Genomic DNA, 57,671 nt, shown 5'->3' on the forward strand with positions numbered 1-57,671 from the left:
TCACAAAGTTTTGGATATTTCTTATACATATAATTTGCTAGTATCAATACCTCGTCATGTGATATTTCTCCATTTTTTATTCTTACATATTCCTTATATTGGATACCATTTTCAAAGTCATTAGTGTAATAAGCGTCACCATTTGGATTCTTTATTTTAGAAGATGGACTGTTAATAAGTTCTATTAATGATTCTTTCATATCTTTTTGATACGGACTAATTGTACTCCATAAAAAATCATGAATTGTAGATACAGCTAAGTTTTTAGAAGAAATTCTTTGCTCAATTTCTTTTACAGCTGCATTTGTATATGTGATACATACTATTTTTGAAGTAGGATTTAGATTAATTGCTTCTTTGATAATTTGTACTAGTGAATAAGTCTTTCCACTGCCAGCTCCACCGCTAAGCAAAAAATTTTTCTTTTCTTTAATATATTCGATTACTTCTAATACTTCAGGTTCTAATTTCCCTTTAACCATAATAATCCATCCTCAATATACTTAGGTATTTTCCAATTTGAATAACTCGATATATCATTACTTTCACTGTTGAGCAAGACATCCATAGCAAAAGATGGTTTACTCTGTATACACTTTTCAGCAAGGGTATAGCTATTATACTTATACTTCTCGCCTGAACTTAGTTTTTCATCAAAATAACTAATGTTTTTTAAGCTATTAAAGTTATCTTTATTATCTATTACTAGTTTCCTATTTATATGGAAAAAGGCATCTTCAAAGCTTCTTGCGTTATAATTGTCTCCATCTTCATTAGCTTCTGCTACTTGATAAACAAGCATCAAAAATCCATCTGATGAGCTTTTCCAATTATCACTTTTCTTAGATAATGTTTTATCCTTAATATCTAAATTTTTAAAATAGTTAATTTCTTTTGTTCCAGCTTTCTTTAAGTAGTTTTCTATTTCTTTTCCATAGTAATGCTTTAATGCCCCATTACTCGTATTTGTACTATCTTCTACAGGAGCTGCTTCTACTTTTTGCTTATTGATGCCATCCTTATTTTTTTTAACGACCCCATTGCTATCCTTATCATCAATAAACTTAAATGAGTCAATATCTGTAATGATCAACGACTTAATACCAATAAATGCAATGAATTTATCAAATATTTGAGAGTAATTCCCTACTTCTACAATTGATATATTTTGTGATAATAGCGGTACTGATTCAGCATTAGTATCAACCTCATCAATTTTTTTCATCATTGCTGGTACTAATATTCTTTCGGTATCCCCCTCAATAAAAATAGCTTTATCAGCAAAAAAAATCTCAGACCTATTTAATGTTAAGTATTGTTTTAAAAACTTGAAATGAGCTTTTCCAATCTCTTTTTCTTTTCCATATTCAATTTCAAGTAATTTTAAATTTTTTGATTCTATGCTATTTATATTATTCTTCTTAAAATACTTAATATCATCAAACTCACATTCAGAAACAATATGTGCAGAATGTGTTGTTATAATTGTCTGTAATTGAAAACTTTTATTACCATTACTCCCATCACTACCCTCTTCTAATATACCCTTTATATTTTTTATAAAAATATATTGCATCTGAGGATGAGTGTGTGCCTCTGGTTCTTCTATAAACAGTAAATTAATATCTGCCGGTTTTATTTCCTTTCTATTATCTCTTCTGAAATCACTTAATAATGTTTCTATTTCAAAAATCATGCTTATCAAATTTAGATATCCTAATCCGTTATAACTTTCAGGCAGGCTATGACAGTTATCGTCATACACAACAGTAGTATTACCTTTTAATAATTCTCGCCTTTGCAAAGATGAAATAACCTTGATAACAGTTTCATCCTTTTTCATTCCTCCAAATCTTTTAACCTTTTGAACTACATCTTTAAATAAATCATCATATACAATTGATAGTTTTGAATCCGTCTCTATTAAAGTATTTTCAAATTTTTCTATCGCTTTATTCTGCGAATCGTTTATCTCCGTCTTCTCATAATATTTCGATGATAAATTTGATAATGTTCCATCATTGTCAATATTAGATATAGCTCTATGGGCTGAAATATATTTAAAATTTATTATTTTACTTATATCTACTTTCTTTTTATCTAAGTCTATAAATTCATTTAAGTTAACATCTTGAGTATCATTATTAAATTGAACTGCCTTCTTTTTTATCTTAAAAAAATTCTTATAATTTGACTTTATAAAGCTTTCAAAGCAGGCTAATCTATCTACTGATAATGCATCATATTTAGTCTCGTATTCCTCAAATTTTTCCTTCATTTTGTTAAAATCATCAATATTAAGTAAATATTCAAACTTTAATACCACTTTCTTATTGTCTGGATTGAGGTCAAGCATCAAATCGCTAATGTTCGCGAGATTATCCCTATCGCTGTATTCAATGATAATTAATAGCGAGATTCCTTCATCCCTTTCCCATACTTTATTCTCGTCTTCTATACAACTATATAATTGCTTTTTGAATTCAATATTAAAATCATCATATGTAAAACAATTGCTCGACGACTTGTCCCCTATAAATCTATTTAAGATGGAAAGTAACGATGTCTTGCCACAGTTATTCTTACCGATAATAATAGACAGTATCTCTTCTAAATCTAACTTTAGGTTTTTTAATAATCTAAAATTTTTTACTTGTATATTAGTTATTTTCATACTCTTCATCCTTTATATATAATCTAATACTTATTGACAAAATATTAAGTCTATGTTTCTTGAACGAATACTATTATACAGCTTTTTTACATATTAATCTATATTTTTCAATTTTTAATAATTTTAACAAATGGTTCAATTCCATACTTATAATTTTGCTAATTTTACATGTTTTTAAGTATAACTCCAATAATAATAAAAGCTAACATATTAAATTCACATTAAAAGTATTATTAAGAATAAATCTATTATTAATGTATTTTTTTATATTAATTTTGTATATACATAAGAATAAAGAAAGAGTCATATTAGATAAGCTTAATCAATAAGTTGAAAGGGTGTAGTAAGTATGAGTAGGCAAATTAAGTTTAGAGCGTGGCATAAAAATTCTAATCATATGTGCCAAAATGTAAAAACAGACTTACTAGAAAGGGATTACTTAATATTTATGCAATATACAGAACTAAGTGATATTAATGGTGATAACATCTATGAAGGGGATATAGTATATCAAACATCAAAAATATTAAGTAGTGAAGATATAAACTTTACTGGTGAAGTTAAATTTTATGATGGTAGTTGGTGGATAGATAATGGAATTAATGCAATTTATCTATTTAATAAGTATTGTGAAAATAGAATTGTTGGAAATAGATTTGAAGGACTTAGGTATTAAAATAAACTCACGGTAGGATTATCGTGAGTTTATTTTAGAAAATATATAATACCTTCCTATTTACCAGCCAAATTTAGCAAATGAGGTTAGTAAAATAACTGAAAGTCTTTAATTACATAGTTGCCATAAATTATAGGTTTATATCCAAGAATCCTTACTCATTTTACAATAATCTTTCTTTCTCAAGAATTTTAATAAACGCTTTTTCTTCCCTCTTATTCCTTGGTTCTCTAGGCAAATCGAATTTATCTATAAAACCAAGTTCTCTTAATCTAAATATTTTATTTAAACTTTCTTGATTGATTGATGCCCACATATCTTGTTTATGTAAGACATTTGTTTTTATACAACCATCTTGTAAGCGTTGCATTGTCTCTTCCATACATATCCCACAACTTAGTACTGTTGCATATTTCTTTTTTTCATCCTCCGCTATTTGCTTAATATCCTCTGTATCAGAAAACACATTAAAACACTCCCCCTCTACAACATCTTTACACGAATTTTTAGATGGAAATTTTGCATTCCAAATTCTTGTTTCCATTTCCTTGTCAACTCCATTAGCCAATCTAAACAATTCACTATCAAATACTAGAAAATCTAAAGTCAAGTTATCTGGTAAGAAATCTTTACAAGCTTCCCTAATAATCTGTACTTGTATTTTCATATCTTCTGCCATTTCCATTAATGTGCTATACTGTTTTTTCATATACTTGTCATCTTTATGAGCAGCATCTTTGTCTCTTTCATAATAAATGGACTTAATAATTTCGTTCTCACATATTTGTTTTTTCGTCTTATGAAAACATTTATCCAAAACTATACATCCATTAATATAAAACTTTCTTCTCGTCTCTCTTACTTTTTCTCTAATATTAATCATAGAAACCTTATCTCCATATTTATATAAATACAGTATTGTATCTACAGACTTTTTTGCATCTATTAAATATCGTGAAAGCTCCCATTTATCCATAGTCCCTACTCCTACCTTTCATTTAACATCTAAATTAACACTTATATATTATCATTTTCTACTTTATTTACTAAATCAGGTTTTACTTTAATTACATAATCAACACCATCTGCAAATATAATAGATGCTTTAGATTAGTTTTTTCGTTAACCATAAATAAAATTATATCACAAAAAAGTATTTTTTTTACAAGCTACCATATCAGATAATAACTTAAGATACGACATTTTATCTATAAAAAAATAGCCTTAACCAAGAAATTAAATGGTTAGGGCTAAAAACCTCCGTTACTTATGGTACAGTTCACCTTCACATATACTAAATTTTTTAATGTATTTGCTTACAAAAAATATTTTCTTATAAGCTTATATATCTTGTCCTACAGGTGCTTCCACCTCAATATTTACTTCTGTTCTCAATAGGATAATTAGTGAGATAACCACAACTCCCAAGCACACCAAATTAACATTACGATATCCTGCAAATTGTGCAACCATACCTCCTCCAAGAGTTCCTATAAGCCTTCCGATAGTAGAACCATTTGAATACATTGTTGCTGATAATCCCGGTGAATGAGGCAATAATTCTGCAAAATATCCTAATCCATTTCCAAATACTACAGCCACAGTAGTTGCCTGAAGTATCTGTGCTGCGATAATCTGCCAAGGTTGTGTAGATATACTTAATACACCATAATAGGCTAATGAGACAAAACAGCTGTAAATCATAAGTTTATGGTTTGATATTTTCTTTGCTATAGCTCCTAATGCAAGCATTATTGGTATTTCCAAGCCTGCAGAAATACTAGCTACCAGTCCAACGTTTTCAATAGAACCATGAAGACTATTTACAATAAATAGAGGTGTATTGATTCCATTAATAGCATTCAACCCAAATAAAATCGTAAGCGCAATAAATGGCTTCATTATCTTCTTATTTTTTAATAAGGAAGATTCTGTATTATCTCCCCTACTATTGTTATTTTGAGAAGCCTTTCTATTTTTCAAAAACAACAATACAATAACTGAAATAATTATAAAAACAAAAATCGTTCCTAAAAATAGTCCCTTATATCCAATACCACTAAAAATCAAAGCTCCTACTAATGGACCTATTAAAAATCCAAGAGAGAAAAGAGAGCGTAATGCAGACATAGCAAAGGTCTTATTATCCGACTTACTTTCATTGGCAGATTCCTGTGCGTAAGCAAAAATTTGTGGCATTGAGGCTGCCCCTAACCCATTAAATAGAGTTACGGTTATAATTAATATAAAGAAATTATGAAATATTAAAAATGAAGTATAACCTAGAGCAGATGAAAGCATAGCCAAAATAATGACTCTTTTCCGATCCATTCCACTATCTGAACGTTTAGCTATAAAGGAATTTACAATAACTCCACTTATTGAACTAAACGCCATAAAAACGCCAAAGGATCCCGCGCTCATTCCAAGCTCTTCTGTACAATATAATGACAAATATGGCATTGTAACAGAGACTCCTACACCCATTAGTAACATACAGATGGTTAGTAACATATATCCTTGGATTCCAAACAAATTTTTTGATTTTTTAAACAATTCCCATTCCCCCTTAAGTAAAACATAACAATTTCTATTTTAATTTTATAACCTTTTTGTTGTAACTAATTTGATTCCAGAATTCATTTCCTCAATTGTAATATACATTACTCCTGCAATATAATCCTTTAGAGGATCCTCTACATGTATAATTTCTGGTCTAATATTTTCCGGTATATATCGAGAACAATAGCTTTCAATTAACTCAAGATTATTGAACTCAAAGCCTTCTCCTCCAATAACGACATACTCAGGATTTATTATACAGTTTATATTGGCAATGGCCGTAGCAATGGCATCTGCATATTCCTCATCAGTATGTTCTCCCCAAGCTACTTCGTAAAGGGTTTTGCCATTACCAAGTTGAAGAAAAGCAACTTCTCCAGCGTAATGAGAAAAACCTCTTACAAGCATGCCATTTGTAATAATACCTGCACCTATTCCAGTGGTAGTAAAATTAATATAAACCATGTTTAAAGCATATGAAGTAGTAATTTCAGCTTCTTTAAGTCTATTATGAGCAAAGCCTGTAGCAATTGCATTAAGATCATTTTCCACTATAATACGCAGGTTATATTTATCTTCAAGATGAGCCTTAATATTAAAGCTATGCCATTCCTTAAGTTTCATCCCTGTAAATAATCTTCCATTATCTACAGCTGAGGGTACTCCAATACCAATACATTTTATTGACTTGAATCTTGCAAGCAAGGAATCAATGAGTTCTTCTACAGCTTCAGTATATTTAGGTTCCTCAATCTCAACCCTGCTCTCTTCAAATATATCTCCAGTGGCATTTCCTACTGCAAAATATATATATTTTTCTTCCACACAAAGAGCTGCCACAAGTGTATGATTAACATTTATAGTATAACGCTCCGCTCTTCGTCCGCCACTGGATTCATCATATCCTTGATTTAAAACCTCACCTTCAGTTACAAGTGAACTTAATATAAGTCCAACAGTTGTAAGACTTATACCTGTTTCTTTAGCAAGTTCAGCCTTAGTTGCCGAACCTAATTCTTTTAAGGTATTTTTTATCAAATCGCTATTTAATCTTTTTAAAATATTAGGTCTTCCTGAAATCTCCCTCATTTTGTTCCTCCAGAATACAAAAAAACTTATTACACAACCTTTATAAAGTTTATGTAATAAGTTTATCATAGTACCATTTCGTATACAATATGTAATAATTTTCTATATTAATATAAAAGTGTCTAGGTAATCATGGTGCTTATTATATATGTATAGTATTTCAAAAAATATGATATAAACATACACCTTTACTTAACATCAAAGCTGGAACACTCAGTTTCAGTGTAAATATGAGCTTCAGTTCCCTCTACTTTTATTGAGTCTAAATTGCAAAGTTTGTTTTCATTATGATTACAACTTACAACATTGCATGTAAGCGCATCACATGGTCCAGAAGCATTAGTATTATTAGTTAAATCGCTGTATTCATATCTATTTAAAAATGAACCACATACAGTTCCGCTCTCAGTAGATGCAGTAACACCTCCAATATCAACTCTGTTTGAATAACAAACTCCAGTTTTATTATGTGAACAACTTGTAACACTACAATTAATTTTTTGCATAAAGATACACTCCTTTATATAAATTTAAGAATATTTTTATTTGCTGAAGTATCTGTCAAGCAAGCCTTTAAAAGCTCTCCCATGTCTTGCTTCATCTTTACACATTTCATGAACTGTATCATGTATTGCATCTAAATTATTTTGTTTAGCTATAGTTGCAAGCTTCTTTTTACCTTCACAGGCACCATATTCAGCTTCAACTCTTGCTGATAAGTTAGATTTAGTATCCGCAACCACAACTTCCCCTAAAAGTTCAGCAAACTTAGAGGCATGCTCTGCTTCTTCCCATGCAATTCTCTTATAAGCTTCTGCCACTTCAGGATAACCTTCACGATCGGCTTGGCGAGACATTGCCAAATACATTCCAACTTCTGTGCATTCACCCATGAAATTAGCTCTTAATCCTTCTAGTAATTCATCATCGCAGCCATCTGCAACACCAATTCTATGTTCATCAGCAAAGTTTAATTCATCGGTCATTTCTTTAAATTTGTCAGAACCGGCTTTACAAATAGGACAAATTTCTGGTGGTGTGTTTCCTTCATGGACATAACCACATACAGTACAAATAAATCTCTTCATTCAAAATTCCTCCATAACAGTAATTAGTAATAGGGTTTTTTATAGGAAACTTAATTTATTCTTGTTTGAAAATGTCGGCTTCTGGACATTTTCAGGCATGAATAAGTTATTAGTTAAACTTAAAACCCTATATTATAGGTATATAAAACCTTGATTACTATTATCTCCTATTAAACAAAAACTATTTATTATTTAGTAAGTTTATGAAGCTTTTTGCACTTAACATGATTTCTAAAAAGCTAGCAATAACCTTAAAAAATTATAAATTCTTCTAGCTTCATTTACGTATATAAATCTTTCTAATTGAAATTTGTGTTAATTTATGTTAATATTTTCTTAGCAATGAATGAAAGAAGGTGGTCACATGTCTTACTTATTTAGTAAGCTTATGAAGCTTTCCCCTGCCATCCATACTTTTCCTCAATTCTTGAGGTGCTTGTCCCAGGGGCAAATTTATTGGGTGAGAAGTAATTTACTTCTTGATGACTACATTGCTTTTTTTGCAACCATAATGGTTGTTTTTTTTTACTAATAGTTTTACCACTCAAAATAAAAACTTCTTATCTTTTAAACCATACTTATTTATTATTTTAATTGAATTTATCTCATGAAATATAAAAAGAGCCCTAAGGCTCATATTTACAATTGGGATAAAACCTTATAGCTCCAGCTAGGCTAAATAACTTTATTTCTGTTTTCTTAACATAGTCTTCTTTTAAGCTTTTATGCATTAATAATGCTTGGTGTATATCTGAAGGAACTTCACTTGCAATATTGATTAGTTTTTTCATCTCTGGATCTAATTTATATTTCTTCAGTTCACCATAAAAAAACCTTCTATTGTATTTTATTATATCCATTAGTTTTTCATAATTTGAACCTTTAAATCCATCAGACAAAGAATATCTAATACTGATTAAATCCATTACCACTTCGTTTAATAGCTTTTGCATCTCTATATCTTTATCTATTTTTCTAAAATAATCAGTTAGTATTAATCCTGAAATAAGACCTGTTGATATTCCAATTATCATATTACCTCGTTGATTTCGAATAAACTCCCACACGCTATAGTTATGTTTAGTAATCATAGAACCCACTAACACCGCTACAAGAAATAATGATAATAAGACAAAAATATTAACCTCAACTTTTTTCTCAACAATTTTAGTTAATTTCTTGATTATCCTATTAAACATCCATCCACCCCATTCTCTCATACTAATCTCCCCATCAAAAGTAAATCAACTTTAAATTCATTGGTACGAAGGATTGAAGTTTGCTTTTTTTAATAACTTATCTTATTTATATTAGTTTCTGTATAGATATAGACATATTTTAAGAAAAATTCAAAGAATGAGTTGTGATGATATAGATATATATATTCATTTTTGTAAGAAAATGGTATAATAAGTGAAATACATTTTATGCATATCTTGTTATACAATTATATATAAAGGGGGAGTTTTTATATTAAAAAGAAATGCTTTTAAAATTCTTACTGTCATACTTTTAATTACATTAGTTATTGGTGCAATTAAATATAAAAAATTATCAGATGATCATACTTGGCAACAAACCTATACGAATGGCCAATTTATTGAGGACTTAAAACTGGCAAGTGGTTTATTTGCAGGTAACTATACAACTGATAAGAGTAAAAATTTTAATTATTATGAAGCTATATCAAAACTTGAGTGTGCATCACAATTATTTGTGTTCACTCCATATAGTAGAAGTAATCCAGGTTTAATTGTTACAATAGGTTCCTTATGTGATATATGGAAGAATGATGAAAATAAAGAGTATATAATACAACAATCAAAATTATTAAGTGATTATCTATATAAATTATCTATAAATCCAGATGATAAGGATACGATGAATGAACTTAATAAGTTGGAAAATACTTTAGGTCCAAAGAAATAGTTTAACTATGAATTAAAACTCAAAATTGATAATAATATTTAATATAAAAAAGCTAGGGTTCTCCCTAGCTAAGATAATGCACTATAAAAATCCACGTTGCTTAATAACTCCTACAATAAAAAAGAATGCCCAACCTGGAGTAAAGGATATAAGCAACTTTATTAATGTACTTGAATTTTGACCATTTGATAATTGAAGTATGGTAACCATTAATTTACTAAAATACCCACTCAGATATGGAATAGTGATATTGTTATCTTGTAGTGTAACAAATATTGCTAACAGAAAAACTGTCAAAACTATACCTTGAATAAAACTTGAAAAGATCAATGAAAGAAAAGACTTTCTTGTATTACTCTTGATAAAAATCCATCTTATAAACGATAATACTCCAAATACAAATACAACAATAAAACTATATGAAAATATAACATCCACATTAATAGATGGATCTGGCATAATATCTTTATCTAGTATTTTCTCTAAAATATATAGAAAAAAAATAGTAAGTATTGATAGGATTAAAGATACTGATGTATAACTTGGTAAAGACCTTTTAGATTGGCTTTCATTCCTCATATATTTACTATTAGCTTTTTTAATATTTTCATAATCTATTGAATTGGTTTGCTTCATACTATTAGCATTTTCTGAATTAGAAGAATCATCATATGGGTTAATAAATGGCTCACCATAGGAGTAATTATAATATGTTTGACTTTCTGAATTATCTTCTGATACTTCATTATTATTCGCAGTATAATCTTTTTGATAGTAGTTATTTTGTTCTTCTTGTCTTTGATCATAATTGTTTATGCGATCACGCAATACATCATCATAATTCTTTTCACTATCACTAACATACCCTATATATTCGCCATTTCTTCCGTATAGTGTATTCCCTTCAACATATGATCCTCCATCGCCATAAACATATTTTCTACTCAAAAAATTTCCTCCAGTACTTATTTAGTTCTATTTATTATTATGAATTAAAATTCAAAATTGATAATAATATTTAATATAAAAAAGCTAGGAACTTTCCTAGCTTTTTTTTACTTTCTTATCGCTGATAAAATTATATAAATTAGTATTAAGGATATAAATAAATCCTCTGCTCCACCAGTTTTAAATAATTTAAGTCCTTGATATTTTTTGTGAAATGGAAATAATAATGGAACCCCTGTCTTTGTTAAGGAATCTAGTAATAAATGAGTTAAATAATTAATTCCCCAAAGCACACCTAGTTGTTCATTAAATGTAAATAGTAAGTAAGAACTACCTAATAATGCAATTAGTGAATGAGTTAAGGTTCTATGCTTTATTCCAAGATATACATCCCAATCTGGTGCTATGGATCCTACTAATGCTATTGGAGCTATTAGCATATTATCTGTTGTAATAAAAGTTATTGTAGTGGCAATCCCCATAGCTAAATGTGTTTTCTTTAGCATGTTTGATTTACCTCTTATTTCGCAATTTTTCTCTTATAAATTATAGCACCAATTATTGCAATTGCAAGAACTACTCCTATAGTGATTGGTAAAATATAATTTTTCTTAACTATTCCATCAGTAGTATATGTAAGAGTTATTTTTGTATTTTGATCTATTTGCCCTAATTTATACTTCCAGATAGCTGTATAATCTCCTGATTTATCTGTAGCATTACTACTTACAATTCTTCCTGGCACGGTTATTTGATTAGTAATTTCTATGTTTTTAACATAGTTAATTAAGGTTGCATCATATGCACTACTTCCACCAGTTTGATTAAGTGCATCATCTATAAGTGAGCTATTAACACTAAGATTTATTGTAACTTGATTTTCTGTAACTCCTTTTGCTTCATTAACACTTAAGGTAGCATATCTTTTATCTGCTAGTAACTTATTTACATCATTTAAATTATTAAACTTTATGCTTACTTCCTCAACATTGTTATTATCTTTTACATACTTAGATGTTTCAAATCCAAGTTTTTTCATCTCATCAGCATTAATGAAATCTCTACCAAGAAGTCTGGCTACAACATTATCATATAATACTTGAAACTTGAAATCTCCTGAACCATCTTTATTTATATTAGTAAATGAATTCAACTTTACAGTTCCGCAGCCTACTAAAAACAAAGATAATAGTAATATTGTTATTATCGAGATTCTCTTTTTCATATCAAACACACCTTTATAATTTAATAATTATAGTATTTACTGTGCACTGGGAAAAATTCATTAATAAGATAACCTTCATATATATAATGCATTAAAGAATTTACATGTCACTTCAACTCTTAGAAGTTTCAATTAAGAGTTTTACCATGGGATGTAATATGATTTTTGCATATAAAAAAAAGATGACTTCTACTAAAAAATAGAAATCATCTCTCTTAAGTCTATAAAATTCTACACTTCAAAAATCCAACCTTCTGGTGCTTTAACATCCCCTATTTGAATCCCATATAGTGTATCATATAATTTCTTAGTTATTGGACCTACTTCAGTTTCGCTATAGAATACATGAAGTTTATCTTTATATTCTATACCACCTATTGGAGTTATAACTGCTGCTGTACCACATGCGCCAGCTTCCTTAAACTCGTCTAGATTTTCAACAAAAACATCTCTTTCTTCTGTTTCTAAGCCTAGATATTCTTTTGCTACATGTAGTAATGAATACTTAGTTATACTTGGAAGTATTGAAGGTGATATAGGAGTTACAAATTTATTATCCTTTGTAATACCAAAAAAGTTAGCTGAACCAACCTCTTCTATTTTTGTATGAGTTGCAGGATCTAAATATACACAATCTGCATATCCTTTCTTTGCAGCAATCTCATGAGGCATTAAACTTGAAGCATAATTTCCTCCGACTTTTTCTCCTCCAGTTCCATAAGGAGCTGCTCTATCATAATCTGCAATCATAAAGTTAACTGGAGTCATTCCTCCTTTAAAATATGGACCAACTGGTAAACAGAAAATACAGAATAAGTATTCTGGAGCTGGTTTAACACCTACATTATCTCCTACACCAATTACAAAAGGTCTTATATATAAAGTTGCACCTGTTCCATAAGGTGGAACATAAGCTTCATTCGCCTTTACAACTTGCTTTACAGCATCAATAAACTTTTCTACTGGTACTTCAGGCATAAGTAATCTTCTACAACTTCTATTCATTCTTTTTGCATTTTCATCAGCTCTAAAAAGTTGAATTTTACCGTCTTTAGTTTTGTATGCTTTTAGCCCTTCAAAGCATTGTTGTCCATAGTGTAGTGCAGTAGAAGCCTCACTAATTCTTAGCATATTATCTTCTACTAAGTTTCCTTCATCCCATTTTCCGTCTTTCCAAGTAGAAATATAACGGAAGTCAGTTTTCATGTAAGCGAACCCCAAGTTCTGCCAATCAATATTTACTTCTTTCAAAATAAATTACCCCCTGTCTTATAGTTTAAAAATTATTGAAATCTAGTGAGTACATTTAAAATCATTTATTAAATGCATTCAGCAAACTTAACTTACTTACCATTCTACAACAAAAATCTAAATATTTATACTTATAGAAGTAACTTTTTGAAAATTTTTTCCTATGAAGACAGGTCTTATAGGGTTTTTTTATAGAAAACTTAACTCATTCCTGTTTGAATATGTCGGCCTCTGTACATTTTCAGGCATGAATAAGTTATTAGTTGAACTTAAAAAACCCTATATATTTTAATATTTAACTAACTAAATCATTAAAACTATCTTTTTTAAAGCTTCTATTTGAATATAGGTTCTTTCTATAAATCTCCTTACCATCCTTTTTACTCTTTATCCTAACAAAGCCAATATAGTCACCTTTTGAAATATTTTCTTTTGGCTTTATAAAATAAATTTCAGAATCAATTCCTTCCTTTGGTACTTCCATTGAAACCTCAGGCAAATTTAATAATCCAGAAGTTATTAGTTTTTCACTTGGTATACTTATTTTAAATAAATCTTTACATTCACTATAATTAGCTTTCACATATTGATAAATTTCATTAGTTTCGTTCCATCTATTTGGACAGTTTAGTACTACGATAATTATATCTCTATCTTCATATCTCACTGAAGAAACTAAGCATTTTCCTGCTCCACCAGTATAACCAGTCTTTACACCATTTGCTTCAGGTATAAGTAATAAAATCTTATTTATATTAACGTAATCTCTAGTAAAGTTATATTTATCTTTCTTAATTTCTTTAGTTCCAACAATTTCTCTGAATACCTCATTCTCCATAGCCTTTCTTGTTGCTAATGCTAAGTCATATGCTGTAGAATAATGATTTTCGGTATCTAATCCATGCGGAGAATTAAATGAACTATTAATTAGCCCAATATTTCTACTACATTCATTCATATATATATAGAAGTTATCTAAGGTTCCTCCAATATGCTCTGCAATAGCAATTGCTGCATCATTTCCTGATCTATACATAAGCCCATAAAGCAATTCTCTAAGTGTAATTTGTTCTCCTGCTCTATATCCAACAGTTGAGCCTTTAATATTAGCAGCACTTTTACTTATCACTACCTTTTCATCAAGCTTTCCCCTATTTATTGCTACTAGGGAAGTTATGATTTTAGTTGTACTAGCCATAGGCACAATACTATGTGCATTTTTTTCATATAATACAGCCCCGCTTTTACCATCAATAGCTACTGCTGCTCTTGCATCTACCCTCATTACTTTTTCTTTTACAGCAGGTTTAACTTTTGCAAATACGTTTTGCTGTATAACTAACATAAATATTAATATAAATGAACCTATTTTATACTTCATATAATCACCCCATTTATATTTTGCATATAAAACAAATTTTAATTCATTCGTTATATGTATAATTATGGAACAATTGGTTAAAATAATTATTAAATCCTAGGTGGTGAATTATATGTTTTATGCCCTTTTTACTTTATTTCTAATTATAATATTATTTCCTATTCCAATTAAATTTAGAGTTGAAATTGATGAATTTAAGATTAAAGTATTTCTATATAAAAAACTAATTTTGGATAAGGATATTTTTTCATTAATAAAAAAAGAAAAACCAAAAACAAAAGAAAAGAAGAAAGACACAAGAAAATATAAACTAGATTATATAAATATAGTTAATTCTTTAAAAAAATCAACCTTTAAACCTATATTAAAATATAGACTCCAAATAGATTATGATTTATCTGATGCTTATCCAACTGCAATATTAAATGGATTAATTACACCACTAGCATATGTAATTCATGGTCAATTAATTAGATTTTTAAAAGTTACAAATTACAAAATTAATATAACACCTATATTTAATAATAGTTTTTATTTATATTTTTCATTTAAAGGAATAATTTATGTAAATTTAGTTAAAATAACTATTATTGGTTTTAAAATTATGAAACATATTAAAAAGGAGGTGTCCCCTTTAAGGGAAGCATATGGACAATAGTCATCCAATTGAAAACTTAATGAGATGTACCATGGAAAATCTAATTCAAATGATAGATGTTAATACAGTAATAGGTGATACAGTTCAAACTAACGATGGTAGCTTCATAATACCTATATCAAAAGTAAGCTTTGGTTTTGCTTCTGGTGGAAGTGAATTTGGTGCTGAAAAAACTAATAAAGCTACAACCTCAGATTTTCCATTTGGTGGAGGTTCAGGTGCTGGAGTATCTGTTAAACCTGTAGCATTTTTGGTCTTAAGAGAGAATTCTATTAGACTCTTACCTGTAGATGTAAATAATACTTATGATAGAATCGTTGATACAATTCCTCAAATTATTGAAATTATAAAAGAAAGTATGAACAAACAACCAAAAAGCAATTGTTATTCAAGTGAAACTCCTAAAAATGAATAAAATAAGAGCATCATAAATTAATTTTTATGATGCTCTTATATATAGGGTTTTTTATAGGAAACTTAACTTATTCTTGTTCGAAAATGTCGGCTTCTGGACATTTTCAGGCACGAATAAGTTATTAGTTGAACTTAAAACCCTATTTTTACTCCATAGTTTCAAATTCTTCTTTAATTTCTTCTTCTTCCTCGTCTGCTGCTACAAAAAGATCTATAGATGGCATTTCCTTTAAATCTTGTAGTCCAAAAGCCCTTAAAAATTCTTCAGTTGTTCCATATAAAATTGGTCTTCCTGGAACATCTAATCTTCCTACTTCTTTAATTAAGTTTCTCTCCTGAAGCTTTTGAAGAGCTGAATCACTCTTTACACCTCTTATATCATCAATATCGATTCTTGTGATTGGTTGCTTATATGCAATTATAGCTAAACTTTCTAAAGAAGCTTGAGATAAAGATTGTCTGATATTTTTCTTTAATAATTTTTGTATGTAATCACTATATTGAGGCTTAGTTACAAATTGATACGCATTTTGGATAGATATTAGCTTAATACCTCTTACTTCATCTTCAAAATCCTTTTCCATTTCCTTAAGTAGAAGTTCACATTCATCTAAGCTGCATTCAATTATATTTGCAATATCTCTCGCTGGTAAAGGCTCTCCAGCCGTGAATAATAATGCCTCAATAATAGACTTTAAAGTTTCTTTTTTTGAAACCTGCTTAAATTCAAACTGATTTATGTCAATACTACTCATTATCTATTCTCCTTTTAATAAGAATTTCACCAAAACTGCCTGTCTGGTATACATTTACAACTTTTTCCTTAATCAACTCAAGCAGTGCTAGAAATATAACTACTGTCTCCATTTTACATTCACTTGAACTTATTAGCTCATCAAAGGAATATGTTTTCCCTTCTAGTATGTAATTTCTTAAATCTGTCATTTTATCTTCCATTCTATATCTATCAAGTTGAACGGTTTTACTCATATTTGAGTCTGAAACATCATTTTTTCTATTTCTTACTCTTTCCATTAGTTCATTATATATTTTATATAAGCTTAGCATCGTAACGTTTTTAAGAAGATCTTCATTTGATACATCTGACTTTTCTTCAGGAATAATCTCAGGTTTCTTTGAAAAAACAATCCCTGTATATAAGCTTTTTTCTCGTAAGTACTCAGCTGCTGCTTTAAACTTTCTATATTGAACAAGCTTTTCAACTAAAGATAATTTAGGATTTTGATCGTCTTCATTTTCATCCTTTGCTTTAGGAAGGAGCATTTTTGATTTTATCTCTATCAATGTAGCAGCAATAACTATGAATTCTGAAGTTATTTCTAAGTCCATCTCCTTCATGCTTTGCAAATGCTCTAAGTATTGATTTGTTATTTCAAAAATCTTTATATTATATATGTCCATCTTATTTTTTCTAATAAGATGGAGCAATAAATCAAAAGGACCCTCAAAGTCCGCAATTTTTACTTTTAAAGCTTCCATTAAATATCTCTCCTAAATTATTTATGAACATATTATATAATACCATCTCATTAGTTATTTAACAATTAGGAATGTAATTTAATGGTACTAAATATAGATATCTTTTACGCATTTATAATCTCTTTAATTCTTTCTACAGTTTCACTTACAGTAAGATCACTTGTATCAATCTTAATTGTATTCATATCTTTATATAGTTTAAGACGGTCTAGGCTTCTATTTATACAGTCTTCATCTCTTAAGTTGTTTTCTACATCTTTTCCTATTCTTTTTCTTAAACCTTCTTCAGAACACATAAGCGTAATTTTGTAAACTTCATATTCTATATTATCGAGATTTTTTAAAATACTTTCAAATATCTCTTCTAAATGAATTACCCAATTAAATACTATATATTCGATGGAAGAATTATTTAAAAAACTATTTAACATATAATTTATGTTCTTTTGTACCATTTCTATATTTTCTTCATTAGCTACAAATGGATTTATCATCCAGCACCAATCACCATCAAGCCATACAGAATTATCTAAGCTTTTATATAATTCTCTACAGGTAGTAGTTTTGCCTATACCCATTGCACCATTAATAATTACTAACTTTTTCATATATCCTACCCTCCATTATCAATTCCCTAAATTTAATTATACCATATTCTCTATATTCCTTGAGTAACTCTTATTAATTAGTTAAAATGGATTCTATAGGGTTTTTGATAGGAAACTTAACTTATACTTGTTTGAAAATGTCGTCTTCTGGACATTTTCAGGCATGTATAAGTTATTAGTTGAACTTAAAACCCTATATATAAGTTTCAAAAGGAGACATAAAATGAGTGATATTGTTCTTGAAAGAGATATGTATATCCCTGTCAGAGATTTTTTTATAAGTAAAGGATATGAAGTAAGAAGTGAAGTTAATAATTGCGATGTCTGCGCCATGAAGGGTGATGAGCTCATTATAATAGAACTAAAGAAAAATTTAAGCGTTGATCTTTTAGTTCAAGGTGCAAAAAGACAAAAGACAGCTGATCTTGTATATATAGCTATTCCAAAGCCTAAAAAGCGTACAAGCTTCTCTAAATGGAGAGACATTTGCCATTTAATAAAAAGGTTAGAACTTGGTTTAATATTAGTCTCAAGTAAAAAGACCATTGAAATAGCTATTCATCCAGAAGCTTTTGATAGAGATAAAAGTATTAGACAAAATAAAAGAAAACGTGATAAGCTTATAAAAGAATTCAATGGCAGACATTTAGATATGAATGTAGGAGGAAGCACTGGAGAAAAGCTAATGACTTCCTATAAAGAAGATGCTTTATATATTGCCTGTTGTTTACATATGTATGGTCCACTGTCTGCGGCTAAGTTAAAAAAGCTTGGAGCTGATGCTAAAAAAACCTACTCTATAGTTTATAATAATCACTATGGATGGTTTAAAAAGATTGATAAGGGAGTCTATTCTCTTACAGATGAAGGCATTAAAGCCCTTTCTACATTTAAAGAAATTATAGAAATATTAAAAACTAATATTCAAAATTTCAATGGATAGAATTTTAATTACTATCCATTTACTTTAATTAGATTTATTTCATTATTAAGGGGGGGATTATGATGAAATTAATATCGTTATTTTCAGACAAGAAGTTTTTTAAAGAAACTATTAAGTTAGCACTACCTATAGCCACCCAAAACTTTATATTATCCTCATTAAATCTTTTCGATAATATAATAATTGGCGGTTTAGGTGAAGTTGCTATTGCAAGTGTTGGTCTTGCAAATCAATTCTTTTTCTTATTAAACTTAGTTTTATTTGGGGTTGTAAGTGGTGCTTCAATATTTACAGCTCAATATTGGGGAAAGAAAGATACAACCAACATAAAAAGAGTTCTTGGACTATGTTTGATTACCGCAATATTTGCATCAGCTATCTTTACACTTTTCGCACTTATAATGCCAAATACTATTTTAAGCATTTTCTCAAATGACCCTGAAGTTATAAATATGGGCGGAAATTATCTTAGAATAATTTCTTTAAGTTATATATTTACTGCTATTTCCTTTGCTTATTCTGTTACTTTAAGAAGTATTGGACATGTAAAAGCACCAATGATCGTAAGCGTAATTGCTCTTGGCATAAATACCATCTTAAACTTTGCCTTAGTTTATGGAGTTGGAAGCTATAAAGGTATTGGCGTTTATGGATCAGCTATAGCTACACTAATAGCAAGATTGCTTGAATTTGCAATGATGCTATATATAGTATATAAGCTAAAAACCCCAGTAGCAGCTTCAATAAAAGAACTATCTGATTTATCATTTGAGTTTATTAAAAAATTCTTTAAAATCACAATACCAGTTATATTAAATGAAAGCTTATGGGCACTAGGAGTTACTGTTTACTCTGTAATATACGCACATATGGGAACTTCTGTAATAGCAGCAACTAACATAGTAAGTACAATTGATAGACTTGCAATGGTAATTTTCTTTGGCTTTGGTAATGCTGCTGCAATTATGATTGGAAATAAAATTGGTGAAAAAGATGAAAAAAGTGCATTTTTATATGCTAATAGATTTATTATATTAAATCCTCTTCTAGGGATATTAATGGGTGTCTTAATATATATAGGTGCGCCTTCAATACTTTTTGCTTATAATGTATCAGCCGAAGTTCATAATTATTCAAATTCCATGTTACACGTTTTAGGAATCTTTTTATGTTTTAAGGTATTTAATTATACAAATGTTGTTGGGATATTAAGAAGCGGTGGAGATACGAAGTATTGTCTCTTCTTAGATATAGGTGGAATGTGGTTAGTAGGAGTTCCACTCGTAGCATTAACTGGATTATACTTTCACCTTCCTATAGAAAAAGTTTATATTTTTGTATTCATGGAGGAGATTGCTAAATTTATAGTAGGACTTCCTAGAATTGCTTCTAAGAAATGGATAAACAATCTTGTTGTACATTAATTAAATAAAAGCAGGTATTTCAAAGAAAATTGAAGTACCTGCTTTTAAATATTATTAAATTTAATCTTCCATTTTATCTTAATTGTTAAAACTCCATCGTATAAAATAGCTTCCACTTCATGTCCTAACTGTTCTAATAAAGCTTTAGTAATACATAAACCTAACCCTGAATTTTTTTCACTCCTAGCTAAATCTGCTGTAAAAAATCTATCAAATATATGAGTGATATTTTCCTCATTTATATTCGGAGCATCATTTTTAAATTCTGTTATAATATAGTTATTTTCTTGTCTTAGGTTTATATCTACTCTATTCTTTCCATGCTCTAAAACATTATTAATTAGGTTAGAAAATATCCTTATTACTGCTTTCTCATCAGAAATAATTTTAGGAACATTTTCTTCAATATTAACATTTGGTTCGATGTTTTTATTTATAAAATCCTCATAAAATAATGCCAGAGTTTCACATAGCATATCACCTAGGCTAACTGACTTTAAATCAAATTTATACTCTTTACCCTCAATTCTAGATAAATCATAGAAACTTGTAATTAGGCTTTGAAGAGTTCCTGTTCTTCTTTCTACTATCTCTAAATATCTGTCCTTTTCTTCTTTAGATATATTGCCATCTTTTATTAATTGTATATATCCCATTATAGAAGTTAACGGTGTTCTTAAATCATGTGATAAGTTAGCTATACTCTCTCTAAGTTTCTCTTCATCACTTTTAATTTTTACATTTACCTTTTGTTGAATTTCATATAAATTATTTATATTTACAACAAGGTTTTCTATATCCTTATCTAAGCCCGTCATTCTGACATTAGAGTATTCTCCTTTGCTTTTACTAACTTGCTTTGAGATGTACCTAATATCATACTTTAGCCTTAAAGTATAAGAGAGCAAAAAGATTAAAATTATTATTAATATAGCTATTATCCAAATCATTTTACTCTCTCCTTTCAAAATTCTTTTATCTAATATCTTGCTTTTTAAATATCATTATACCACTTAATGTAGCAATTATTATAGTTATTATAGCTACAATTATTGCCTTTGTAAATTCTCCGCTTGAGGCATGAGTAGATGTAATTACTGCCCAGTTATATGCTGGTGTAATTTCATAAAGTCTATCAAACCAATTATATTTTCCATAAAGATTTGATATTATTGTTGGTACAACTGTAAATAAAACTATACCAATACCTATTGTTGTTCCATTACTCTTTGCTAAAGTTGCTATTAGCATTATCAATGAAGAAACTGAGGTTCCTACTATTAAAGCAGCACTAAATGTCTTTAAGACCTCTATTAATCCTACATCTCCTCCCCAGCCATACATAATAGATGCTCCTATAGATGCAATACTAACCATTATTCCAAGTAGTACTCCAACTGCTATAGCAATTGCAATAAGCTTTGATAGATAATAATGCTCTCTCTTTTTACCATAAGCTAATATATTCTTTATAGTCCCTGAAGAATATTCACCAGCAACTACAGCCCCAATTAATATTGACATTATTATTTCTATTGCTCCTACTCCAAAAGATGAATAATATATCTCCCCTCCCTTTGGATGGAAAATATCCTTAGCTGCTATATGAAATCCTGTTCCACCACCTGGCTGAACCATCGCTGTATCACCATTACTTGTACTTTGAAGTTGATTCATTAATTGCTCTTGCTGAGCCTCTGACATTCCCTTTAAGCTGCCTTTAATAAAATCTTCTGAGGATAAAAGTTTTGAAATTCCTAGTAACATTACAGCTAGAAGTATCATTATAACGCATAATACCTTTATTACTCTTGTTTTATAAACTTTATATATTTCTGCTTTTATTAATCTAGTCATTCCTAACACCCCCTATAGTATTTATAAAATATTCCTCTAGGTTTTGGCCTTTTAGTCCGATTTTATCAACTATAACGCCATTTACTGATAGGAGTGTATTTATCTTACCTACATAGTCTAAATGACTATATACCTTAACAAGATTATTTGGAAATACCATATAATCTGTGATATTCAATTCTTTTTCTAGAATAACAACACTTTTCTTAGGATCACTTACTTGAATTTCAATATATTGCTTACACTTTTCTCTTAAGTCTTTTGCAGAAATTTCTTCAATTAAGTTTCCCTTATCAATTATTCCATAATGAGTTGCTAGCTCAGAAAGCTCACTTAATATATGACTAGATATTAAAATAGTTACATCTTTTTCTTTGTTTACTTTCTTTAATAATTCACGAATTTCTACAATACTAACTGGATCTAAACCATTAATTGGCTCATCAAGAATAAGAAACTTTGGATTTCCAAGTAGGGCATTTGCAATTCCAAGCCTTTGCTTCATTCCTAATGAAAAATTCTTGAACTTTTTCTTTCCAGCATCCTTCAATCCAACTTGCTCTAATACTTCTTCAATTGCTTCTTTTCCTGCAATATTTCTAACTAATCTAGATACTTCTAAATTTTCTCTTGCAGTCATATTAGGATAAAAGGCTGGGCTTTCAACTAAACTTCCAGTAATCTTTCTTGCTTCATCTATATTGTTATCTGAGGCTTCTGGTAAAAGCTCCACTTCTCCACTTGTTTTATGAATAAGTCCTGTAATTAATCTAATTAATGTGGTCTTTCCTGCACCATTTTGCCCAATAAATCCATATATTTGACCTTTTTCAATAGTCATATTAACATTATTCAATGCATATTGATTTCCATATCTCTTTGTAAGATTATGGGTCTTTAAAACTACTTCATTCATAAACTTACTCCTCCTTTTCTTTAGTTATATTATTAAATACATTTTATAATATAAGCTTAATTAAATATTAAGAAAGTATTAAGTGTTATTCTTGAAGCTTAAAGCCTATTCCCCAAACAGTTTGAATATATTTTGTTTCGCTATCTACATGGGCTAATTTAGAACGCAAATTACTCATATGTACATTTACAGCATTATCATCCCCATATAATTCATCATCCCATAGAGCTTTAAATAAATTAGCTCTAGTAAATACCTTTTTAGGATTACTCATTAAAAGTTCTAATATTTTATATTCCATAACCGTTAAAACTATAGTTTTATCTTTTACAAGTACTTGCTTTGCTTCAGTATCTAAAACAATATTTTTATAAGTTAATTTGCTATTTGCAATCTTCGGCATCGAGAATTCTTTATATCTTCTTATTTGTGCCTCTACCCTTGCTAAGACTTCATGAATATCAAAAGGCTTAACTATAAAATCGTCTGCCCCAAGTTTTAAAACATTAATCTTGTCCTCTTGAGCTGTTTTTGCAGAGATTACGATTATTGGCATTATTTTAAGTTTTCTTGTTTCAGATATAAGTTCCTCACCACTTATTCCTGGCAGCATTAAATCAAGTAGCATAATATCATAATCATACTGCTCTATACACATTTTCCCCTCTGTACCTGAGTAAGCGCTTCTTACTAAATAACCTTCTCTAGTTAATATATTTGTAAGTAAACTATTAATATCACTATCATCTTCAACTATTAATACATTTGCAATTGGATTCATATCTTTAAAAATCCCTCCCAATTAAACTTATAAAAGTACTAATTAAATTGTATCATGAAATTCCATAAATTGAAAAAAGCTTAAACCATATTTTTTAGTTTAAGCTTAATATTACTTTATAATTCTTTATTCTTGCATATAGAGCAGGAAATAATATAAGATACAACCCATACTAATACTACAATCAAACCTCCAAGAATAGGTAGGATATATGGCTTTTCTTGTGAAATAGATATTGTTTTATTAATTAAGTTAATCATAACTGCATTTTTGCCGCTTAAAAATGTTGGTAGTAGAAAGACTATAAATGAAGGAACCATATATATTATCATTGATAGCATTTTGCCTTTCTCTAATCCAAATTTATAATAAATAGGATATTGAACTAAACATATAATTGAAGCTACAACTCCTGAAATACATACAATTGATAATTCTAAATTGCTTAATAAATTATTAGAATAGAAGTACCAAATTACCCCTCCATTGATTCCCCACATAATTATTATTAAACTAGATAAATATAAAAATCTTCCAAGCACCATATGAGATATCTTTGAGGGTAACATATAATACATCTTAGTACACTCCTCATTTACTTCTGCCGAAAATAGAACCGTTCCAACTATTACCAAAAGAAAAAACATATACCCAATTCCTAATATAGGATTCTCTTTCATAAAGAAAATTAGAAATATTGCAGGTAGTAATAAAAAATATCTAAAGATACCTTTCATCATCCTAAAATCAAGTTTTAAAAAGCTTAAAGATTTCATTACCTTTTCCCCCTAACACCTTTTATATGAAATACTACAATATCATCCACTCTTGGCCTCTCAATTAAAAACCCATCCTTAAAATACTTTGCATCACTTGAATGAATTAATCCCTCAAAGCCTATATTTGATTTCTTACATCCAATAAGCTTCTTTTCTCTTTCATCTGTTAAGTCTTCATTTCCACCTTTAACAATTAAATAGCTCTCTACTATATTATCTTTTGAGTCATAAAAAATAGTTTTTCCTTTATCTATAAAATATAGATAGTCTGCTATCTTTTCTAAGTCGCTCATTATATGTGTTGAGAACATAACACTTCTTTCCCCATCAGATATATAATCCTGTAATATTTCAAGAATTTCACTTCTTATTACTGGATCAAGTCCACTAGTAGGTTCATCAAGCACTAAAAGTTTAGTGTCTCTTGATAAAACTGTAGCAAACATTAATTTAAGCTTCATACCTTTAGAAAATTTTCTAAGGGCTGTCTTCTTTGGCAGTTCCCACGTATTAATGTAAGATATAAACTTCTCCTCATTAAAGGTTGGATAAAAATCTTTTAAACTACCTAATATATCATTTATATTGAAACACTCAGGATAATAACATTCATCAGCTATATAACCTATCATTTCTTTATAGGCTTCCTCATTATCAATATAGCTTTTCCCCATAACAGTTATTTGTCCGTTGTCTCTTTTTAACTGCTCCATAATAAGCTTAATAGTTGTTGTTTTACCAGCTCCATTTTGTCCTATATATCCTAAAATATATCCTTTAGGTAATTCTAAATTGATATCTTCAAGTTTAAAGTTTCCAAAGTTTTTACTTAGATTTTTAATTTCAAGTGCATTCACCTTTCTCACTCCTCCATCAAATTTTCTAATATTTCTATAAGTTCTTTATTAGATATGTTTGCAATCTTGGCATCATCAATAGCTGATAAAAAGGACTCTTCTATTCGTCTTAAGTACTGTTCTTTTACCATTTGATTATCCTTAGGTAAAACTACACTACCTTTACCTTGTATTGTTGCTATAAAGCCTTCAGCTTCTAAATCAGAATAAGCTCTTGTAGTAGTAATAACACTTATGCCTAATTCTTTAGCTAACTGTCTTATTGAGGGTAAAAATTCATTTTCAGTAATATTTCCTGATAGAATCTGCTCTTTGATTTGAACTTTTATTTGCTCATATATAGGTAAATCAGATTTATTTGAAATTAATATTTTCAATAATTCTACCTCCTTTGTTAATACTGTATATATTATAATATATACAGTATATACACTATTGTCAATAAAAAATATAAATTTAATAAAAATAAACACCTACTTAAATTAAAAGGTGTTTATAAATAAAAGCGTTCTTATATTAATAAAACATAATAAGCAGCAAGCTAGTATTTTATTATAAATATGTTAAAATGCAGAAAATGGAATCCGTGAGAATTATTTAAATACTAACTTAATCATCGGAGAGGTGTTTATTATGAAAAAGTTAGAAATACAAATAGTAACTGAGTAAATCAAAAATGTATGAAAACTAAGGGAGTGTCGCTAAAAGTAAAAAGGCCCTGCAATTGCAGAACTTTTACTAAAATAACGACTTAAATATCTAATTTTATAGTGTAATTTCTAGCGAGTTATCACTTCTATTATCTTTGTTACTACCAATATAACATTTACTATTACTAACAGTACAAGTACTATTTGATTAGTCTTTTTTTTGATTACTATTTCATCATATTTTTTGTTTTTATTCTTTCTATAGTTGTAGTACATGTATAGAAATATACATCCTTCTATAAATAGGCAAATCCATTGTATACTATCAATTATTCCTAACATTGAAACTAATTCCTTTCAATTGATTTTTTTACATATAATCATTTAGATTATACTCTATTTCATTTATTCCTTATAAAATTATCAAATACAAATTTTAAAATCACTAGTTGGAGGAATAAAAGTAATAACATTGATAACTCAACTGAAAATTTATATTTAAATGATAAGATTATTAAAATAAATAAAGTGAATAGTACTATAGCCTGCATTATAATGAAGCTTACAAGTTTAATATCTTTTTTCGTAATTACCTCTTTAAAACATATTTTAAGAGAACATTCACCTTAAATAACTGTTCTTCGCCCAGGCATCCTAATTTTAGGCTATGATTTTTTTATTCTCTATTCTCATTAATATATTTCTGATACTTTATTTCTGAACTATTCCATGAAAATTTACCAATTATTATACCACCTATAATACCAAATAAAGAATCTATAATGATATTTTGAATATTAAACATAAGCTTACCTTCCATTAGTCTGCCAATTCCAATAAACATATTTATTAAGAATATAAAATATAAGATCCATAATACGGTATACTTATTTTTTCCTAATTTACGTACTTTTGACCAGGATTTAAAATTCTTATCCATCAGCACTTTCCCCTCCTAAATACAACTACACATATTACAATAACTTACAATTGTCTATTTGTTTTATTATACAGTATAAAATTACATAATTACAATATTTTGCATATTTCTTCAACTTAGACTGATTTAAAAGCAATAACATTGGTATCTTAATTAAAATGTTATACTTTAATGCCAAAAGTATGATTATAAATGAAGTTAATGTAGAAATCTACGAAAACCTAGTACTTGATTTTTCTGAACTGTATCTATAGATAAATTCAAATTAGTGAGTAAGGACATTGTCCAAACCCACTATTTTTATTTGCTTAAATAACTAAATTCACTAACAGAATACTATCCATTCCTATTTTGTTGTTAGTCTGTTCCATTTATTCATTTACAAAAGTTATAAAACTTGCAATAAACCATATAATTCATCCTCTAGATATAATCTTTTTATTCATAATATATATTATAGGAATAACAAATATAACATTATATAGTAATCTTAATGCTTGATTTTCTATATTAATTTTAAGAATATCCAATATTTTATAACTTAACATAAAACCAATAAATACAGAAATAAATAAAATAAAATAATATTTAAAATTTTTCATTTTTAAACTTATTTCCTCTCAATACAATTAGGAAAAACTTCTATAAGTATATATTAGATTGCCTGAAGGGGATATAGATAGATCCTACATTGTAGTATTTATTATCGTCAATATTTCTGCATACATAATTTGAAATTACTGTACCAATTAATCCGCCTAAGAAACAACCAAGTATTCCACCTTCCATTTGTCCAAAAATTGTTCCAACTAAAGTTCCTATGGCGGCAGATCCTCCTATTATTATATACTTAAAAGTTGTCCCTTTTAAGTATACATTTACTGTACTTCCACCATCAACATATTCCATTTCATCGCAGTCAATGTCTTCATAACTGTTTGGTAATTGTAATTCATAATTTCTGTTTAATACAAATGCGCTCATTTTTACCATCCTCCCACCTTATTGTAATTTTGTAATTATTCACATCAAAAGTATTTACAGCTTTCCTAGTTATCTCGAGCTAACTGTGGTTAACCATATATACCTCTATTGGCTAATTTAGATTTACTCCTATTAAGTCTATAAAAACACTAAAGTATGTTATTTTCTCATATTTCTCAAGTGTAATTCTATATACCTACTTTACTATATTATTAAATATTTGTGTTAATTTCGCAGCAAACGTTGAACAAATTGTAATAAACGTTAAATTTTACCATTGGTTTATTCATATTTAACCATTATTTTTGCTAGTTAAATATCTAATTCTTAATTTCAGAATAAAATAAACTAATTAAATTAAAACCCTGTAATTTATTTGATTTTTGAATTTATTTTCACATGAAAATATAAAAAGTCATCTTAAAAGTAAATCTATACTTTTAAAATGACTTTAATTATCTAAACATCAGGTTCTACATGTACTATAGCCTCACTTATATTAAACTTATCTATTAACATTTTCTCAATTTCTACTGTTATACTATGCCCTTCTACAAGGGTTAATTTTGAATCAACTGTAACAATTACATCTAAAAGAATTACATTCCCATGAGCTCGCCCTCTTACACTTTTAATACTTTTAACCCCATTAACAGTGCTTATACTTTTAGATATATTATCTAATTCTTCTTTTTCAAATCCATCAGATAGATTATGAGAGGCTTCACTAAAAATTTCCCAACCAGTCTTTATTATAAGTATTCCAACAATTACTGCAGCAAGAGGATCTATCCATGGGAAACCAAATTGAGAAGCGAAAATACCAACTGAAGTTCCTACACTTACCCATGCATCAGAGAGATTATCTTTGGCCGCTGCCATTAGCCCAGCACTATTTATCTTAACTGCAATTTTCTTATTATATTTATAAACAAAATAAATAGCTATTGCACAAATAATTGCTGTAATTGCTGCAACTATATCTGGTTTTTCTCCTTTAAAGTATATTATTGACTTAGCAGCAGTATAAAGAACATTTAGCCCAACTACTATCATGATTAGTGAAGCTACTAAGGAAGCTATAGTTTCAGCTCTAAAATGTCCATAAGCATGATTTTCATCTGCTGGTTTTCTTGATATTCTAAGTCCAATTAAAACAGCTAATGATGCTACTATATCTGTGGTATTATTGAGTCCATCAGCCATTAAGGCTTCAGATTTTGAAAGATATCCAACAACTAATTTGAATATTGCAAGAGCTATATATGCTAAAATACTAACACGTGCACCTTTTTCTGCTATCTTTAAGTTTTCATATTTATCATCCATAATTTTTGCTCCCTGATATTATAAATTATTCTACAAACTATAGTATTTATTTTTCACTTAAATAATATCCAAGGCTAACTTTAGTTTATTTTCTTTTATTATTTCTAGGATACCAGCCTTTGTTAACCCTATTCTCTTGTTCGAATAATTCCATTATACCCCAAAAAAGAGCAAATCCCAATATTCCTAGTAGAACTGAGGCTATTACTTCTTTAATGCTTATTGAGCCAACTAAACATATAATCCCGGCTATTAAAAACAATGGCCAAATTCTCTTTCCAAAATAAAATTCAGATTTTACAACTAATGGATGTAAAAAACCAATTATAAAAAATGCCCCAATACCAATTATTATTCCATAATAATTCATAACTTCACTCCTTGAAAATTTATATGTTATTTAAAATACTGAAATATAGCTTCTATATTGGCTTTTACACTATATTGTCCAGCTTCAATTGGTGCTGAGGCACTTGCTTTATAGACAGCATTCATAGGTGCTATTCTATTAACAGCTTGTTCTGTTATTTTAATGGGTATAGCATCCAACCTTACATTTAAGCTTCCTGCCATAACCATAGCCTTATCTTGAGCATCCTTTATTGCTAATTTTAATGCACTTAAATATACTTTGTTTTCATCAGATACAAGAAAACCAATATTTCCTATGTTATTTGCTCCACTAGCAACTGATGTATCTATTATCTCTCCAATTTTATCTATATCTCTTACAAGAACCCTTAAATTATTTCTTACCTCATAACCTCTAAATACTTGTTTCCCATCCACATAATCATTTCTAATATTTATATTATAATCTTGAGTTTGTATATCCTTTAAATCTACTCCTAGCTGTCTAATGCTTTCTATAACACTATTTGATATCTTTGTATTTTCTTCTTGAGCTAATTTTATATCCATATTCTCTGTTATTACACCAATAACTACTTCTGCCATATCAGGTCTTACATATACTTCGCCTTCACCAATCAAATAGAACCTATTGCTAACATCTTCTTCTCTAATAATTCCATCATATAAATCGTTAAATGCATATCTAATATCATCTTGAAACATAATTTTTTTCCCTTCAAAATAATTACTATTTTATATTATGAAACTAATACTAAATGGTACATTAAATAAATTTAAAATCCAGGTTCAAGAGAAATGATCTTGAACCTGGATTTTCATTTAGATTTTTCATTTAATATTTTCTTTTAATTCATTAAGTTCATCCTCAGTTATATTTCTCCACTTACCAATATCAATGTCATCAATCTTTATGTTAATTATTCTAATTCTTTCTAATCTTATAACTGTATAACCAAAGGTTTTTGCCATTTTTCGTATCTGTTTATTTAATCCTTCAGTCAAAATAATTCTAAAGATATTGTTATCTATTTTATTTACTTTGCATGACTTTGTAATTTTTTCGCCTAGTTTAACACCTTCAGACATCCCATTAATAAAATTATCATCTATTGTTTTATCAACTGTAACAATATATTCTTTTTCATGTCTATTTTCTGAATTTAGTATTTTATCTGCTAGCTCCCCATCATTAGTCATTATAATTAATCCTTGTGATTCCTTATCCAGTCTTCCAACTGGGAAAATATATTCAGGATAATTAATATAATCAATTATATTATCTTTAACATCTTTTGCCGCAGTACAAGTTATTCCTACTGGTTTATTCAAAACTATATATACTTTTTCTTTTCTTTTAATAGGTACCCCATCTAAAAGTATTGTATCTGTTTCCTCCACCCACTGCCCTGGAATCGCAAGCTCACCATTTATAATTACCCTTTTATCATTAATAAACCTATTGGTTTCAACTCTAGAACAATATCCATAATTACTTAATAGTTTATTTATCCTCATTTGTAACTAGCAATCCCCTTTTCAAATTAACTGTATATAGGGTTTTAAGTTCAACTAATAACTTATTCATGCCCGAAAATGTCCAGAAGCCGACATTTTCAAACAAGAATAAATTAAGTTTCCTATAAAAAACCCTATAGAATAAATTTATCACTTAAATCAACTTTTGTACAATTTACATTTTATCATGATTAACACTTATTATTTATGTAATCACAAATATTTATAAGCTGAATATACTATACTGAGGTGATAATATGTCTAATTTACAATTTGATCTTAATGTAGAACAAGTAGAAACTCCCTCAACTGTTGTTCCTAATCCAGAACTAGTAGCAAGAACAAATAGATTTTATCAAGTACCAGTATTTTTAAGTCATCCAACAAGTACTACTTTAAATAATCTTCAAATAAGATTTCTTCTTAGATTAATGGAGGAGCTAAAAAAAGTACTACTTTTCCCAAGAACTCTTCCAAACACAGAACAATATCCTGAATCAACTATGATAAGCATAAGAAGAGTTGTTAACTCTAGCTTTGGGATGATAACCTTAAATCTTGCTAGAATAAAGGTAAGAGTTATAGATACCAATGGTGCAACTGTTTATGCTAATGAAATAGGCAGAGAATACTGGACAGGCTCAGCTTTCTCATTTATTGAACCTGCAATGGCCTTCCAACGTGGTCTACCTCAATTATTTATTACTGAAAGTACAGAAGCTAGTCAAGATGTATTTGAGACTGGTGGAGTTGCTCCTTTCAGAGTATTAATTTGGGATTCTTCAAAAGGAATTGACTTTTTCTTTAGTAGCGTTGAATGGAAAGAAGCTCTTCAGAATTGGTCTGCAGAAGTTAGAAGCGGTTATTTCTTACAAACTCAACCAACTTATGATTATGTTTCTGAAAAATAACAATAAATTTATAGGACGAAAACTAAATGTTTTCGCCCTTTTTAATCTGACATTTTATTTTTTCATTCCTGTATAAATTAAAATTGCATCTCTTAAGAACTCAGCTGCTCCTTTAGTTATCTTATCATAGTATGCTGTAAATCTCTCATCATCAACATACATTTGTGCTAAGCCTGCATGAGCTTCTTTGCTATATGAATCCCAATAAAAGCTTAACCATTTACGATGTAAATCAGCAGTTTTTTGAGCTAGCTCTCCTGCTGGATCTCCAGTTTTAATTGCTTCCTCAAGAGTTTCTAAAACTTCATTAGAAAGATTAGTTATTTCATCATACTCCTCCTGGGTCATATTCTTCAACTTCTGGTTAGACTTATTTATTGTATCATCACCATATTTTTCACGAATTTCTTTTCCATATTTCTTTTCATTTTCATTTATCAAATTTTGTTTAAATCCTTCAAATTTCTCTTTATCAGACATTATAGTTCCTCCTTCAGTTTGAGCAATAGTTTTATTAACATTTTCAATTAACAAATCTAATTGTGCTCTTTTTTCAAGAAGCTTTTCACGGTGTTTCTTCAGTGCTTTTGCTCCATCAAAGTAAGGTGAAGTCATAATATCTCTTATATTTTCTAAGCTTACTCCAAGTTCCCTGTAAAAAAGAATTTGCTGCAGCCTATCTACTTCAGCTAAACCGTATATTCTATATCCTGATGAGTTTATTCTTGCCGGCTTAAGAATACCTATCTCATCATAATACCTTAATGTTCTGGTACTTACTCCTGCTAATTTCCCAAGTTTCTGCACTGTGTATTCCATGTTTACGCCTCCTTACAAACTTAATATACACCTTGCCGTAACGTTAATGTCAATAACAATTTATATTTTTTTATGTAATTTTATATTAGGCTTAATAGGTAAAAATTGAATAAAATGTGACTTGAATCATATTAATTAATTCATTTCCATAATAAACTAGTAAACAATCTACTAAATAATGTTTTAACAACTTAGGGGGAGTATACCATGTTTAATTACTTAATATTATTTATATCAATTACTCTAATTATATATATGTATGTACAATACATTTTACTTAATTATGAACTTAATAATTCAAAGAAATTAATGAATTTAATTTTATCTCATATTGGTGATGGGGTTATTATTTCAGATAATAATGGAAAGACCATTTCAACTAACTCCATAGTTAATAGTATTACAAATATTGATGAAAAGAATTTAAAGAGTCTTTCTTCTGACTCAATTTTAAAGACTATATCTAAAATTATATATCAAAATTCTCAAGATGGAAATTCTAAAGATAGCACAAACTTAATTTGTGAAGATGATTGCATTAATAAGTCAGTATTAGTTACTAAGAAAAGGAATGGAGAAATTTATAACAAAGTCACAATATTACATAATCTTTTCGAATGCACTACTGCTCATCAAATAATACATAAAATGGCTCACTACGATTCATTAACTGGTCTAGCAAACAGAAGCTATATTAATGAACTCTTAAATTTAGAATTAGAAACTTCTAAGAAAAATAATTCTGAAACTGCAGTTGTATTTATAGACCTAGATAACTTCAAAATTATTAATGATACTTTAGGACATGATATTGGAGACCTTGTTTTAAAAGAAGTAAGTTCAAAAATTCAAAAACATCTAGGTAATGAAGCCCATATAGGAAGATTAGGCGGAGATGAATTTCTAATAATCTTACCTGAAATAAAAAGTCCAAATGATTCACTAAATAAAATCAATAAACTCTTGGATGACCTAAATGGCTCGCTACCCATAGATAATAAAGAACTTTTTATAACTGCAAGTGCCGGAATATCCATATGCCCTTTACATAGTACTGATGCAAAAACTTTATTAAAAAATGCTGATATTGCTATGTATAATGCCAAAAACAAAGGAAAAAACCAATGTCTTATATTTAATGAAGAAATGAGTATAGAAAGATCTACAAAGCTTGAAATTATTGAGGATTTAAAAAATGCAATTGATAATAATGAATTTAAACTTTTTTATCAACCAAAAGTTGACATAATGACTAACAAAATGATTGGAGTAGAAGCACTAATACGGTGGTTTCACCCAAAAAAAGGAATCATACCACCTTCTAAGTTTATACCTATTGCTGAAGAAACTGGATTAATTCTTCCAATCGGAGAATGGGTTCTATTAGAAGGTTGCAGACAAAACAAAATATGGCAACAATCAAACTATTCCCCTATTGAGATGTCAATAAATTTATCTACACATCAATTTGAACATCCTAGTATTATTAATACAATAAAAGATATATTAAACAAAACTCAGTTAGATCCTAAGTGGCTAGAACTTGAAATTACTGAAAGTATAGCAGTTAAGTCTTTTGAGTATGCCTCAAGAAAGTTATCTAAACTGAAAGAAATAGGAGTTTCAGTAGCAATGGATGACTTTGGAACAGGATATTCCTCCTTTAGCTACTTAAAACATCTGCCAATTGATACTCTAAAAATAGATAAAACTTTTCTTGATGATATTGCTAATGATACAAATGAGGAGTTAATTACTGCTTCAATGATAAATTTAGGGAAAAGGTTAAATCTCACAGTGGTAGCAGAAGGTGTTGAAAACAATGAACAACTCTCTTTTTTAAAAACAAATAAATGCAATATTGCTCAAGGATATCTATTTAGTAAGCCTATTCCCTCCTCTGAAATTGAAAAACTATTTTAAGATTTTTATCTAAACTATACAAACTAATATATGAGGTGATTTCTATGAAAGATCGTATTATTATAATTGGCAGTGGTACAGCTGCTCTTTCAGCAATAAAAGCCATTAGAGAAATAGATTCTGATAGTGAAATTTTAGTACTAGGAAAAGAAAACTTTTATCCTTATTATAGAATTAAAATTTCTAAAGGTCTTTTAGATGGATTAAGTGAAGACAAGCTTTTACTTAACAAGAAGGATTGGTATGATTCTAATAACGTTAAAATTCATTTAGGCCATAAAGTGATATCAATTGAACCTGATAAAAAAGCTATAACTTTGGAAAATGGTAAGACCTTGGTTTATGATAAATTGCTGATTGCTACAGGTGCAACTAATAATATTCCCCCTATTAAAGGAATAAATAAAACTGGAGCATTTACGCTTAGAGATTTAGACAATGCTTTTGATGTATTAAATTACCTTAATGCGTGTAACACTATCCTATTAATTGGTGGAGGAATTCAAAATCTAGAAGTTGCTAATATATTATCAAGAGAAGGTAAAAAAGTTATAATCGCAGAATTTGCTTCTAGATTAATGCCTAAATTACTTGATATCTATTCATCTAATTACTTAAAAGAAGTAATGGAGACTCAAGGGGTTAAAATTTTATTAAATACGCAAATTGAAGAAATTATAGGAGATGAAAAAGTTCAAGGATTTAAAACTAAATCTGGAATTGAGTCAGCTTGTGATATGATAATTTACTCTACTGGAATTAAACCAAATACCGAAATAATTAATAATACATCCATTAATATTAATAATGGTATCATCGTTAATGAGCGAATGGAAACAAATATATCAGATATTTTTGCTGCTGGTGATGTATCAGAATTTAATAGTAGAACTTATGGATTATGGAATGTTTCAGGTGAACAAGGTAAAGTTGCTGGTGCAAATATATGTGGCCATGCTAATATTTTTATCCCTCCAATACAATTTTCTTTAATTAATGCCTTTGGTTTATCTATATACTCAATTGGTGATATTGAAGAATCTATTGAAACAAATTTATTTACTCAAATAGATAGCGAAAATAAAAAATATTATAAGGTTTTGGTTAGAGATAACAAGATTATTGGTGCCATTATTTTAGGTGACCAAAAAAGAGCGATGATTATGAAAAAACTCATAGAAAATAAAACTGAAGTTAATTATGATTGCTCTTCATTTACCTCTATTAATGATTTTATAGAAATAATTAAGGACATAAAATAAGTTAACTCATACCTGTTGCATATTTTTACTAGTCAATGCAGATACTACCTTCATAAATATATGACTGGAGGATATAATTATGAAGGAATTGAAAAAAGGAGTATATTGGGTAGGGGCTACCGATTGGAAAGTACGTCATTTTCACGGATATGAATTGTCAACCCACCGTGGAAGCACATATAATTCATATTTAATTAAAGACGAAAAGACAGTTCTCATTGATACCGTATGGGAACCCTTAACTGATAGATTTCTTGAAAATTTAAGAGAGGTAACAGATATATCAAAAATTGATTATATAGTAATGAATCATTTTGAACCAGATCACTCTGGCGCCTTACCAGCTATAATGGAATACATACCTAATGCAACTATAATAGTTTCAAAAGGAGGAGTAGAGACTTCTAAAAGACATTACCATAAAGACTGGAACCTTAAAGTTGTAAAAACAGGCGATAGGATAAGCATTGGGAAAAATGAACTTGTTTTTATCGAAGCTACTATGCTCCACTGGCCAGACAGCATGTTTACATATCTTACAGGTGAAAATATATTATTTTCTAATGATGCCTTTGGACAACACTTTGCTTCCTCAAGCATTTTTAATGATGAGGTAGACGAATTTGAAGTAAATCAAGAGGCCCTAAAGTATTATGCAAATATTCTAACTCCATTTAGTAGGTTTGTAACCAAGAAAATTGATCAAATTAAAGGATTAGGATTACCCGTTGATATGATTGCACCAAGTCATGGTATCATCTGGAGGAAAGATCCTATGATGATAGTTGATAAATATTATGAATGGGCAAAAGGTAATTCAGAAAAAAGTGTGGTAATTGTTTATAACTCAATGTGGGGTGCTACATATAAGATAGCAGCATTTATTGCTAAAGGATTAGAAGCTTCCGGTGTAAGTTATAAAATACTCAACGCAGCCACAGCTGATAGAAATGATATCATAGCTGAAATATTTAAATCCAAAGGAATTTTACTTGGTTCTTCTACTGTAAATAATGGACTTCTCACATCTCTTTTACCAGTTATTGAAGATTTAATTGGTCTTAAGTTCATAAATAAGGTTGGTGCTTCTTTTGGAAGTTATGGATGGAGTGGGGAATCTCCAAAGATTCTCTCTGATTATTTATCTAAAGCAAATATAAAAGTACTACAAGACGAATTAAAAATTAAATACATGCCTGATGATAAAGAACTTGAAGATTGTATTACCTTTGGAAAAAACTTTGCTGATAAACTTCTTCAAGAATTTGAATAATATAATATTTACACCTACACTAAAATAGGAATCCTTAAAGCCTTTAAGAATTCCTATTTTAATATTTATTATAAATTATTGTCTTATGTCTCCATATTTATCTTTATTAATCCTAAAAATTAGAATCTCTAGAACAATTCCAACTACTATTCCTACTCCATATGCTAATAAATCTAACCATGAAAATACATAGCCTAATATCAATCCACCTAATGTAGTTTGCCTAATCTTATCAATCCAATCTGCATGATATAGTTGACTAAATTCTATTATAAAACAGAAAGAAGTTGCTATTAATGTTGCAGTTTTCAGCTTTATTTTAATAAAAATAAATCCCACAATAAAAAAGATCATAAGAGCCCATAAAATATCTCCCAAGTATAAACTTTTAAATCTTCTTGTCATTAATCCTAAGAATACTACAATAATTATAATAGTACCGTATAGAATTCTATTTCTCTTACATTCATTTTTTATTAAATTCATGAAATTCAACATCAAGTATACTCCCTTGTTCCCCTAAATTGCTTTGCAACTCATTTTTTTCATTCAAAATATTAAACTGCTGAACTTCAGATAAAGAATCTAATATTACTATATATCCATCTTCACTTGATACATTTTCTCTTACATCCTGCCCACTTGCAAACTTAATGTCTATCTTACTAATTTGGACTGGAATTTTTATATCTTGCTTTGGATCCCATTTAGAATTATTAAAAGTTCCAAATAATATAGTACTTTTATCAAGTATACATTTATTAATACTAAAGCAATTACTTATAGGCGTTTCTCCGCTAGTCCATCTAGTGACATTAAATTTATCATCAATAATAAATAAATTAGTAGACCTATGTCCATCACCAGAATATTTTTCTGCTAATACTAGATAATTATTTTTATAAGTCTTTGTATTATAAACTTTTAATTCTCCATTACTTTTAGCATCTAATTTAAAATAAAAATTTGATATTGCCTCTTTTATTAATTCCTCTTTACTTTTAAAATTTGTATTTCCTTTTGTAGTATATAAATTTTTTGCTCCACAACTTACTAATGTTATACAAATTAGTACTGGCAGTATTGTCTGTATAAACTTTTTCAACTTAACTACCCCCTAATTCTAATTTCATTAGTATCTATATACCATTTAATTATTGTCTTTATTTTAAATTTAAATACGAAAATTCCTCTAAACAATTACTAATAGCTTCTTGTGTATCTGGAAAGCTTATGTCAATATTATTTAGCTTTTTATTTGATATCCTTAAATCTCTTTTGCAGTCTTTATATCTATCTGCATCTTTTATCAATGTATCTTCTACTCTATTACTTAATGCCATCTGTTCTATAATAAACTTTCCTATATCATAAGTACTTAAGCTATTTTCACTTCCTGCATTATATATTCCACCTGGAATATTAATAATTTTACTGAAGTTTTGAATTAAATCATAAACATAAGTAATACCTCTATACTCATTTGCAGGTAAACTTATGCTTTCATTTGTAATTGCAGCTTTTACGATATTCCATATTATATTTGAATTAACCTTCTTTTTTCTCTCTGGCAAGCTAAAAAGCCATGTTAATCTTAAAATTACTGCATCATCTACTATTTTCTCTATAAGATTTTCTGCTTCAATCTTATGTTTTCCATAAACAGTATTTGGCATGGCTATGCATTCTTCACTATAAGGTCCGCTTTGAATATTTCCGTTATATACTTGGTCAGAACTTAGATATATTAGTTTTGACTTTGATACATGACAGCCTTTAGCTACATTTATTGAGCCTTCTACATTAACTTTATAAGATAGTTCTGGATTTCTCTCACAAAGCCCCGTATCAGATATAGCTGCAGCATGTACTACATAATCAGGATTTATATATTTTATTTGTTCTATGCTTTCTTCTTTTGTTATATCTAAATTCTTCTTGTTTAAGGAAACTATATCAAACTCATTTTTATAATATTCAATAAATCTTGAAGCAAAAAATCCCTCTGCTCCTGTAACTAATATTTTTTTCATTTATGTCATTCCTCCCGACAGTTATTTTTCTCTACATTTGATATTTTCTACTTACTTCCACTTTCTAATGCATTTTCTATAGACTTTAATATTACTTTGCTGCTAACAGTTGCACCTGATACAGTGTCTACCTTTACCTTCTGTTCCTTAAGAACCTTGTCCACCAAAACTTCTGCAGGCTTTCCTCTATCATACTTATGTTTTACAAGGTCAATCTTAGTTATTTTATGATCCTTCACCGTTACCTTTACATCTGCCGCTACCCATAAAGTTTCTGTGCTTCCTTCATAGGTTCCATCTGGAACTTTTGTAAGATCTACCTCTGAAATTATTATATCATTAACCTGCTTTTGATAGGTTTTTAAATCCATATATGACTTAATACCTTTTACCCCAAAGTAGATTGCTATTATAGCTGCAATTGCTATTATTGACACTATTATTTTTCTTTTACTCATTCTATCTCTCCCCATTAATTATTACGATACTTATCTTTATTATAATATAAATTATGAATTATTTACCAGTTAAGTTGTGTTAAAAATAAGACGCTTGCTATATAAATATGTTTGAAATTATTCCCCCCACTAATCTTGCTACATCTGTTTTTATACGAGTTGAATTATTAGGAATGTAATAAGTACAATCCTTACTTAACCATCCATTCTCTTTCCAATACAAATAATCTAAATTATCTTCTTTACTATATTTCTGCCAATTTTTTTGCTGTATTTTAAATATCATAAGAGAATAAAATGTGGGAATTAATTTCTCAATTATATAAAGAGAATCAAAGAAATTTTTAGCTATTGCTTTGATATCATTACTATATTCTAATTCAACTTTCTCCTTATCCATTAGTGTACCAGTTCTAAAGTTTCTTTTTGTAGATATATTAAAACCCCAACTTTGAATAGCTGCGCTTATCGTTCTTATAGCATGGCTAGTTGCCCCTCCGCCTGAAGTTGTAATAATAATTGATTTCTTTCCTGAAAATGCAGGTCTATGACAAATAAAGGCCATCCGGTCTATAAAATTTTTCATTGTTCCATTAACATCTTCAACATAAACTGGACTTGCAAATATAACACCATCTGCCTTAATCATCTTATCTCTTATATTAAGCAACCCATCTTTTAGTGGACAATATGCCTCACCCTTATTAAAGCAAATTCTGCATCCCCTACATAATTGCAATTCATAATCAAATAAATTTATCCACTCAATATCTAAATTTACACTTAGATTCTTAGCGTATTGTACTGTTTCATTTTCTATAGATTTTACAATGGTCGCTGTATTGCCATTTTTTCTGGCGCTACTTATTATTACAACTATCCTCAAAATTATCTCACCTCTATTTTGGGAAAATATATCTGATAATTTTATGTTAATAAATTACATCCATTTCTTTATTTTTCTAGCAAATTCCTCTATATGCCTATTATCCGTTCCACAGCATCCACCAATAATTTTTATTTTATCTTTATTATGAAGCTTTTCTATACTTAATGTTAAATCTATTGGAGAATCTGATTTTATTGTAGTTAGGTTATCTAGCTCTTCAGGTTCAAGAGGAGATGCATTTGCTTGAATACCTAAGAAACGTTCTTTAACAAGATTTGTCCTATTTGCATCTTCTAACAAGGCTTCACTAAGTATATTAGGGTGTACACAATTAACCATATATCCAAGTGGTTTTCTATCTGTTGCTAAATCAATAGCACTAATAGCATCATTAATAGTTGTTCCATCTAATAATGCCCCATTTCTTCTTATCATAAAGCTAATAATATAAGGTATATTTGTGCTTTCCATTGCTTTTGCCATCCCAGTCGCCTCAAAAATTTCTGGCATTATACCTGCAAACAAATAATCAACTTTTGATGACTCAAACTCTTTTGCTTGCCAATGATGAAATCTATAACTTTCTTCTTCTGATAGTGCTTCTTCATAATTGTATGCATCACCTTTGCACCCCATTAGCCCTCCGATATATATTTTATTTTTATGCGAAGGATACTTTTCTCTAATGTCTTTTAGAAAATCAACATTATCCTTTATAACATTTTTATCATAATAAGATGAATTTGATATTCTCGTCTTATTAGCTCTTCTGGTGGGTGTCATAAGCATAATTGGTAACTCATATTTCTCTGAAGTCTCTATATACTCCATATATATATTTCTAAGAACAGTGGCTTTTTTATCATTATAAATTAACCCTGCATGCATGATTTCTTCATTTAGTTTAATATTGTATTCTTTCTTTAATCTCTCAACAATAGCCCCTTCAGTAAGTATATATTTATATTTATAAAAAGATGAAAGAAATGTATTATGATTACTTATTTCATTATTCATATTTTTCGCCCCCTAAAATATGTATAAATATAGCCTATGTTAATTCACATGTAAATATATTACTATAATACTATATTATGAAAATCATTAACAGTAAAAAAGTCTAGCATAAAAGCTAGACTTTAACATTTATTTTTGATACATTAGTTCATAGTATTCTTTAAGCATTCTCTCTACAGAAAAATATTTCTTAGTACTATTAATGCTGGCTACCATCATATTAATCCATTTTTCTCTATTATCATAATAAGTAGGAATAACCTTTTCAAGTAAAACCTTATATAAAGCATCTTTGTCATGCTCATCTAGTTCTTTAAAATCCTCACTCTCAAAGCCATCTCCAAACTGCCAACCATTAACACCATCTTCACAGGCTTCTGGCCACCATCCATCCAATATTGAACAATTAATTACTCCATTCATTGCTGCCTTCATACCAGAAGTTCCGCTTGCTTCTAATGGTCTCCTTGGATTATTAAGCCATATATCAGAACCTCTAGTTAGCATTTTACCTATAGTCATGTCGTAATTTTCTAGAAATACCACAGAATTTGGATAAATCTTTGACATTTTAACTATATTCTCTACTATTTCTTTACCCGTATCATCTAATGGATGTGCTTTACCTGAGAAGACAATTTGTATCTTCCCTGCTTTTAATAATGGCTCAATTATTTCTTTATCAGAAAAAATCAAGTTACTTCTTTTATATGGTGCTGCTCTCCTTGAGAATCCAATTAGTAACTTATCCTTATCTAATTTAACTCCATTTCTTTCATATACAAATTCTATTAACGCTTCTTTATTAAACATATGCGCATTCCATATATTATTTTTGCTATCTTCATCTATATTAAAATCTTCTGCTGCCTTAAGCATTCTCTCATCTACCCAAGTCTTTAAATGAATAGCGTTTGTTATTCCGATTATATCTGATTTTCCTTCTACATTCTTCCACATCTTATTTGCTGTGTCTTTGTGAAGCTGAGCTACTCCATTAGATATTTTTGATAGTCTTAATCCTCCTACTGTCATATTAAAAGGTGAACCACCAATCTCTATTAATTGTTCTATAGTTAATCCACAGTTAGCACCCATATACATTAATCTATCTATATAATGAGATTCATTTCCTTGAATTATAGGTGTATGTGTTGTAAATACTATCTCTTCTTTTGTCTTTTTTAGTGCATCCTTAAAAGTTAGTCCACGATCCATTTTCTCTCTTATTAATTCAAATCCAGCAAAAAGTGCATGTCCCTCATTAAAATGATATATATCTGTTTCTATTCCTAAAGCCCTTAAGGCTTTAACTCCACCTATTCCTAGCACCATCTCTTGTGCTATTCTTTCTTCACCAAACCAGCCATATAGTTGTCCTGTTATCCACGCATCTTCATTCTCTGGTAAATCAGTATCTAATAAATATATAGGTGCATTATCATATTTATCAACTAACCACACCTTACATACAACATCTCTTTGGCGTATTTTCACAGTAACTTTAACTCCAGTATCCTTCAAAAAATCATACTTATAATTATGATAAGCATCATAAGGTTTATTATCGGCTCCTATAACCTGATCCGAATACCCTTGTTTCCAATTGATTCCTATCCCAGCAATAGGGTAATTATATTCTTTTGCTCCCTTTAAATAATCTCCAGCAAGAATACCTAATCCCCCTGCATAGGTTCTCATTTCAGTATCTAGAGCATATTCCATACAAAAATATGCAACACTAGGCAATTTCTTCATAAAATAACCACCTCTCAAAACTATGAAATAATATTATATTGTTATGAATAAGCTTACCCCTTTACAATTGTTTCTACAGCCATATTATAACATGTTATTTTATAAGCTAAATCATTTTTTTCCTTTATATATTAATTTTGTAAGTTCCCACAAAATTAAGTGTATTGCGTTGTAATTAAAGCATAAAAAAGTAGACCTAAGAATAGGTCTACTAAAATTAACTAAAGATATTTTGCCTCCAAGCTTTCTAAAATATGTATATATAGTTTACTAACTTCATCTTCTATAGCTTTATTTTCAAAATCTTCGCATTCCTTATTTATTTGTTCTAATGATTCTTTTGATAATTTCCTTTGAGCAAATGTATATACTGTATTATCTTCCTTTTCAATGTGTCTTGTTAGCAAGTGAGTATAGGATATTGCATTAGCAATTACATCTAGTTTGCTCTCCTCATCACCAGCTTTAACCCTATCTAAAGCAAGCTCTAGTTCTCTCATATGTAGCCTTCCTAAGTCATGTTCTACGAGCATACCTTGATTAACTAATTTATCAGCTACTCCTCCAATTTCACTTACCATTCTATTGAAAAGAATCTTTTCCTCTTTACCATGATGATGATTATCAGCGTAATTTCTTACAAAATCAATTATCTTAGAAAAGTCGTCATATGATATGTCCTCACCTTGTAAAATTCTAAAGCAAACCCTTCTAACTACAACAAGCATTCTTTTAATATATTTATGTTCATCTACCATTAAACTAATTGCATCCATAGTTAACCTCCTAAATATTTTTTATTTTTAAACCGTAGAACCCTACCTTTTCCTTTGTTTCTGCTAGTTGTTTATCAACTATACTAGCTTCGTTTATATGGTCAATAATTGTATCTGCTGTTACTTTAAGTATCTCATCTACATCACTTATCTCTGAGCTCATATTTTCTATATGCTTCTTTTGAACTATTAATGTTTCCATTACTTCTTTAACTTCACTATCCACCTTTGTAACTGCAATTAAGCTTTCTTCAATTTTGTTTACAGCTTTTTCTGATGCCTTTACTCCCATCTCTATCGCTTCATTTGATTTATTTGAGTTATCTAGCACTATTCTCGTTTCAGCTTCAATGCTCTCAATTAAGCTTGAAATATCTGTAATACTTGTTTTCGTCATTTCAGCTAACTTTCTTACTTCACCCGCAACAACTGCAAACCCTTTTCCTTGTTCTCCTGCTCTAGCTGCTTCTATTGCTGCATTTAATGCTAACAAATTCGTTTGTGTAGCTATACTTGTAATTAGGCCTACTACCTCATTTACTTTTCCAAACTTAACAACTAGCTCATTTATACTCTCCATGCTCTTTCTATTTTCAAATTCAAGAGATTTAATTATCTTAGCCATTTCCTCAATAGTTTGCTTACCTTCATTAGATTTATTCACTGTATCTTTAGTAAGCGTATCGAGATTTTTGCTTTCCAAATATAATTTATCAGTTGATTCATTAGTTGTAACTGTTAGATTGGATATTCTATTCATATGTATTTTAATATCACTTGCAAGTTCTGCAAGTCCATCATGTTGTTTATTTACTATATGATGTTGATCCACAGTCTTTGAAATTAGATTATTAACTGAATCTATAAATTCAATCGCTTCTTCATTTATCTTTGTTTCATTTTTTATTGTATCTTGTTCTTTAGCTAGATATACTGGTTCAGTATTTCTCTTTTTAAAATTTAACATTCGTTGCCTCCAAATACCTAAATCTTATTTATATAAATTAATTATAAATTCTTAAGGTCATGAATTAATATGATTCATATCACACTTTAGTTTAATAATAACAAATTTTTCTTATTTAATATGTAACCATAGTTACATAACCTTGACTAGATATTCTATATTTTTCTAATTATTATGCATAATCTCTATATAAAAATTGGAATACTATAGTAGATTTCTTAAATAAGAGGTGATTTCCTTGAAAGAAAAAATTGTTATAGTCGGTTGTGGTGCTGCTTCAGTCTCAGCTATTAAAGCAATACGCTCTATTGATTCTAATAATGAGATCCATGTATACAGTGATGAAGCTTATTTCCCATATTATCGTCCCAAAATATCTAAAAAACTCTTAGATAACTTAAATGAAGATGAAATATTAATACAAAAAAAAGATTGGTATGAAAATAATAATGTAGAGCTTCATTTAAATTCAAAAGTAATAAAATTATCTCCGGAGAATGATGAAATCATTCTTAATAATGAAAATACTGTTTCTTATTCAAAATTACTCTTGGCTACTGGTGCAGATAACATAATACCTAAAGTTCGAGGAATACATAAATTAGGGGTGTTTACATTAAGAAACCTAAATAATGCATATAAAATCATCGATTTTATTAAAAAAAGTGACTCCATTTTATTAATTGGAGGTGGAATTCAAAACCTTGAAATGTCTACTGCTTTAAGTAATTTCGGAAAAAAAGTTACAATTCTTGAACTTGCCCCTAGACTAATGCCTAGGCAGCTTGACATATTTGCTTCAGAAAAACTTAAGAGAACTTTGGAGAACAATGGTGTTAATGTTATGCTTTCAACTGAAATAGATGAAATACTTGGAGAAGATAGAGTCAAAGGATATGTAACAAAATCAGGGATAAAGGCCTATTGTGATATGGTGATTTACTCAATTGGAATTTTACCTAATATAGACATTATTCAAAATACAAATATAAAAATAAATAAAGGCATTATAGTTAATGAGAAAATGCAAACTTCTTTTGGCAATATATACGCTGCTGGCGATATTTGTGAATATAATAATAGGATTTACGGACTTTGGGATATTTCCACTAAACAAGGGAAGGTTGCTGGACTTAACATATGTAATGAAAATACAGTATTTCAGCTCCCTATTCCAATAACTTCCCTAGATACATTTAATATGTCTTTATATTCAATTGGAGATGTAGAAGAAAAATCTGATAGTCTTATCTTAGTTGAGACTGATGCTAGCAAAAATAGATACTATAAAGTTCTTCTTCAAAATAATCATATTACTGGAGCTATAATTATTGGCGACCTTAAGACCTTTTTAACCATAAAAAAATTTATTGAAAATGATATAGAAGTTGAACTTAATAAATTTAATAATATTTCAGTTCATGAGCTTATTGATATAATTAAAAATAGAATAAATAGTAAAATACCTGCATTGTAAACATATGCAGGTATTTGTATTTTACAAATTAGGATCTATTGTATTTTTCCCTTCTTTATAGTGCATCAACTTATGTGTTGCTGGACCTTCCAAAATTTCACCATCATAAGAAAATCTTGATCCATGACATGGGCAATCCCATGAGTGCTCAGCATCATTCCATTTTAATTCGCATCCAACATGAGTACAAGTTATATTTACTATATGTATATTGCCTTCCATATCCTTATACGCCCCGTATTTATTATTATCTAGTTCAACAATTTTTCCTTCACCACATTCAAGTTTTAATCCATCCTCACCTTGTTTTATCTTCCCTGCAATAAGTTCTTTGGCAACATCAAAGTTCTCAACGATTAGATTTTTATACGCTTTCATTGTAAAAGCTCTTGATGGATTATATACATCTTTCCAAGGATTCTTTTTATCAAGTACCATATCAGTTATTATTCTTGCTGCTGTAGTTCCATTAGTCATGCCCCATTTCCCAAACCCTGTTGCAACGTAAATATTTTCTTTTGTCATTGTAAGCCTTCCAACGTATGGTACATCATCAATTGTTATATAATCCTGAGTTGACCACTGGTAAGGGAAATCTTCTACATCGAAGATAGACTTTGCAAACTCTTTTAAGTTGTCATAGTGCTTCTTAAAATCCTCTCCATGTGCTACTTTATGACTTTCTCCCCCAACTAAAATTAGTTGTTTTTCTTTATCCCTTTGCGCTCTTAAAGAACGTGTTGGTTTTTCTGCATTTATAAACATTGCATTGGGGAATTTCTCATTTATTCTCGTTCCTACTATATAAGATCTTTCAGGTCTGAGCCTTGCAAAATATAAACCTAATCCATCATAAAATGGGAAATGAGACGCTATTATAACTTTCGGAGCTGTAACCTTCTTACCATTTCTAGTTAATATTTTTATATGATTTCCTTCTTCAAGTTCACATGCCTCGGTATTTTCGAATATATAACTTCCATCTCCTGGTATCTTTTCTGCCATAGGCAACAAATATTTTCTAGGATGAAATTGAGCTTGATTTTCAAAAACTACAGCTGCTTTTATTTTATAATTTAAAGGTAATTCTTCTGTGTATTTTGCTTTTATTCCAAGTCTTGATGCAGCTTCTACTTCTTTTTCTATTTTATTAATATAGCTTTCATCATTTGTATACACATAAGATGGTGCTCTTTCAAAATCACAATCTATATTAAGTTCATTTTTAATACTTTCTACAAAATCAATAGAGGATTCATTGGCTTCTGCATATTGCCTTGCCTTTTCTACTCCCATGGAATTAATTATCTTACAATATATTAGATTATGCTGTGAAGTAACTTTTGCTGTAGTATGACCTGTAGTTCCTGTTCCAATTCTACTAGCCTCTATAACTGCCACCTTAAACCCCTGTTTTTTAAGAATATAAGCTGAAGTAATACCCACTATTCCTCCACCTATAATGGCGACATCAACCCTAACATCTTCTTTTATTTCGTCATAGTTAGTTTTTCGCGTTGAATCAATCCAATAAGAATTTATTCCTTCAAGTAAACTCGAATCATTAATTGTGTTATTCATGATTTTCCTCCTTTCACTATTACGATGTTAGTATTTGAACCTGTTGCCAAATTATTCATATTATAATAGCAAATTAAATAAAAAAAGACTCACTTTAAAAAGTAAGTCTTTCAGTTATAAATCATAATTTTTCTTTTCTTCCAACAAATAAATCTACTATAAATACAATTGCAGCTGCTAGAAGTAACCAATGTATGAGTACTCCTCCAATTCTAAAGATAAAACCTAAAAGCCATACTGCAACAACAATAGCACCTAACCATCTTAATAGTGTCATTCTATTCACCCTTTCACTTATGTAAATTTTATGTAATTAATTTATTATACGAATTCAGGTTTTTTTGCTTCCGGAGATTCAAAATATTTTCCAGGTTTTGATAAGTCAAAATAAAGCTTAGAATCTTCAGTAACACCAAAATCTTTATTTGAACCTGTATCTTTTACCCTATTTAATGCTTCTCTAAACAAGGCGTTATGTGCCTCTTCACGATTCAATAGAAAATCTATAGTTTCTTTAACATATTTATCATTTATCTGTCTATATAAATATTCATAAACTACCTTTGCTCTTTGTTCTGATGCTATGTTAGAGAGTAAATCAGCTACTAAGTCTCCTGTAACTGATACATAGTTAGCTGTCCATGGAGCACCTGAAGAATTTATTAATACAGGAGATAAGCCTGATAATACATGTGATTGAATTTCCCCAACCTCTACACCATTGTAGTTAACATCATGCCCATTTAATAAATTAATTGTTTGAGATACCATTTCCATATGACTTAATTCTTCTGCTCCTATATCTAAAAATAAATCTTTAATTGCTTGATCTTTCACTCTAAAGCTTTGTGAGATATATTGTAAAGCAGCTTTTAATTCCCCATTTGCACCGCCTAATTGTTCCTGCATTAATACTGCATATTGAGGATTTGGTTTCTCTACTCTAACGTCTCTTAACAAGTTCTTTTCATGCTTAAACATCTATACACCTCCCAACCGTAATCTTTATTCCATATTAGTTTTTCTATTTTTCAATAATATATGCATATAAAAGAAAACAGCTAGCAGTACTACTAGCTGAATAAATGTGAGATATATATAATAAACTTTTTCTTTATTTTTGCCATAATATTTGACTTTATAGAAATCCTTTTAATTCATTAACATTTCTCTCTTCAAATTTTAATAATTTATTTGCAATATCAAGAATTTGTTTATCTTGATTTTCATATGCTTTAATTTTCTTTGTTATATCTATAATCCCCATTGTACTACCTCTAATTAACATCTCTGAGATATGAGATGGTGTTTTGTTAACAAGTGTATTTATATTAATCATTATGTATGTAGAAACCTTCGTTAATGTTCCAATTCCTTTTGACTCACGATTAAGCTCTTTAAGTTTCTTATCTGCCATATCAAAAATTGTTTTATACTCATTTAATTGTGATTGCAGATTATTTTTAAAAGTCTGATCGTCAACCATAGGAATTAATTGTTTTATTGTACTTTCACCCATCTCGGCATTTTGATAAATATAATTTAATAACTCATTATTTGCATCCATATATATCACCTCCAATAATAATTTGCGTAAATTTCAAATTATTTATTCTTATATATCCATAAAAATCTTAAAGCTAATTATGTATAATTCACAAGCAATTTTATTTTTACATAATTATGGCACTGTCAAATATATGGACTAGTACCAATTACAAAACTTGTTTGTTTTGATTTAGATGATACTCTGATTAAAGAAACCCATTCTGTTATGTTACCATGTATTTTAAATTGTAAAGAAAAAGAACACTCTCTCACTCAACAACAGGAATAGGAAGGAATTTTTGACTACATTTTAGCCGCCATTCTTAAATATATATTATAAGCTTAATTCAAAAAACGTATAATTTGCATTACTACTCAAGTGCGAACTAAAGTCCAGCAAATAAACTTGCTGGACTTTTAAATTTATTGTGCTTTCCAAAGAGCTGGAACATTTGGTGGTTCCCAGCCTACTAGAGATGTATGACCTTGTAAACAAACATAGGCTATTCCACTATAAGTTACTAAATCTCCAGCCTTATATACTGTATTTGGAGCCCATGCTAGTACACCACCTGGATTTGTATTGCCTTCTTGAGTTTTAACTGAAATTGATGATGACCACGCACTTGCACCTGCAGAATTCACTGCTCTTACCATATAAGTATGAGTTGAAACTGCTGCTAAATTTTTATTTTGATATGGGCTGGTTACATTAGTAATTATATTACCATCTATGCTAATGTCATAGCTAGTTGCGTTCGAAACAAGATTCCAACTTACATTTATTTGCGATGAGCTAACTGAAGTTCCTGATAAACCTGTTGGTACTGCTGGAATAGTAGTTACAGGTGGTGGGTTTACACCATCAAAATATGCTCTATAGTTATTTGTGAATTCATAATTATTTTTTGCATCCCAATTCACTGACCAAGACATTAGTCCTCTAAATCCAGGATATCCACTTGAATTAACAAGTTTATAGGATCCTCCATATGAAACACCCTTGATTATATAATCTAGTGCTTTTTTCATTTCAGTTGGGCTTATATATCCTCCACTTGGAGCTGCTGCAGCGCATGCTGGAAGACCAATCATAACTTGATCTTGTCTAAGTGCAGGAAATATATTACTTGAACTTCCTGCTATAGGAAATCCATGAAGTAACATCTCTGCCATGGCAACTTCATAATCAGCTGTCCCTTGAGTATAAGTTCTACCGTCAAGAGCTGCTCCACTACCTGCATTATAATGCTGAACATGAATGTAGGTAAGCTTGTCCCTAATTCCGTAAATAATTGGCAAGTATGCTCCCCATATATTCCCATAGGCTGTATATCCACCTTGCACGTATGCAGTTTCAGGAGCCATACTAACTATGAAATTAGAACCATAATGATCACTAATTTCTCTAATTGCTGATATTAGATTTAATATTTGAGGAGTAGTTGGATTTTTAAAATCATTATCTCCTCCGTTTAATGCGATACCAGATTCAAGATCAATATCAATACCATTAAACCCATACTTGTCAATAATTGAAATCATAGAGTTTACGAATTTTTGTTTAGAAGCACTGTCAGGTAAAATAACAACTCCATTTTGCCCTCCAATAGAAAGAACAACTTTTTTACCTAAGCTGTTTAGATAAGCAATGTCAGACTTAAAATCTGCATCTGACCCAGTAACTGGAGAAAATTGCATTGTGCATCTATCTCCTCCTGATTCTCCAAATGCTACATTGATAACATCCCATTTTGTAGATACATTTCTAAGGTTTATTATCCCTGTACCATTATCAAAGTTATGCCAGTAACCAACTAAGAGTCTAGTATTAAGAGAAGTGGCTGCAACAGTACTATAGCCAGGTATAATAGTAAATAGCAGTACTATCGCTAACATCATGGGGAATAGTAGTTTAAGACCTTTTTTCATTTTAATCAAACTCCTTTCATTTTATTTATGTAAATATTATAAGCTCCAATTATTACTATCCCATCGAGTACAATGTACCATAATTATACATAAATTACAATATGTTGATGTTATTTTTTAAAACTATTTAATTTATCATTAAATTTATTCAATAAAATAAGACCCTAAGCCTTTATAAAAGCTTAGGATCTCCATTTTTAAACTCCACCCTTAAATAAGTTTTTGAAATTATATTTTAGATTATCAAAGAATCCACCTTTTTTAACATCCCTATCAGAATATATCTCTACAGTTCCTACTTTTTCATTTCCAAGATAATATTCACAATTTCCTATGGTTTCTCCTTTTTCATATGATTTCTTACTTTCATCTAGTACAATTTTTTGTTCTAATTTCTCATTAACTCCTCTTGGTAGTACAACAATTAAGTCAGCTTTAGCTTTTGCAATAAAGAATTTGTCTCCTGCTTTATTTAATGGAACCTTCACTACATCTCCATCTTTATCAAGGACCTTCTTACCCTCAAATTTTGAAAAGCCAAAATTTAATAACATTGAAGCATCTCTATTTCTTATTTTAAAAGTAGGTGCTCCCATAATTACTGCAAGCATTCTTACTCCTTCTCGAGATGCAGTTGCTGATATACAATATTTTGCTTCTGCTGTATATCCAGTTTTTAATCCATCACAACCTTTAAAAAATCTTACTAGTTTATTATGATTAACTAGTTCAATTGGGCTTTTTCTTCCCTCTGATATTGTCTCCATATATATTCCAGAGTATTTTAAAATTGTTGGATGTTTTAATAATTCCATAGACATAATTGAAATATCGTTTGCTGTTGTCATGTGACCATCTGCTGGTAATCCTGTACAATTTTTGAATGTTGTATCTTTCATACCTAGTTCTTTTGCTCTTTCATTCATTTTTCCCACAAATGCTTCCTCTGTACCAGCAAGATATTCAGCCATAGCTACTGCTGCATCGTTTCCTGATGCAATTGCAATTCCTTTTAAAATTTCTTCAACTGTTCTTACTTCGCCAGTGTCAAGTAGCATTGTGCTACCACCCATCTTCTTTGCATTTTCAGAAGCTGTAATTTTATCTGATAATTTCATCTTACCTGAATCAATAGCTTCCATAGCAAGTAGCATAGTCATTATTTTAGTTACTGATGCTGGTGCAAACTTTTCATGAGAATTTTTTTCAAAAATCACTTTACCTGTAGTTGGCTCGATAAGCATTGCACTCTTTGCTTCAACATTTATTCCTGACTCCGGCTCTGCTGCCATAGCTGGAATACCAATCATTGAAAAAATACTTGTTACTATTAATATTTTTGCTATTAGTTTATTATTGAACTTTATCATTTGCAATCCTCCCTTCAAAAAGTATTTTTACCAAAAAAAAAATAATAATACAAAAAATAAAAAGGCTATAAAAGCCTTTTTATTTTTAATATATAAAAATTATATTATTCTGTAATCACATCGTAAATTAATGTCTTTGAAACATTTTCACCTTGCTGAATTTCATAATTATTTAGTAAGTCTTCTACAGCCTTATCACCCTTTAATTTATCATTTGAGTAGATTTCAGCTAAAATATCTCCACTCCTTACATAATCACCTTTTTTCTTATGAAGTACTATTCCTACTGAAAGATCAATAGTTGCTTCTTTCGTAGCCCTACCAGCACCTAATTCCATAGCAATTAATCCAACTTTTTCTGCATGAATCTTATTTATATATCCTTCTTTTTTAGACACTACAGGAATTATGTATTTAGCATCAAGTAGTTTTTCTGGATTATCTATAAGTAGAGAATCTCCTCCTTGTGCTTCAACAAATTCTTTAAATTTATCTAAAGCCTTACCATTTTCAATATTTTTAATTAACAGTTCTTTTGCCTCGTCAACTGTATTAGCTTTTCCTGCAAGAACCACCATATAACTTCCTAAGGTTAAACATAACTCTTCTAAATCCTTTGGACCGTTTCCTTTTAATGTATCAATAGCCTCTTTTACTTCAAGAGCATTACCTATACCATATCCAAGTGGCTCATCCATATCTGAAATAATTGCTACAGTTTTTCTGCCTACATTCTTTCCTATTTCAACCATTTCTTTTGCTAAATATCTTGCACTTTCAATATCCTTCATAAAAGCGCCTTCTCCAACCTTGACATCTAATACAATTGCGTCAGCACCTGCTGCAATTTTCTTAGACATTATACTAGATGCAATAAGAGAAACATTATCTACAGTAGCAGTTACATCTCTTAATGCATATAATTTTTTATCTGCTGGAGCTAAATTTCCTGTTTGAGCTGCTAATGCAATTTTATGTTTATTAACATTTTCTATAAATTTATCTTTACTTAAATCCATAGAAAAACCCGGGAAGGATTCTAACTTATCTATAGTCCCACCAGTATGTCCAAGACCTCTTCCTGACATCTTTGCTACAGGTATACCTAACGAAGCTACAAGAGGTCCTAATACCATAGTAGTAGTGTCTCCAACCCCTCCAGTAGAATGCTTATCTACCTTAATTCCTTCAATAGCATTAAGATCTAAAATGTCTCCTGAATTTACCATTGCCATTGTTAAATCAGCTGTCTCTCTTTTATTCATCTTCTGAAAATATATTGCCATAAGTAATGCAGATACCTGATAGTCTGGAATTGTTCCATCAGTATACCCATTTACGAAAAAATCTATTTCCTCCTTCGTAAGCTCATTTCCGTTTCTCTTTTTTTGAATAATATCGTACATTCTCATATATAATTCCTCCTTATGTGTAATCGCTAACATATTATTATCTAATAAAGGGACAAATTAAATGTCCCATTTATGCTCTTGGATGTGACCTTTTATAAATTATATTAAGTCTATCAGAATTAATTATTTCATAATAGGTATCCATATAAGTTAATACTTGATTGCCTAAAAGTTTTTGTACCGCTCTTACGTTTGCACCATTTTGCAACAAATGTACTGCAAAGGAATGTCTAAAAGTATTTAAATTTACTGTTTTACTTATCCCTGCTCTTTCACAATATGACTTTACGATTCTCCAAACACCTTGTCTTGTAAGCTTATTCCCATTTAAATTAATGAAAACATATGGAGAATTTAAATAACTAATTCTATCTCTTTCAGCCAAATAAACTTTTAATGCTTTTACTGCAGATGAACCTATCGGAATTAATCTCTCAGTATTTCTATTATCTGTACAATTTACATATGAGAGTTCCATATTAATATCTTGTAACTTTAATGAAGTTAACTCACTAACCTTCATACCAGTTGCATACATTACTTCTAAGAGAGCCTTGTCTCTAATACCTTTAATACTATCGTTCTCTACAATATTGATTATCCTATCAATTTCTTCAACTGTCAATATTTCTGGAATTCTTTTAGTTAAATTTGTTGTTTTATAATTAATTTCTGGTATTTCCTTAATCAATGAACTCTTTTTCATAAAACCGTAAAAGTTTCTTATAGAAATAATTATTCTATTTATACTTCTCTCACTTTTACCTTCTTGTACCAAAAAATTAATATAATTAGTTATAGTTTTTTCATCTGTATCTAACAATTCAATCTTTCTGTCTCTTAAGAATTTATTATACAGGGTAATATCTGTTACATAAGCTAAAACAGTATTCTTGCTTTTTGAACTTTCCCGTAAATATTCCTCATATTTTTTTAATATCTCCTTCATTTTACTCTCCCATAAAATTGATTGAATTAAAGATCTTAAGAGTTTTAGCTATAAATCTCGGTCTATGTTGCATAAAAATTGAGGGCTAGAAAATTTTTATGTTGCCATAAACTAATATTTCAACTTAAACCCTGAAACATATTTTAACTGTAAAATTGGGTAATAATAAGTTTTATCAAATTAGGGCTGACAAAAGTTTCAATAAATATTCCTATACCCAATAATATGGAAAAAACTATCAATATATTCCCAAACTCTCTTATTTCAAAAGATATTTTTTTACTTTTATTCCTAAAAGCTATTAACTTTCCTATAGACATATTTAAGAATATAGAACTAAAAAGTAACATTACCGGCACTATAATTATGTTTTGGGGAATTACTGCACCAATAGCTAGTCCAATACCTTTATATTCATAGGTAGTTAATAGAAATGAAAATGTAAACCCTACCGTGTACCCTTTCCACAGATTAGCTAATAATAAAAATGGAAAACCTAATATAAATATTCCTGATATAAAAATTATTCCAAACAAAGTAAAATTGCTTTTAAATGAGGATAGAAAAATTTCATTATAATTAATTGACTTATCTCCTAATGAAGATATAAATGTTGAAAAATATTTATTTAATTCAGTTGTATTATTATCTCCCATGTATTTAATAGTATAGGCACCTAAAACTACACCAATTGAAAAAAATAGAAAGGTTGCTAAATATGCAACTTTATTATTCCTTATGTTATCTTCCATTAAATTTTTTATTTCACTCATCATACCCCTCCTTGTTACCATAATTATTTTTATGAGTACTCATGAAGATTTATTCTCTACATAATAAAAAAATCGCTAAGGCGATTATGAGCCGTCGATTTTTTTCTCGCATCTGCCTTTCCAACCGCATGTGAGGAAAAACTGGCAGGCGACTAATTCTTTTTTTACTCTTTAGGGGTATCCATTGAATCCTTAGATTATAATTCAAACTTATATTTTTATCACAACCTTAAAATATTATAAATTCCTAAAGAGAAAAAAAAATACAGACTCATAATTTGAGTCTGTATTTTAAAATAGGTTAAATCATCGTATATAATAATGCGGCTAAGGTTTTACCATCCTTAATTATTCCTTGTTTTATCATATCTTTTAGCTCTTCTAAAGAATACTCTTTAACATTAATAAATTCATCTTCATCACCTTGCTTAATTCCATTTCTTAACTCTTTAGCTGAATATATATATAAATATTCATCACAAAAACCAGGTGCTGTTGCAATTTTCCCTAAAAATTCTATATTATCTGACTTGTATCCAGTTTCTTCTTCAAGTTCCCTTTTTGCGGTATGTAAAGGATCTTCACCTTTATCAATTTTTCCTGCTGGAATTTCTAATGTTATTTCATCTAATGGTTTTCTATATTGCTCTACTAAAAGAATTTTATTATCGTCAGTGAATGCTATGATAGCTACTCCCCCTGGATGTCTTAAAATATCTCTTGTAGCAATATTTCCATCTGGTAATAGTACTTCAACATTTTCATAAACTAAAAAGCTACCCTTATGTATTAATGTAGTTTTTAATGTTTTTTCTATTAAATCCATAACTTCTCTCCTTAACTATATCCAAATACTTTATTCTTATTAATATTAAAACGTTAACTTATGCTATTATTTTTTCTTATATAGGGTTTTAAGTTCAACTATTAACTTATTCATGCCTGAAAATGTCTAGAAGCCGACATTTTCAAACAAGTATAAGTTAAGTTTCCTATAAAAAACCCTATAGTTGTTCAATAGAAGAAATATGACTAGTATGAATCGCAGTGTTCATATCTATATTAAAAAACTTATTAGTTTCTTTAATAATTGACATTACATTTCCAGCTTCATCTTTAACTTCTTCCTTTTCATAGCAAATATCTATAATATCAGATACAGTTATATTTTCATTACTTAAAACATATTC

General features: G+C 29.2%; 63 protein-coding genes (2 of these 63 running past the window's edge). 11 read left to right on the plus strand and 52 right to left on the minus strand.

What is annotated here, in order from left to right:
* Both JK634_RS03935 and JK634_RS03940 read right to left on the minus strand, forming a co-directional pair.
* Positions 1-482, minus strand: the 5' end (the start) of a protein-coding gene (locus JK634_RS03935) for an ATP-dependent helicase (RefSeq protein ID WP_202766319.1). It extends 1,456 nt beyond the left edge of the window; the window shows 482 of its 1,938 coding nt (coding positions 1-482); its start codon is at positions 480-482; its stop codon lies off the left edge, out of view.
* The gene (locus JK634_RS03940) at positions 464-2,674 is read right to left on the minus strand and encodes an ATP-dependent nuclease (RefSeq protein WP_202766320.1); all 2,211 of its coding nucleotides are present in this window, start codon (positions 2,672-2,674) and stop codon (positions 464-466) included. Before JK634_RS03940 ends, JK634_RS03935 begins: the two co-directional genes overlap by 19 nt.
* 349 nt (positions 2,675-3,023) lie before the next feature.
* Between JK634_RS03940 and JK634_RS03945 the strand changes: the two genes are divergently transcribed.
* Positions 3,024-3,350, plus strand: coding sequence for a YopX family protein (locus JK634_RS03945; protein ID WP_202766321.1), 327 nt, complete (start codon positions 3,024-3,026; stop codon positions 3,348-3,350).
* A 163-nt stretch (positions 3,351-3,513) separates the two neighbouring features.
* On the opposite strand, the gene JK634_RS03950 is transcribed toward JK634_RS03945, so the two are convergent.
* From JK634_RS03950 to JK634_RS03980, 7 genes are all read right to left on the minus strand, one after another.
* Positions 3,514-4,326, minus strand: coding sequence for a hypothetical protein (locus JK634_RS03950; RefSeq protein ID WP_202766322.1), 813 nt, complete (start codon positions 4,324-4,326; stop codon positions 3,514-3,516).
* Between the two features lie 365 nt (positions 4,327-4,691).
* Positions 4,692-5,906, minus strand: a complete 1,215-nt coding sequence (locus JK634_RS03955) for a sugar efflux transporter (RefSeq protein ID WP_202766323.1) — start codon at positions 5,904-5,906, stop codon at positions 4,692-4,694.
* A 45-nt stretch (positions 5,907-5,951) separates the two neighbouring features.
* A complete protein-coding gene (locus tag JK634_RS03960; protein WP_202766324.1) occupies positions 5,952-7,001 on the minus strand; it encodes an ROK family protein in 1,050 nt (349 codons plus the stop codon).
* A 188-nt stretch (positions 7,002-7,189) separates the two neighbouring features.
* On the minus strand, positions 7,190-7,507 hold the full coding sequence (locus tag JK634_RS03965) for a DUF1540 domain-containing protein (RefSeq protein ID WP_202766325.1): 318 nt from the start codon (positions 7,505-7,507) through the stop codon (positions 7,190-7,192).
* A gap of 36 nt (positions 7,508-7,543) precedes the next feature.
* Entirely contained in the window at positions 7,544-8,089 is a 546-nt protein-coding gene (locus JK634_RS03970; RefSeq protein ID WP_202766326.1) for an NADH peroxidase, read from the minus strand.
* 386 nt (positions 8,090-8,475) lie between these two features.
* Entirely contained in the window at positions 8,476-8,637 is a 162-nt protein-coding gene (locus JK634_RS03975) for a hypothetical protein (protein ID WP_202766327.1), read from the minus strand.
* A 78-nt stretch (positions 8,638-8,715) separates the two neighbouring features.
* The gene (locus JK634_RS03980) at positions 8,716-9,309 is read right to left on the minus strand and encodes a hypothetical protein (protein ID WP_202766328.1); all 594 of its coding nucleotides are present in this window, start codon (positions 9,307-9,309) and stop codon (positions 8,716-8,718) included.
* A 193-nt stretch (positions 9,310-9,502) separates the two neighbouring features.
* Here JK634_RS03980 and JK634_RS03985 point away from each other — a divergent pair, with 193 nt between their 5' ends.
* On the plus strand, positions 9,503-10,018 hold the full coding sequence (locus JK634_RS03985) for a hypothetical protein (protein WP_202766329.1): 516 nt from the start codon (positions 9,503-9,505) through the stop codon (positions 10,016-10,018).
* Positions 10,019-10,099: 81 nt separating this feature from the next.
* Here the strand turns inward: JK634_RS03985 and JK634_RS03990 are convergent, their stop codons facing one another.
* The 5 genes from JK634_RS03990 to JK634_RS04010 form a co-directional block, all read right to left on the minus strand.
* Positions 10,100-10,966 (minus strand): oligosaccharide flippase family protein, encoded by an 867-nt coding sequence (locus JK634_RS03990; RefSeq protein ID WP_202766330.1) that lies wholly within the window; start codon positions 10,964-10,966, stop codon positions 10,100-10,102.
* 107 nt (positions 10,967-11,073) lie between these two features.
* The gene (locus tag JK634_RS03995; RefSeq protein WP_202766331.1) at positions 11,074-11,472 is read right to left on the minus strand and encodes a metal-dependent hydrolase; all 399 of its coding nucleotides are present in this window, start codon (positions 11,470-11,472) and stop codon (positions 11,074-11,076) included.
* A 14-nt stretch (positions 11,473-11,486) separates the two neighbouring features.
* Complete coding sequence (locus JK634_RS04000) at positions 11,487-12,191, minus strand: hypothetical protein (RefSeq protein WP_202766332.1); 705 nt, start codon at positions 12,189-12,191, stop codon at positions 11,487-11,489.
* A 231-nt stretch (positions 12,192-12,422) separates the two neighbouring features.
* The gene (locus JK634_RS04005) at positions 12,423-13,445 is read right to left on the minus strand and encodes a branched-chain amino acid aminotransferase (RefSeq protein ID WP_202766604.1); all 1,023 of its coding nucleotides are present in this window, start codon (positions 13,443-13,445) and stop codon (positions 12,423-12,425) included.
* Positions 13,446-13,737: 292 nt separating this feature from the next.
* A complete protein-coding gene (locus JK634_RS04010; protein ID WP_202766333.1) occupies positions 13,738-14,823 on the minus strand; it encodes a D-alanyl-D-alanine carboxypeptidase family protein in 1,086 nt (361 codons plus the stop codon).
* Positions 14,824-14,935: 112 nt separating this feature from the next.
* Between JK634_RS04010 and JK634_RS04015 the strand changes: the two genes are divergently transcribed.
* The gene (locus JK634_RS04015; RefSeq protein WP_202766334.1) at positions 14,936-15,481 is read left to right on the plus strand and encodes a DUF2953 domain-containing protein; all 546 of its coding nucleotides are present in this window, start codon (positions 14,936-14,938) and stop codon (positions 15,479-15,481) included.
* On the plus strand, positions 15,471-15,896 hold the full coding sequence (gene ytfJ, locus JK634_RS04020; RefSeq protein ID WP_202766335.1) for a GerW family sporulation protein: 426 nt from the start codon (positions 15,471-15,473) through the stop codon (positions 15,894-15,896). The genes JK634_RS04015 and ytfJ overlap by 11 nt, the downstream gene beginning before the upstream one ends.
* 145 nt (positions 15,897-16,041) lie before the next feature.
* On the opposite strand, the gene scpB is transcribed toward ytfJ, so the two are convergent.
* From scpB to JK634_RS04035, 3 genes are all read right to left on the minus strand, one after another.
* A complete protein-coding gene (scpB, locus tag JK634_RS04025; RefSeq protein WP_202766336.1) occupies positions 16,042-16,650 on the minus strand; it encodes an SMC-Scp complex subunit ScpB in 609 nt (202 codons plus the stop codon).
* Positions 16,643-17,395: a segregation/condensation protein A gene (locus JK634_RS04030; RefSeq protein WP_202766337.1), complete on the minus strand. Its 753-nt coding sequence runs from the start codon at positions 17,393-17,395 to the stop codon at positions 16,643-16,645. The genes scpB and JK634_RS04030 overlap by 8 nt, the downstream gene beginning before the upstream one ends.
* Positions 17,396-17,499: 104 nt before the next feature.
* A complete protein-coding gene (locus tag JK634_RS04035) occupies positions 17,500-18,003 on the minus strand; it encodes an AAA family ATPase (protein ID WP_202766338.1) in 504 nt (167 codons plus the stop codon).
* A 223-nt stretch (positions 18,004-18,226) separates the two neighbouring features.
* On the opposite strand from JK634_RS04035, the gene JK634_RS04040 reads away from it, so the two are divergent.
* Both JK634_RS04040 and JK634_RS04045 read left to right on the plus strand, forming a co-directional pair.
* Positions 18,227-18,946, plus strand: a complete 720-nt coding sequence (locus JK634_RS04040; protein WP_202766339.1) for a DUF2161 domain-containing phosphodiesterase — start codon at positions 18,227-18,229, stop codon at positions 18,944-18,946.
* Positions 18,947-19,005: 59 nt separating this feature from the next.
* Positions 19,006-20,370 (plus strand): MATE family efflux transporter, encoded by a 1,365-nt coding sequence (locus JK634_RS04045; protein WP_243425552.1) that lies wholly within the window; start codon positions 19,006-19,008, stop codon positions 20,368-20,370.
* A 44-nt stretch (positions 20,371-20,414) separates the two neighbouring features.
* Here JK634_RS04045 and JK634_RS04050 read toward each other — a convergent pair whose 3' ends face one another.
* The 14 genes from JK634_RS04050 to JK634_RS04115 all read right to left on the minus strand — a co-directional run bounded on the left by JK634_RS04050 (position 20,415) and on the right by JK634_RS04115 (position 31,353).
* Positions 20,415-21,320: a sensor histidine kinase gene (locus tag JK634_RS04050; RefSeq protein WP_202766340.1), complete on the minus strand. Its 906-nt coding sequence runs from the start codon at positions 21,318-21,320 to the stop codon at positions 20,415-20,417.
* 25 nt (positions 21,321-21,345) lie between these two features.
* A complete protein-coding gene (locus JK634_RS04055; RefSeq protein WP_202766341.1) occupies positions 21,346-22,227 on the minus strand; it encodes an ABC transporter permease subunit in 882 nt (293 codons plus the stop codon).
* Positions 22,220-23,143 carry an ABC transporter ATP-binding protein gene (locus JK634_RS04060; protein WP_202766342.1) on the minus strand — a complete coding sequence of 308 codons (924 nt, stop codon included), beginning with the start codon at positions 23,141-23,143 and terminating at the stop codon, positions 22,220-22,222. Before JK634_RS04060 ends, JK634_RS04055 begins: the two co-directional genes overlap by 8 nt.
* A gap of 85 nt (positions 23,144-23,228) precedes the next feature.
* Positions 23,229-23,924: a response regulator transcription factor gene (locus JK634_RS04065; RefSeq protein WP_202766343.1), complete on the minus strand. Its 696-nt coding sequence runs from the start codon at positions 23,922-23,924 to the stop codon at positions 23,229-23,231.
* 116 nt (positions 23,925-24,040) lie between these two features.
* Entirely contained in the window at positions 24,041-24,700 is a 660-nt protein-coding gene (locus tag JK634_RS04070) for an ABC-2 transporter permease (protein WP_202766344.1), read from the minus strand.
* On the minus strand, positions 24,700-25,569 hold the full coding sequence (locus JK634_RS04075; RefSeq protein WP_338031205.1) for an ABC transporter ATP-binding protein: 870 nt from the start codon (positions 25,567-25,569) through the stop codon (positions 24,700-24,702). The genes JK634_RS04070 and JK634_RS04075 overlap by 1 nt, the downstream gene beginning before the upstream one ends.
* Positions 25,566-25,937, minus strand: coding sequence for a GntR family transcriptional regulator (locus tag JK634_RS04080; protein WP_202766345.1), 372 nt, complete (start codon positions 25,935-25,937; stop codon positions 25,566-25,568). The genes JK634_RS04075 and JK634_RS04080 overlap by 4 nt, the downstream gene beginning before the upstream one ends.
* 402 nt (positions 25,938-26,339) lie before the next feature.
* Entirely contained in the window at positions 26,340-26,552 is a 213-nt protein-coding gene (locus JK634_RS04085; RefSeq protein WP_202766346.1) for a hypothetical protein, read from the minus strand.
* A gap of 334 nt (positions 26,553-26,886) precedes the next feature.
* Entirely contained in the window at positions 26,887-27,150 is a 264-nt protein-coding gene (locus JK634_RS04090) for a hypothetical protein (protein ID WP_202766347.1), read from the minus strand.
* A gap of 642 nt (positions 27,151-27,792) precedes the next feature.
* On the minus strand, positions 27,793-28,134 hold the full coding sequence (locus tag JK634_RS04095) for a hypothetical protein (protein ID WP_202766617.1): 342 nt from the start codon (positions 28,132-28,134) through the stop codon (positions 27,793-27,795).
* A 459-nt stretch (positions 28,135-28,593) separates the two neighbouring features.
* Complete coding sequence (locus JK634_RS04100; protein ID WP_202766348.1) at positions 28,594-29,463, minus strand: cation diffusion facilitator family transporter; 870 nt, start codon at positions 29,461-29,463, stop codon at positions 28,594-28,596.
* A gap of 85 nt (positions 29,464-29,548) precedes the next feature.
* On the minus strand, positions 29,549-29,833 hold the full coding sequence (locus tag JK634_RS04105) for a DUF4491 family protein (protein ID WP_202766349.1): 285 nt from the start codon (positions 29,831-29,833) through the stop codon (positions 29,549-29,551).
* Between the two features lie 26 nt (positions 29,834-29,859).
* Positions 29,860-30,540 carry an SIMPL domain-containing protein gene (locus JK634_RS04110; protein WP_202766350.1) on the minus strand — a complete coding sequence of 227 codons (681 nt, stop codon included), beginning with the start codon at positions 30,538-30,540 and terminating at the stop codon, positions 29,860-29,862.
* A gap of 126 nt (positions 30,541-30,666) precedes the next feature.
* Positions 30,667-31,353: a pseudouridine synthase gene (locus JK634_RS04115; RefSeq protein WP_202766351.1), complete on the minus strand. Its 687-nt coding sequence runs from the start codon at positions 31,351-31,353 to the stop codon at positions 30,667-30,669.
* Between the two features lie 257 nt (positions 31,354-31,610).
* On the opposite strand from JK634_RS04115, the gene JK634_RS04120 reads away from it, so the two are divergent.
* Positions 31,611-32,264, plus strand: coding sequence for a hypothetical protein (locus JK634_RS04120; protein WP_202766352.1), 654 nt, complete (start codon positions 31,611-31,613; stop codon positions 32,262-32,264).
* Between the two features lie 54 nt (positions 32,265-32,318).
* On the opposite strand, the gene JK634_RS04125 is transcribed toward JK634_RS04120, so the two are convergent.
* A complete protein-coding gene (locus tag JK634_RS04125; protein ID WP_202766353.1) occupies positions 32,319-33,083 on the minus strand; it encodes a MerR family transcriptional regulator in 765 nt (254 codons plus the stop codon).
* 207 nt (positions 33,084-33,290) lie between these two features.
* Here JK634_RS04125 and JK634_RS04130 point away from each other — a divergent pair, with 207 nt between their 5' ends.
* The 3 genes from JK634_RS04130 (at position 33,291) to JK634_RS04140 (ending at position 37,541) form a co-directional block, all read left to right on the plus strand.
* Entirely contained in the window at positions 33,291-35,006 is a 1,716-nt protein-coding gene (locus tag JK634_RS04130) for a GGDEF domain-containing phosphodiesterase (protein WP_202766354.1), read from the plus strand.
* Positions 35,007-35,050: 44 nt separating this feature from the next.
* A complete protein-coding gene (locus tag JK634_RS04135; protein WP_202766355.1) occupies positions 35,051-36,268 on the plus strand; it encodes an NAD(P)/FAD-dependent oxidoreductase in 1,218 nt (405 codons plus the stop codon).
* A gap of 79 nt (positions 36,269-36,347) precedes the next feature.
* Entirely contained in the window at positions 36,348-37,541 is a 1,194-nt protein-coding gene (locus tag JK634_RS04140) for an oxygen-binding di-iron domain-containing protein (RefSeq protein ID WP_202766356.1), read from the plus strand.
* 75 nt (positions 37,542-37,616) lie between these two features.
* On the opposite strand, the gene JK634_RS04145 is transcribed toward JK634_RS04140, so the two are convergent.
* The 9 genes from JK634_RS04145 to JK634_RS04185 all read right to left on the minus strand — a co-directional run bounded on the left by JK634_RS04145 (position 37,617) and on the right by JK634_RS04185 (position 45,439).
* Positions 37,617-38,027, minus strand: a complete 411-nt coding sequence (locus JK634_RS04145; protein WP_202766357.1) for a ribosomal maturation YjgA family protein — start codon at positions 38,025-38,027, stop codon at positions 37,617-37,619.
* On the minus strand, positions 38,008-38,646 hold the full coding sequence (locus JK634_RS04150; protein WP_202766358.1) for a hypothetical protein: 639 nt from the start codon (positions 38,644-38,646) through the stop codon (positions 38,008-38,010). The genes JK634_RS04145 and JK634_RS04150 overlap by 20 nt, the downstream gene beginning before the upstream one ends.
* A gap of 58 nt (positions 38,647-38,704) precedes the next feature.
* Entirely contained in the window at positions 38,705-39,574 is an 870-nt protein-coding gene (locus JK634_RS04155; protein WP_202766359.1) for an SDR family oxidoreductase, read from the minus strand.
* Positions 39,575-39,621: 47 nt separating this feature from the next.
* The gene (locus tag JK634_RS04160; RefSeq protein ID WP_202766360.1) at positions 39,622-40,032 is read right to left on the minus strand and encodes an FMN-binding protein; all 411 of its coding nucleotides are present in this window, start codon (positions 40,030-40,032) and stop codon (positions 39,622-39,624) included.
* A gap of 97 nt (positions 40,033-40,129) precedes the next feature.
* Positions 40,130-40,918 carry a flavodoxin family protein gene (locus tag JK634_RS04165; protein ID WP_202766361.1) on the minus strand — a complete coding sequence of 263 codons (789 nt, stop codon included), beginning with the start codon at positions 40,916-40,918 and terminating at the stop codon, positions 40,130-40,132.
* Positions 40,919-40,972: 54 nt separating this feature from the next.
* Entirely contained in the window at positions 40,973-41,938 is a 966-nt protein-coding gene (locus JK634_RS04170; RefSeq protein WP_202766362.1) for a homocysteine S-methyltransferase family protein, read from the minus strand.
* Positions 41,939-42,067: 129 nt separating this feature from the next.
* Positions 42,068-43,696: an alpha-glucan family phosphorylase gene (glgP, locus tag JK634_RS04175; RefSeq protein WP_202766363.1), complete on the minus strand. Its 1,629-nt coding sequence runs from the start codon at positions 43,694-43,696 to the stop codon at positions 42,068-42,070.
* Positions 43,697-43,917: 221 nt separating this feature from the next.
* Positions 43,918-44,472, minus strand: coding sequence for a hemerythrin domain-containing protein (locus JK634_RS04180; RefSeq protein WP_202766364.1), 555 nt, complete (start codon positions 44,470-44,472; stop codon positions 43,918-43,920).
* A 10-nt stretch (positions 44,473-44,482) separates the two neighbouring features.
* On the minus strand, positions 44,483-45,439 hold the full coding sequence (locus tag JK634_RS04185; protein WP_202766365.1) for a methyl-accepting chemotaxis protein: 957 nt from the start codon (positions 45,437-45,439) through the stop codon (positions 44,483-44,485).
* A 238-nt stretch (positions 45,440-45,677) separates the two neighbouring features.
* Between JK634_RS04185 and JK634_RS04190 the strand changes: the two genes are divergently transcribed.
* Positions 45,678-46,916, plus strand: a complete 1,239-nt coding sequence (locus tag JK634_RS04190; protein WP_202766366.1) for an NAD(P)/FAD-dependent oxidoreductase — start codon at positions 45,678-45,680, stop codon at positions 46,914-46,916.
* 21 nt (positions 46,917-46,937) lie between these two features.
* Here the strand turns inward: JK634_RS04190 and JK634_RS04195 are convergent, their stop codons facing one another.
* From JK634_RS04195 to JK634_RS04245, 11 genes are all read right to left on the minus strand, one after another.
* The gene (locus JK634_RS04195) at positions 46,938-48,497 is read right to left on the minus strand and encodes an FAD-dependent oxidoreductase (protein ID WP_202766367.1); all 1,560 of its coding nucleotides are present in this window, start codon (positions 48,495-48,497) and stop codon (positions 46,938-46,940) included.
* Between the two features lie 121 nt (positions 48,498-48,618).
* Positions 48,619-48,774, minus strand: coding sequence for a lmo0937 family membrane protein (locus JK634_RS04200; RefSeq protein ID WP_202766368.1), 156 nt, complete (start codon positions 48,772-48,774; stop codon positions 48,619-48,621).
* A gap of 44 nt (positions 48,775-48,818) precedes the next feature.
* Entirely contained in the window at positions 48,819-49,478 is a 660-nt protein-coding gene (locus JK634_RS04205) for a manganese catalase family protein (RefSeq protein WP_202766369.1), read from the minus strand.
* Between the two features lie 157 nt (positions 49,479-49,635).
* Positions 49,636-50,064: a hypothetical protein gene (locus tag JK634_RS04210; protein WP_202766370.1), complete on the minus strand. Its 429-nt coding sequence runs from the start codon at positions 50,062-50,064 to the stop codon at positions 49,636-49,638.
* Between the two features lie 404 nt (positions 50,065-50,468).
* Positions 50,469-51,977 (minus strand): carbohydrate-binding protein, encoded by a 1,509-nt coding sequence (locus tag JK634_RS04215; RefSeq protein ID WP_202766371.1) that lies wholly within the window; start codon positions 51,975-51,977, stop codon positions 50,469-50,471.
* Positions 51,978-52,174: 197 nt separating this feature from the next.
* On the minus strand, positions 52,175-53,347 hold the full coding sequence (locus tag JK634_RS04220; RefSeq protein WP_202766372.1) for a D-alanyl-D-alanine carboxypeptidase family protein: 1,173 nt from the start codon (positions 53,345-53,347) through the stop codon (positions 52,175-52,177).
* Positions 53,348-53,451: 104 nt separating this feature from the next.
* Positions 53,452-54,759, minus strand: coding sequence for a pyrimidine-nucleoside phosphorylase (locus JK634_RS04225; protein ID WP_202766373.1), 1,308 nt, complete (start codon positions 54,757-54,759; stop codon positions 53,452-53,454).
* Positions 54,760-54,829: 70 nt separating this feature from the next.
* Complete coding sequence (locus JK634_RS04230) at positions 54,830-55,708, minus strand: tyrosine-type recombinase/integrase (RefSeq protein ID WP_202766374.1); 879 nt, start codon at positions 55,706-55,708, stop codon at positions 54,830-54,832.
* Positions 55,709-55,851: 143 nt separating this feature from the next.
* Positions 55,852-56,481, minus strand: coding sequence for a stage II sporulation protein M (gene spoIIM, locus JK634_RS04235; protein WP_202766375.1), 630 nt, complete (start codon positions 56,479-56,481; stop codon positions 55,852-55,854).
* A gap of 301 nt (positions 56,482-56,782) precedes the next feature.
* Positions 56,783-57,307 carry an NUDIX hydrolase gene (locus tag JK634_RS04240; RefSeq protein WP_202766376.1) on the minus strand — a complete coding sequence of 175 codons (525 nt, stop codon included), beginning with the start codon at positions 57,305-57,307 and terminating at the stop codon, positions 56,783-56,785.
* A gap of 178 nt (positions 57,308-57,485) precedes the next feature.
* A protein-coding gene (locus JK634_RS04245; protein WP_202766377.1) for a hypothetical protein crosses the window boundary here: on the minus strand, positions 57,486-57,671 show its 3' portion. The gene runs 33 nt beyond the window's last position; 186 of the gene's 219 nt are visible here — the last part of the coding sequence; its start codon lies off the right edge, out of view; it ends in the stop codon at positions 57,486-57,488.

The sequence above is a fragment of the Clostridium paridis genome (assembly GCF_016765615.1).
Taxonomy (GTDB): Bacteria; Bacillota; Clostridia; order Clostridiales; family Clostridiaceae; genus Clostridium_T; species Clostridium_T paridis.

Coding starts and splice junctions, on each gene's coding strand:
- JK634_RS04065 (WP_202766343.1), bottom strand. CDS start 23,924: ATGAATCCAATTGCAAATGTATTAATAGTTGAAGATGATAGTGATATT.
- JK634_RS03945 (WP_202766321.1), top strand. CDS start 3,024: ATGAGTAGGCAAATTAAGTTTAGAGCGTGGCATAAAAATTCTAATCAT.
- JK634_RS04095 (WP_202766617.1), bottom strand. CDS start 28,134: ATGAGCGCATTTGTATTAAACAGAAATTATGAATTACAATTACCAAAC.
- JK634_RS04195 (WP_202766367.1), bottom strand. CDS start 48,497: ATGAATAACACAATTAATGATTCGAGTTTACTTGAAGGAATAAATTCT.
- JK634_RS04155 (WP_202766359.1), bottom strand. CDS start 39,574: ATGAAAAAAATATTAGTTACAGGAGCAGAGGGATTTTTTGCTTCAAGA.
- JK634_RS04240 (WP_202766376.1), bottom strand. CDS start 57,307: ATGGATTTAATAGAAAAAACATTAAAAACTACATTAATACATAAGGGT.
- JK634_RS04085 (WP_202766346.1), bottom strand. CDS start 26,552: ATGTTAGGAATAATTGATAGTATACAATGGATTTGCCTATTTATAGAA.
- JK634_RS04215 (WP_202766371.1), bottom strand. CDS start 51,977: ATGAAAAAAGGTCTTAAACTACTATTCCCCATGATGTTAGCGATAGTA.
- JK634_RS04060 (WP_202766342.1), bottom strand. CDS start 23,143: ATGAATGAAGTAGTTTTAAAGACCCATAATCTTACAAAGAGATATGGA.
- spoIIM (WP_202766375.1), bottom strand. CDS start 56,481: ATGAGTGAAATAAAAAATTTAATGGAAGATAACATAAGGAATAATAAA.
- JK634_RS04110 (WP_202766350.1), bottom strand. CDS start 30,540: ATGTTTCAAGATGATATTAGATATGCATTTAACGATTTATATGATGGA.
- JK634_RS03940 (WP_202766320.1), bottom strand. CDS start 2,674: ATGAAAATAACTAATATACAAGTAAAAAATTTTAGATTATTAAAAAAC.
- JK634_RS04040 (WP_202766339.1), top strand. CDS start 18,227: ATGAGTGATATTGTTCTTGAAAGAGATATGTATATCCCTGTCAGAGAT.
- ytfJ (WP_202766335.1), top strand. CDS start 15,471: ATGGACAATAGTCATCCAATTGAAAACTTAATGAGATGTACCATGGAA.
- JK634_RS04090 (WP_202766347.1), bottom strand. CDS start 27,150: ATGGATAAGAATTTTAAATCCTGGTCAAAAGTACGTAAATTAGGAAAA.
- JK634_RS04100 (WP_202766348.1), bottom strand. CDS start 29,463: ATGGATGATAAATATGAAAACTTAAAGATAGCAGAAAAAGGTGCACGT.
- JK634_RS04160 (WP_202766360.1), bottom strand. CDS start 40,032: ATGAGTAAAAGAAAAATAATAGTGTCAATAATAGCAATTGCAGCTATA.
- JK634_RS04050 (WP_202766340.1), bottom strand. CDS start 21,320: ATGATTTGGATAATAGCTATATTAATAATAATTTTAATCTTTTTGCTC.
- JK634_RS04055 (WP_202766341.1), bottom strand. CDS start 22,227: ATGACTAGATTAATAAAAGCAGAAATATATAAAGTTTATAAAACAAGA.
- JK634_RS04015 (WP_202766334.1), top strand. CDS start 14,936: ATGTTTTATGCCCTTTTTACTTTATTTCTAATTATAATATTATTTCCT.
- glgP (WP_202766363.1), bottom strand. CDS start 43,696: ATGAAGAAATTGCCTAGTGTTGCATATTTTTGTATGGAATATGCTCTA.
- JK634_RS04125 (WP_202766353.1), bottom strand. CDS start 33,083: ATGGAATACACAGTGCAGAAACTTGGGAAATTAGCAGGAGTAAGTACC.
- JK634_RS04045 (WP_243425552.1), top strand. CDS start 19,006: ATGATGAAATTAATATCGTTATTTTCAGACAAGAAGTTTTTTAAAGAA.
- JK634_RS04170 (WP_202766362.1), bottom strand. CDS start 41,938: ATGAATAATGAAATAAGTAATCATAATACATTTCTTTCATCTTTTTAT.
- JK634_RS03950 (WP_202766322.1), bottom strand. CDS start 4,326: ATGGATAAATGGGAGCTTTCACGATATTTAATAGATGCAAAAAAGTCT.
- JK634_RS04200 (WP_202766368.1), bottom strand. CDS start 48,774: ATGACACTATTAAGATGGTTAGGTGCTATTGTTGTTGCAGTATGGCTT.
- JK634_RS04130 (WP_202766354.1), top strand. CDS start 33,291: ATGTTTAATTACTTAATATTATTTATATCAATTACTCTAATTATATAT.
- JK634_RS03960 (WP_202766324.1), bottom strand. CDS start 7,001: ATGAGGGAGATTTCAGGAAGACCTAATATTTTAAAAAGATTAAATAGC.
- JK634_RS04070 (WP_202766344.1), bottom strand. CDS start 24,700: ATGAAATCTTTAAGCTTTTTAAAACTTGATTTTAGGATGATGAAAGGT.
- JK634_RS04180 (WP_202766364.1), bottom strand. CDS start 44,472: ATGGATGCAATTAGTTTAATGGTAGATGAACATAAATATATTAAAAGA.
- JK634_RS03965 (WP_202766325.1), bottom strand. CDS start 7,507: ATGCAAAAAATTAATTGTAGTGTTACAAGTTGTTCACATAATAAAACT.
- JK634_RS03995 (WP_202766331.1), bottom strand. CDS start 11,472: ATGCTAAAGAAAACACATTTAGCTATGGGGATTGCCACTACAATAACT.
- JK634_RS04225 (WP_202766373.1), bottom strand. CDS start 54,759: ATGAGAATGTACGATATTATTCAAAAAAAGAGAAACGGAAATGAGCTT.
- scpB (WP_202766336.1), bottom strand. CDS start 16,650: ATGAGTAGTATTGACATAAATCAGTTTGAATTTAAGCAGGTTTCAAAA.
- JK634_RS04145 (WP_202766357.1), bottom strand. CDS start 38,027: ATGAATTTAATAAAAAATGAATGTAAGAGAAATAGAATTCTATACGGT.
- JK634_RS03980 (WP_202766328.1), bottom strand. CDS start 9,309: ATGAGAGAATGGGGTGGATGGATGTTTAATAGGATAATCAAGAAATTA.
- JK634_RS04030 (WP_202766337.1), bottom strand. CDS start 17,395: ATGGAAGCTTTAAAAGTAAAAATTGCGGACTTTGAGGGTCCTTTTGAT.
- JK634_RS04205 (WP_202766369.1), bottom strand. CDS start 49,478: ATGTTTAAGCATGAAAAGAACTTGTTAAGAGACGTTAGAGTAGAGAAA.
- JK634_RS04230 (WP_202766374.1), bottom strand. CDS start 55,708: ATGAAGGAGATATTAAAAAAATATGAGGAATATTTACGGGAAAGTTCA.
- JK634_RS04220 (WP_202766372.1), bottom strand. CDS start 53,347: ATGATAAAGTTCAATAATAAACTAATAGCAAAAATATTAATAGTAACA.
- JK634_RS04010 (WP_202766333.1), bottom strand. CDS start 14,823: ATGAAGTATAAAATAGGTTCATTTATATTAATATTTATGTTAGTTATA.
- JK634_RS04035 (WP_202766338.1), bottom strand. CDS start 18,003: ATGAAAAAGTTAGTAATTATTAATGGTGCAATGGGTATAGGCAAAACT.
- JK634_RS04210 (WP_202766370.1), bottom strand. CDS start 50,064: ATGGATGCAAATAATGAGTTATTAAATTATATTTATCAAAATGCCGAG.
- JK634_RS04185 (WP_202766365.1), bottom strand. CDS start 45,439: ATGTTAAATTTTAAAAAGAGAAATACTGAACCAGTATATCTAGCTAAA.
- JK634_RS04105 (WP_202766349.1), bottom strand. CDS start 29,833: ATGAATTATTATGGAATAATAATTGGTATTGGGGCATTTTTTATAATT.
- JK634_RS04120 (WP_202766352.1), top strand. CDS start 31,611: ATGTCTAATTTACAATTTGATCTTAATGTAGAACAAGTAGAAACTCCC.
- JK634_RS03970 (WP_202766326.1), bottom strand. CDS start 8,089: ATGAAGAGATTTATTTGTACTGTATGTGGTTATGTCCATGAAGGAAAC.
- JK634_RS04000 (WP_202766332.1), bottom strand. CDS start 12,191: ATGAAAAAGAGAATCTCGATAATAACAATATTACTATTATCTTTGTTT.
- JK634_RS04115 (WP_202766351.1), bottom strand. CDS start 31,353: ATGAGGATAAATAAACTATTAAGTAATTATGGATATTGTTCTAGAGTT.
- JK634_RS04135 (WP_202766355.1), top strand. CDS start 35,051: ATGAAAGATCGTATTATTATAATTGGCAGTGGTACAGCTGCTCTTTCA.
- JK634_RS04140 (WP_202766356.1), top strand. CDS start 36,348: ATGAAGGAATTGAAAAAAGGAGTATATTGGGTAGGGGCTACCGATTGG.